This is a genomic window from Dietzia alimentaria 72, from assembly GCF_000226215.1.
Classification (GTDB): domain Bacteria; phylum Actinomycetota; class Actinomycetes; order Mycobacteriales; family Mycobacteriaceae; genus Dietzia; species Dietzia alimentaria.
The window spans coordinates 1-43,195 of the sequence record NZ_AGFF01000026.1 but is presented as its reverse complement, the minus strand read 5'-3'; the positions used below and the strand labels follow the sequence as shown (position 1 = coordinate 43,195).

The 43,195-nt window shown below is 68.5% G+C and carries 45 protein-coding genes and 1 tRNA gene; 12 read left to right on the top strand and 34 right to left on the bottom strand.

The genetic code is table 11. The features are described from left to right. Nucleotides 1–71: 71 nt before the first annotated feature. The 7 genes from ON04_RS14350 to ON04_RS14320 form a co-directional block, all read right to left on the bottom strand. Nucleotides 72–1,952, bottom strand: coding sequence for an ABC-F family ATP-binding cassette domain-containing protein (locus ON04_RS14350; RefSeq protein ID WP_010542331.1), 1,881 nt, complete (start codon nt 1,950–1,952; stop codon nt 72–74). A 2-nt stretch (nt 1,953–1,954) separates the two neighbouring features. Next, nucleotides 1,955–2,926, bottom strand: coding sequence for a 4-(cytidine 5'-diphospho)-2-C-methyl-D-erythritol kinase (locus ON04_RS14345; RefSeq protein WP_033444354.1), 972 nt, complete (start codon nt 2,924–2,926; stop codon nt 1,955–1,957). Nucleotides 2,927–2,936: 10 nt separating this feature from the next. After that, nucleotides 2,937–3,848, bottom strand: a complete 912-nt coding sequence (rsmA, locus tag ON04_RS14340; RefSeq protein WP_029458517.1) for a 16S rRNA (adenine(1518)-N(6)/adenine(1519)-N(6))-dimethyltransferase RsmA — start codon at nt 3,846–3,848, stop codon at nt 2,937–2,939. Nucleotides 3,849–3,886: 38 nt separating this feature from the next. Then, the gene (locus tag ON04_RS17235) at nt 3,887–5,086 is read right to left on the bottom strand and encodes a resuscitation-promoting factor (protein ID WP_010542328.1); all 1,200 of its coding nucleotides are present in this window, start codon (nt 5,084–5,086) and stop codon (nt 3,887–3,889) included. 211 nt (nt 5,087–5,297) lie between these two features. After that, nucleotides 5,298–6,164, bottom strand: a complete 867-nt coding sequence (locus ON04_RS14330) for a TatD family hydrolase (RefSeq protein WP_010542327.1) — start codon at nt 6,162–6,164, stop codon at nt 5,298–5,300. Between the two features lie 8 nt (nt 6,165–6,172). After that, a complete protein-coding gene (gene metG, locus ON04_RS14325) occupies nt 6,173–8,026 on the bottom strand; it encodes a methionine--tRNA ligase (RefSeq protein WP_010542326.1) in 1,854 nt (617 codons plus the stop codon). A gap of 71 nt (nt 8,027–8,097) precedes the next feature. Continuing rightward, nucleotides 8,098–9,660: a BCCT family transporter gene (locus tag ON04_RS14320; RefSeq protein WP_010542325.1), complete on the bottom strand. Its 1,563-nt coding sequence runs from the start codon at nt 9,658–9,660 to the stop codon at nt 8,098–8,100. 100 nt (nt 9,661–9,760) lie between these two features. Here ON04_RS14320 and ON04_RS14315 point away from each other — a divergent pair, with 100 nt between their 5' ends. After that, nucleotides 9,761–10,966: an aminodeoxychorismate synthase component I gene (locus ON04_RS14315; RefSeq protein ID WP_010542324.1), complete on the top strand. Its 1,206-nt coding sequence runs from the start codon at nt 9,761–9,763 to the stop codon at nt 10,964–10,966. A 32-nt stretch (nt 10,967–10,998) separates the two neighbouring features. Here the strand turns inward: ON04_RS14315 and rsmI are convergent, their stop codons facing one another. Beyond that, complete coding sequence (gene rsmI / locus ON04_RS14310; RefSeq protein ID WP_010542323.1) at nt 10,999–11,862, bottom strand: 16S rRNA (cytidine(1402)-2'-O)-methyltransferase; 864 nt, start codon at nt 11,860–11,862, stop codon at nt 10,999–11,001. 50 nt (nt 11,863–11,912) lie between these two features. Between rsmI and ON04_RS14305 the strand changes: the two genes are divergently transcribed. Next, complete coding sequence (locus ON04_RS14305) at nt 11,913–13,424, top strand: dolichyl-phosphate-mannose--protein mannosyltransferase (RefSeq protein ID WP_010542322.1); 1,512 nt, start codon at nt 11,913–11,915, stop codon at nt 13,422–13,424. A gap of 128 nt (nt 13,425–13,552) precedes the next feature. After that, nucleotides 13,553–14,590: a mechanosensitive ion channel family protein gene (locus ON04_RS14300; protein ID WP_050815376.1), complete on the top strand. Its 1,038-nt coding sequence runs from the start codon at nt 13,553–13,555 to the stop codon at nt 14,588–14,590. Nucleotides 14,591–14,602: 12 nt separating this feature from the next. Here ON04_RS14300 and ON04_RS14295 read toward each other — a convergent pair whose 3' ends face one another. From ON04_RS14295 to ON04_RS14250, 10 genes are all read right to left on the bottom strand, one after another. After that, nucleotides 14,603–15,001, bottom strand: a complete 399-nt coding sequence (locus ON04_RS14295) for a DoxX family protein (RefSeq protein ID WP_010542320.1) — start codon at nt 14,999–15,001, stop codon at nt 14,603–14,605. A gap of 5 nt (nt 15,002–15,006) precedes the next feature. Beyond that, nucleotides 15,007–15,870 (bottom strand): SDR family oxidoreductase, encoded by an 864-nt coding sequence (locus tag ON04_RS14290; RefSeq protein ID WP_010542319.1) that lies wholly within the window; start codon nt 15,868–15,870, stop codon nt 15,007–15,009. Nucleotides 15,871–15,976: 106 nt separating this feature from the next. Further along, nucleotides 15,977–17,224, bottom strand: a complete 1,248-nt coding sequence (locus ON04_RS15795) for an NADH:flavin oxidoreductase (RefSeq protein ID WP_420795353.1) — start codon at nt 17,222–17,224, stop codon at nt 15,977–15,979. A 75-nt stretch (nt 17,225–17,299) separates the two neighbouring features. Further along, a complete protein-coding gene (locus tag ON04_RS14280; protein ID WP_010542316.1) occupies nt 17,300–17,617 on the bottom strand; it encodes a DMT family transporter in 318 nt (105 codons plus the stop codon). Then, the gene (locus ON04_RS14275; protein WP_010542315.1) at nt 17,617–18,015 is read right to left on the bottom strand and encodes a DMT family transporter; all 399 of its coding nucleotides are present in this window, start codon (nt 18,013–18,015) and stop codon (nt 17,617–17,619) included. The genes ON04_RS14280 and ON04_RS14275 overlap by 1 nt, the downstream gene beginning before the upstream one ends. A gap of 97 nt (nt 18,016–18,112) precedes the next feature. Continuing rightward, nucleotides 18,113–18,185 (bottom strand) — tRNA-Ala (locus tag ON04_RS14270). 285 nt (nt 18,186–18,470) lie between these two features. Then, nucleotides 18,471–19,673, bottom strand: a complete 1,203-nt coding sequence (sepX, locus tag ON04_RS14265; RefSeq protein WP_010542314.1) for a divisome protein SepX/GlpR — start codon at nt 19,671–19,673, stop codon at nt 18,471–18,473. A 120-nt stretch (nt 19,674–19,793) separates the two neighbouring features. Beyond that, nucleotides 19,794–20,453 (bottom strand): GNAT family N-acetyltransferase, encoded by a 660-nt coding sequence (locus ON04_RS14260; protein ID WP_010542313.1) that lies wholly within the window; start codon nt 20,451–20,453, stop codon nt 19,794–19,796. Nucleotides 20,454–20,468: 15 nt separating this feature from the next. Beyond that, nucleotides 20,469–21,725: a molybdotransferase-like divisome protein Glp gene (glp, locus tag ON04_RS14255; RefSeq protein ID WP_010542312.1), complete on the bottom strand. Its 1,257-nt coding sequence runs from the start codon at nt 21,723–21,725 to the stop codon at nt 20,469–20,471. 164 nt (nt 21,726–21,889) lie between these two features. Then, nucleotides 21,890–22,789, bottom strand: coding sequence for a UTP--glucose-1-phosphate uridylyltransferase (locus tag ON04_RS14250; RefSeq protein WP_010542311.1), 900 nt, complete (start codon nt 22,787–22,789; stop codon nt 21,890–21,892). Nucleotides 22,790–22,853: 64 nt separating this feature from the next. Between ON04_RS14250 and ON04_RS14245 the strand changes: the two genes are divergently transcribed. The 4 genes from ON04_RS14245 (at nt 22,854) to mscL (ending at nt 25,101) form a co-directional block, all read left to right on the top strand. After that, nucleotides 22,854–23,432 carry a 5-formyltetrahydrofolate cyclo-ligase gene (locus ON04_RS14245; protein WP_010542310.1) on the top strand — a complete coding sequence of 193 codons (579 nt, stop codon included), beginning with the start codon at nt 22,854–22,856 and terminating at the stop codon, nt 23,430–23,432. Nucleotides 23,433–23,471: 39 nt separating this feature from the next. Then, nucleotides 23,472–23,843, top strand: a complete 372-nt coding sequence (locus ON04_RS14240; RefSeq protein ID WP_010542309.1) for an FmdB family zinc ribbon protein — start codon at nt 23,472–23,474, stop codon at nt 23,841–23,843. Nucleotides 23,844–24,060: 217 nt separating this feature from the next. After that, entirely contained in the window at nt 24,061–24,549 is a 489-nt protein-coding gene (locus tag ON04_RS14235) for a hypothetical protein (protein WP_010542308.1), read from the top strand. 123 nt (nt 24,550–24,672) lie between these two features. After that, nucleotides 24,673–25,101 carry a large conductance mechanosensitive channel protein MscL gene (mscL, locus tag ON04_RS14230; protein WP_010542307.1) on the top strand — a complete coding sequence of 143 codons (429 nt, stop codon included), beginning with the start codon at nt 24,673–24,675 and terminating at the stop codon, nt 25,099–25,101. Between the two features lie 86 nt (nt 25,102–25,187). On the opposite strand, the gene ON04_RS14225 is transcribed toward mscL, so the two are convergent. The 7 genes from ON04_RS14225 to ON04_RS14195 all read right to left on the bottom strand — a co-directional run bounded on the left by ON04_RS14225 (nt 25,188) and on the right by ON04_RS14195 (nt 30,164). Next, nucleotides 25,188–25,385, bottom strand: a complete 198-nt coding sequence (locus ON04_RS14225; protein ID WP_010542306.1) for a hypothetical protein — start codon at nt 25,383–25,385, stop codon at nt 25,188–25,190. Next, nucleotides 25,382–25,957 carry a MogA/MoaB family molybdenum cofactor biosynthesis protein gene (locus tag ON04_RS14220; protein ID WP_010542305.1) on the bottom strand — a complete coding sequence of 192 codons (576 nt, stop codon included), beginning with the start codon at nt 25,955–25,957 and terminating at the stop codon, nt 25,382–25,384. The genes ON04_RS14225 and ON04_RS14220 overlap by 4 nt, the downstream gene beginning before the upstream one ends. Next, nucleotides 25,954–27,321 carry a trypsin-like peptidase domain-containing protein gene (locus ON04_RS14215; RefSeq protein WP_141564808.1) on the bottom strand — a complete coding sequence of 456 codons (1,368 nt, stop codon included), beginning with the start codon at nt 27,319–27,321 and terminating at the stop codon, nt 25,954–25,956. Before ON04_RS14215 ends, ON04_RS14220 begins: the two co-directional genes overlap by 4 nt. Nucleotides 27,322–27,427: 106 nt before the next feature. Beyond that, nucleotides 27,428–28,804 carry a HAMP domain-containing sensor histidine kinase gene (locus ON04_RS14210; RefSeq protein ID WP_238529338.1) on the bottom strand — a complete coding sequence of 459 codons (1,377 nt, stop codon included), beginning with the start codon at nt 28,802–28,804 and terminating at the stop codon, nt 27,428–27,430. Between the two features lie 14 nt (nt 28,805–28,818). Then, nucleotides 28,819–29,502, bottom strand: coding sequence for a response regulator transcription factor (locus ON04_RS14205; RefSeq protein WP_010542302.1), 684 nt, complete (start codon nt 29,500–29,502; stop codon nt 28,819–28,821). A 172-nt stretch (nt 29,503–29,674) separates the two neighbouring features. After that, nucleotides 29,675–29,845 carry a 50S ribosomal protein L32 gene (gene rpmF, locus ON04_RS14200; RefSeq protein ID WP_010542301.1) on the bottom strand — a complete coding sequence of 57 codons (171 nt, stop codon included), beginning with the start codon at nt 29,843–29,845 and terminating at the stop codon, nt 29,675–29,677. Between the two features lie 55 nt (nt 29,846–29,900). After that, entirely contained in the window at nt 29,901–30,164 is a 264-nt protein-coding gene (locus ON04_RS14195; protein WP_010542300.1) for a type B 50S ribosomal protein L31, read from the bottom strand. 409 nt (nt 30,165–30,573) lie between these two features. Between ON04_RS14195 and rpmB the strand changes: the two genes are divergently transcribed. From rpmB to ON04_RS14170, 5 genes are all read left to right on the top strand, one after another. Beyond that, the gene (gene rpmB, locus ON04_RS14190; RefSeq protein WP_010542299.1) at nt 30,574–30,810 is read left to right on the top strand and encodes a 50S ribosomal protein L28; all 237 of its coding nucleotides are present in this window, start codon (nt 30,574–30,576) and stop codon (nt 30,808–30,810) included. Nucleotide 30,811: 1 nt separating this feature from the next. Further along, nucleotides 30,812–30,976: a 50S ribosomal protein L33 gene (gene rpmG / locus ON04_RS14185; RefSeq protein WP_010542298.1), complete on the top strand. Its 165-nt coding sequence runs from the start codon at nt 30,812–30,814 to the stop codon at nt 30,974–30,976. Between the two features lie 3 nt (nt 30,977–30,979). Next, nucleotides 30,980–31,285, top strand: a complete 306-nt coding sequence (gene rpsN, locus ON04_RS14180) for a 30S ribosomal protein S14 (protein WP_010542297.1) — start codon at nt 30,980–30,982, stop codon at nt 31,283–31,285. Between the two features lie 10 nt (nt 31,286–31,295). Continuing rightward, on the top strand, nt 31,296–31,553 hold the full coding sequence (gene rpsR / locus ON04_RS14175; protein ID WP_010542296.1) for a 30S ribosomal protein S18: 258 nt from the start codon (nt 31,296–31,298) through the stop codon (nt 31,551–31,553). Between the two features lie 189 nt (nt 31,554–31,742). Further along, nucleotides 31,743–32,681 (top strand): AEC family transporter, encoded by a 939-nt coding sequence (locus ON04_RS14170; RefSeq protein ID WP_010542295.1) that lies wholly within the window; start codon nt 31,743–31,745, stop codon nt 32,679–32,681. A 24-nt stretch (nt 32,682–32,705) separates the two neighbouring features. Here the strand turns inward: ON04_RS14170 and ON04_RS14165 are convergent, their stop codons facing one another. From ON04_RS14165 to ON04_RS14125, 9 genes are read right to left on the bottom strand one after another with little or no spacing between them, the layout of a single operon-like run. After that, the gene (locus ON04_RS14165; RefSeq protein WP_010542294.1) at nt 32,706–33,476 is read right to left on the bottom strand and encodes a CPBP family intramembrane glutamic endopeptidase; all 771 of its coding nucleotides are present in this window, start codon (nt 33,474–33,476) and stop codon (nt 32,706–32,708) included. Next, nucleotides 33,473–34,156 (bottom strand): 3-oxoacid CoA-transferase subunit B, encoded by a 684-nt coding sequence (locus ON04_RS14160; protein ID WP_010542293.1) that lies wholly within the window; start codon nt 34,154–34,156, stop codon nt 33,473–33,475. Before ON04_RS14160 ends, ON04_RS14165 begins: the two co-directional genes overlap by 4 nt. Continuing rightward, nucleotides 34,156–34,932, bottom strand: a complete 777-nt coding sequence (locus ON04_RS14155) for a CoA transferase subunit A (RefSeq protein ID WP_010542292.1) — start codon at nt 34,930–34,932, stop codon at nt 34,156–34,158. The genes ON04_RS14160 and ON04_RS14155 overlap by 1 nt, the downstream gene beginning before the upstream one ends. Nucleotides 34,933–34,972: 40 nt before the next feature. Next, nucleotides 34,973–36,622 (bottom strand): AMP-binding protein, encoded by a 1,650-nt coding sequence (locus tag ON04_RS14150; protein WP_010542291.1) that lies wholly within the window; start codon nt 36,620–36,622, stop codon nt 34,973–34,975. Between the two features lie 41 nt (nt 36,623–36,663). Then, on the bottom strand, nt 36,664–37,530 hold the full coding sequence (locus ON04_RS14145; RefSeq protein ID WP_010542290.1) for an HpcH/HpaI aldolase/citrate lyase family protein: 867 nt from the start codon (nt 37,528–37,530) through the stop codon (nt 36,664–36,666). After that, nucleotides 37,527–38,036: a MaoC family dehydratase gene (locus ON04_RS14140; RefSeq protein WP_010542289.1), complete on the bottom strand. Its 510-nt coding sequence runs from the start codon at nt 38,034–38,036 to the stop codon at nt 37,527–37,529. Before ON04_RS14140 ends, ON04_RS14145 begins: the two co-directional genes overlap by 4 nt. Further along, complete coding sequence (locus ON04_RS14135; protein ID WP_010542288.1) at nt 38,033–39,184, bottom strand: acyl-CoA dehydrogenase family protein; 1,152 nt, start codon at nt 39,182–39,184, stop codon at nt 38,033–38,035. Before ON04_RS14135 ends, ON04_RS14140 begins: the two co-directional genes overlap by 4 nt. Continuing rightward, nucleotides 39,177–41,252, bottom strand: coding sequence for an acetyl/propionyl/methylcrotonyl-CoA carboxylase subunit alpha (locus ON04_RS14130; protein ID WP_010542287.1), 2,076 nt, complete (start codon nt 41,250–41,252; stop codon nt 39,177–39,179). Before ON04_RS14130 ends, ON04_RS14135 begins: the two co-directional genes overlap by 8 nt. A gap of 8 nt (nt 41,253–41,260) precedes the next feature. Further along, complete coding sequence (locus tag ON04_RS14125) at nt 41,261–42,835, bottom strand: carboxyl transferase domain-containing protein (RefSeq protein ID WP_010542286.1); 1,575 nt, start codon at nt 42,833–42,835, stop codon at nt 41,261–41,263. Between the last annotated feature and the right edge of the window lie 360 nt (nt 42,836–43,195).

Here is a 43,195-nt window from a genome sequence, read left to right as displayed (position 1 = left end):
CCGGTAGGCGGCGGGCCGCCGCGCGGCAGGCGGACGGCGGGCCGCATCGCCGTAGACGGGTGTGGGGCTGGTCAGCCCTCGAGCTGCTCGCCGATCTCCATCCACCGCTCCTCGAGCGTGTCCTTCTCCGCGACGAGGGTTTTGAGTTCGCGGTCGAGATCGGCCAGCTTGACTGTGTCGAGGGCCTCGCCCGCGGAGGCGGCCATGGCGTCATGCAAATCTGCTTCGCGTTTGTCGAGCGTCCGCATCTGACGCTCGATTCTGTTCATCTCCTTCTGCAGATCGCGCTGCTCGCCCGAGCTGAGGCCGCCGCCCGCACCCCCGGAACTGGAGCCGCCGCCCGCACCCCCGGAGCCGCTCACGGAACCCGTGCCGCCCGCCGTGCCCGAGTCGCCCCCGGAGCCGGTCGGCGCGGACCTCGACACCTTTCCCGAGTCGCCCGCGTCGCCGGCAGCACGCCGACGCTCGAGGTACTCGTCGATGCCCCGCGGAAGGTTGGTGAGACCGCCATCGCCGAACAGTGCCCACACCGAGTCACAGATGCGCTCGATCAGATAGCGGTCGTGAGAGATCACGACCATCGTGCCGGGCCAGCCGTCGAGCAGATCCTCCAGTTGGCGAAGGGTGTCGATGTCGAGGTCGTTGGTGGGCTCGTCGAGCAGCAGCACATTCGGCTCCGCCATGAGGACACGCGTGAGCTGCAGTCGCCGCCGCTCGCCACCGGACAGGTCGCCGACGGGCGTGCGTTGGCGGGCCGGAGAGAAGCCCAGCCGCTCGGCGAGCTGCGATGCAGTGAGTTCATCGCTGCCAAAGGCGACGCGGGTGGCAACGTCCTCGATCGCCTCGAGCACGCGCTGGTTCAGTGGCAGGTCGTCGAGTTCCTGACGCAGCCATCCGATGCGGACGGTCTTGCCCTCCTTGCGCCGACCGGCCGCGAGCGGCGCCTCCCCTGCCAGAGCTCTCAGCAGGGTGGTCTTGCCGGAGCCATTGACGCCCACCAACCCGATGCGCTCGCCGGGCGCCAGTCGCCAGGTGAGGTCCTCGACCAGCGTGCGGCCATCGGGGGCGTCCAACTGCACGTCCTCCAGCTCCACCACGACCTTGCCCAGCCGACGTGCGGCGAAACTCGACAATTGTAGTGAATCGCGGGGCGGTGGCACATCCTTGATCAGCGCCTCGGCCGCCTCGATGCGGTATCGCGGCTTGGAGGTACGAGCGGGGGCGCCGCGACGCAGCCACGCCAGCTCCTTGCGCGCGAGGTTCTGCCGACGTGACTCGGTGGTCGCGGCCTGGCGATCGCGTTCCGCGCGCGCGAACACCCAGTCGTTGTAGCCGCCCTCGTACTGCTCCACGCGGCCGTCGACGACCTCCCAGGTGCGGGTGGCCACCGTGTCGAGAAACCACCGGTCGTGGGTGACGACGACGAGAGCGCTCTGACGCCGGACCAGGTGATCGGCGAGCCACTGGACCCCCTCCACGTCGAGATGGTTGGTCGGCTCGTCCAGTACGAGCAGGTCCAGGTCCTGCACCAGAGCTGCGGCCAACGAGACCCGCCGCCGCTCGCCGCCGGACAGATCCTGCACGGGCGTGTCCAGGCCGAGGTCGTGGATGCCGATTCCGTCGAGCACGTTTCGGATGCGGGCGTCTCCCGCCCACTCGTGGGTGTCCATGCCCAGGCCGCCGATCACGGCCTCGCCCACGGTATCGGCGGCGATCTCGGTCCGCTGGGTGACCACGGCCAGCCGCAGTCCGCCCACCCGGGAGACCCGCCCCGTGTCCGGCTCAGCGACGCCGGTGAGGATCTCCAGCAGGGTGGTCTTGCCGCCCCCGTTGAGACCGACCACACCGATGCGGTCCCCGGCGTTAACGCCCAGGGAGACGTTGTCGAGCACCTGTCGGATGCCGAACGACACCGACCCCTGCTCGAGGTTGATGAGATTGGTGGGGGCCATTGTTACTCCGTGGTCTGTCGCGGGGAGTCGAGGATATGTGCACCGGCGACCGGGCCGCGGGTGATGCGCACCTCGCGTGCCACGCCGGCTTCGCTGAGTTCCGCGGCCACGCTGATCGCGTGATCGCGGTCGTGGCAGAAGAACAGGCAGGTGGGGCCGGAGCCGGAGACCATGCCGTACAGGGCTCCGGCCTCCTCGCCCGCGCGCAGTGTGCGGCGCAGCCCGGGCATCAGCGACAGGGCCGCCGGCTCCATGTCATTGATCAGCAGGTCGGCCACGGCTTCGGGGTTATCCCAGGCCAGCGCCGACACGAGCGAGTCGGTGCTGCCCGCACTCGGCAGGTCCGTCCGCTCGGCGCGCAGCCGGTCGAGTTCGGCGAATACCGCCGGGGTGGACAGTCCGCCGTCGGCCAACGCCACCACGATGTGCTGCTCGGCTCTCGCGTGCAACAGGGTGGCGAGCTTCTCGCCGCGGCCGGTGCCCATGGCGGTGCCGCCGCGGAGACAGAACGGGACATCACTGCCCAGGCGCGCGGCCCTCTCCTCCAGTGCGACCCGGCCGAGTCCCAGTCCGAGGAGTCGGTCCGTGGCCAGTAGGGCGGCCGCGGCATCCGCACTGCCGCCGGCCATCCCGCCGGCCACGGGGACGCCCTTGTGTATCCGGATGGCGATCCGGGCGTCCGACCCGGCCTCGTCGCGCAGCAGATCGACCGCCCGGGCAGCGAGATTGGTCCGGTCCGTCGGCACCTGCGGGGCGCCCGGGCCGGTGACGGCGATCTCGTCGTCGTCGTCGTCGGAACCGCCGTCCACCACGGTCACGGTGACCTCTTCCCACAGGTCCACCGCCCGGTAGACGGTGAGCAGGTCGTGGAAGCCGTCGGCGCGGAGGTCGCCGATGCCCAGGTGGAGGTTGATCTTGGCGGGGGCGACGGCCGTCACGGCGCGCGCGCCGCCGGGGAGAGCGTCGCGGGGCATGCCGACCAGCCTACGGCTCGCCGCGGCGGGTCCCGATTCCGAGCCGCTGCGCAGCCCCCGCGATCCGCACATAGTCCGCGGTGGTGAGCTGCTCTCCGCGCGCCTTGGGGTCCACGTCGGCGGCGACGAGTGCTTCCTCGGCCCGGGCACCGGAGCCTGCCCAGCCGGAGAGCGCTGCGCGCATGGTCTTGCGGCGCTGGGCGAACGCTGCGTCCGCCACGGCGAACACGCGGCGGCGGTGCTCGGCGCTCAGGTCCCAAGGAGCTTCGGGGTAGGCGTCGATCCGCACGAGACCGGACTCGACGTTGGGTACTGGCCAGAAGACGTTTCGGCCCACCACGCCGGCGCGGCGGACGGTCCCGTAGAAGCCTGCCTTGACGCTCGGCACGCCGTAGACGCGGGAGCCGGGGGCGGCGGCCAGCCGGTCGGCCACCTCGAGCTGCACCATCACCAGCGCCGTGCGCAGGGTGGGCACCTCGGCCATCAGGTGCAGTAGCACCGGCACCGAGACGTTGTAGGGCAGATTGGCCACGAGCGCGGTGGGCGCGGGCGTGCCCAGGTCGGCGGCGGTCACCGTGAGCGCGTCGGCGCCCACGACGGTCAGCGCGTCGGCCAGCGACGGGGCCTGCTCGGCGATCGTTCGCGGTAGCCGGGCGGCCAGAACGGGGTCGATCTCCACCGCCACCACCCGGCCGGCAGCGTCGAGCAGCGGCAGGGTCAATGAGCCCAACCCGGGGCCCACCTCGACGACAGTGTCCTCGCGCCCGACGCCGGAGGCGGTGACGATCTTGCGGACGGTGTTGGCGTCGTGGACGAAGTTCTGCCCGAGTGACTTGGTGGGCTTGATGCCCAACTCCTCGGCCAGCGCGCGCACCTCCTGCGGGCCGAGCAGATCGGCCTGGCCCCGGAAGTGCTCCCGGATCCCGCCCCCACCAGCCTGGGAGCCGGGATCCACGATGCTCAGCGCAGCCCCAGCTTCGCGGTGCAGGCCGGCCAGGCGCCCCAGCCCTGCGAGGCCTGGATCTTCTCGGCGATCGCTATCTGCTGCTCACGGGTGGCCTGCGCCGCCGTGGGCGCGTACTGCCCACCGCCGTGGCCGATCCAGGTCTGCGGGTGGAACTGCAGGCCGCCGGAATAGCCGTTACCGGTACTGATGGACCAGTCGCCGCCGGATTCGCACTGGGCGATGGAATCCCAGATGCCACCGCGGGAGGAGGTGGGGGCCTCGGGGGCCTCGGGCTTGGCCTTGGTACCCACGCTCACCACGGCCGGGCGGGCTTCGTTGCGGACCTTCTGGGCGCCACGTTCGCGCTCGGTCTCCCGGCCGTTGACACGGGTGACCTTGTAGGTGACCTCGCGTTCGCCGGGGGTGCCGGGCTCCACGACGGTGCGCTCGCCCTGCAGGGCCTCCGGATCCTCGACGGTATTCTCGGGGACCTCGAACGGCTCCACGACGGTCTCGTCTGCGGTGCTCACGCGGGTCACGATGACCTGGGTGTCGGGGCCGATCGGGGTCTCGGGCGCGGGCTCCACCACGTCGAGTGGTCCGAGTTTGACGCCGAGCCGGTCGAGGAATGTGCCCACGGTGCCGCCGGGCGCACTGAACGGGGTGTGCGGGCCGCCGTGATCGGAGAGCAGCGCCCGGCGCGGTGTCACCACGGAGACGGTGGCGCCGTCGACCGGCACGTCTGCGTCGATGCGTGGGGTGACGTAGCTGCGCGGGGGGACGTCCTCGCGCTCGGTGATCAGGTCGGCCACGGTGGTGGCGGTGGTCCACACCTGCTCGCTGCGGCCGTCGATCTCCATGGTGACGGGCCGAGCGCGACGCAGGGTGATGGTGTCGCCGTCGTCGATCCGGTCGCCCGGCGCGATCACCACGTCACGGTCGTCCACGGAGTAGCCGGCCTCTTCGAGCGCGGTGGTGACGTCGGACGAGAAGGTGACCAGTTCGACGGCCGCGCCGTCTACCTGAAGGGTGTAGCTCGTGCGCTGTTCGAGAACGGCCACACCGCCTACGACGAGGGTGGTGAGCATGCCGGCCACGGACAGCCGCAGCATGGTGGAGCGGGACTCGTGGATCCGCTTGACCGGCGAGAGCAGGCCCTTGGGCCCGGCGGGGCGGGCGCCCTCGGGTGCGTTGGTCCGTATGTCGTCAACCACTGGTGAATTCTCTCCTCGCATCGCCCGCGGAGAGCCCGTCCGGGCATCCGCGTTTCATCACAATAGCGTAACGACTAGGTCCCGCCGGAGCAATGTGACCCCCGTGACATGCGACGACGACAACGCCTGCAGGTCACGATTCGTTACATTAGCCACTCGGCACACACTCGCACCTTTAACCACATAGGCCTCAGCCGGGACGGGCCGCCCGTCAAAGGGTAATGCCGAAGACCGCTCGGGACGTGTCCGCGAGCTCGGCCACGAGTTCCTCGGGCGTCTGCCCACGGACCTCGGCGACCCGGCGTGCCGTATAGCCCACCAGGCCCGGCTCGTTGCGGGCACCGCGGAACGGCTCGGGGGTCATGTAGGGCGCGTCTGTCTCGATCAGCAGCTGACCCGCGGGGGCCAGGCGCGCCGCCTCGCGAAGGTGGTCGTTGGCCTTGAAGGTCACGTTCCCGGCGAAGGACAGCACGTAACCGCGATCCAGGGCCTCCTCCGCCACCTCGAGCGGCGAAGAGAAGCAGTGGAGCATCACGTGCGGAATCCCCGAGTCCGGCCCGGCCACCTCGGCGAGCACGCGAAGCAGGTCTTCGTCCGCCTCACGGTTGTGGATCATCAGGCACTTGCCCACCTCGGCGGCGAGCCCGGCGTGCCAGCGAAGGGACTCCTCCTGCTCGGCGGGGTCGGCGCAGTCGTCCATACTGCCCACCCAGTAGTGGTCCAGGCCGGTCTCCCCCACAGCCACCACGCGCGGGTGGGCGGCCAGCTCGGCCAGCCGCGAGCGGACAGCGGCGCCGCCCTCGGGATCGATGGCCTCGCGTGCTCGCGTCGGGTGCACTGCCACGGCGGCGTACACCCGCTCGTCGGCCTCCGCCGCGGCCACCACGGCCTCGGATTCGGCCAGGTCGTCGCCGACGGTCACCATCGCGGCCACGCCGGCCAGGGCAGCCCGGTCAGCGGCCGCGCGCACCTCGTCCGCCGTGCGATGTCCGCAGGAGTAGAGGTGCGTGTGGGCGTCGACGAGCCCGGGCAGCGGCTCGGGCAGGACGGGGGTCGGACGGGATTTGCGCTTACCCATACGTCGCGTCAGTTCCCATCCCCGCCGGCGGGCTGTTGGATCGGCGCCCACGCCGGGCCGGTCTCGGCGAGCTCGGGGTCGACCTTGGCGAACAGCGGGGTCGGCTTGGCCAGCGGCGTGCCGGGGGTGATGTCGGTGCGCGCCCACCGGGCCTGCTCGGAGGCGTAGTCGCCCATGATCACCGGGTACTGATGTCCGGTCGGAGGGACGCCCACGCCGGCCACGTCGACGGGCATGTCGTCCACCACCTCGTGGATCTGGGGGGCCGCGGCCCAGACGCCCGCCCCGCCGAGGGCGCCGTGGATCTGCTGCGCCGCGGAGGGCATGAATGGTGTGAGCAGGGTGTTGGCGTCGGAGACCACCTGCAGTGCCGTATGCAGAACGGTTCCCAAGCGCTCGCGCTGTTCGGGCTCCTTAGCGAGTTTCCACGGCTCGGTGGCCGCGATATACCGGTTGGCGGCACCCACGATGCGCATGGCCTCGGTCACGCCCGCCTTGAAGCGGGACTGATCGAGATGTCCACCGACGGTGTCGAACGCGGCGCGGGCTTCGCGCAGCAGTTCGGCGTCGACGTCGCTCAGGGTTCCCGGCCGCGGGATTTCACCGAAGTTCTTGTGCGCCATCGACACGGTGCGGTTCACGAGATTGCCCCAGCCACCCACGAGCTCGGCGTTGGTACGGCGCACGAACTCGTCCCAGGTGAAGTCGGTGTCCTGGTTCTCCGGGCCGGCCACGGAGATGAAATAGCGCAGGGCGTCGGGGCCGAACTCGGCCAGGAAGTCGCGGACGTAGATCACCACACCGCGGGAGGAGGAGAACTTGGAGCCCGACATGGTGAGGAACTCCGAGGAGACCACCTCGGTGGGCAGGTTCAGCGCCCCGAGCGCGCCCGGCTCTCCCCCGCGTGCGCCCCGGCCGTCGTAGCCGATGAGCTCGGCCGGCCAGATCTGCGAGTGGAAGGTGATGTTGTCCTTGCCCATGAAGTAATGGGAGACGGCCTCGGGGTCAGTCCACCAGCGCCGCCACGCCTCAGGCTCACCGGTGCGCCACGCCCACTCGATGGACGCCGACAGGTAGCCCACCACGGCGTCGAACCACACGTAGAGCTTTTTGTCGCCGCGGTCGGCCCAACCGTCAATCGGGATGGGGATGCCCCAGTCGATGTCGCGGCTCATGGCCCGGGGGCGGAGGTCCTCCAACAGGTTGAGCGAGAACTTGAGCACGTTGGGACGCCAGTCCTTGCGCCCCTTGAGCCAGTCGCCCAGGGAATCGGCCAGCGCCGGCAGGTCGAGGAACCAGTGCTCGGTCTCGATGAATTTCGGCGTCTCGCCGTTGATCTTGGAGACCGGGTTCTTCAAATCAGCCGGGTCGAGCTGGTTGCCACAGTTGTCACATTGGTCGCCGCGGGCTCCGTCGTAGCCACAGATGGGGCAGGTGCCCTCGATATAGCGGTCCGGCAGGGTGCGGCCCGTGGACGGGCTGACCGCGCCGGTGGTGGTCTTGGCCACCATGTAGCCGTTGCGATGCAAGCCCTTGAACAGCTCCTGCACCACCGAGTAATGGTTCCGGGTCGTGGTGCGGGTGAACAGGTCGTAGCTCAGGCCCAGGCCGGCGAGGTCGTCCACGATCACCCGGTTATATCGGTCCGCGAGCTCCTGGACGGGCACGCCCTCCTTCTCGGCCTGGACGAGCAGAGGGGTGCCGTGCTCGTCTGTGCCGGAGACCATCAGGACGTCGTTGCCCGCCATTCGCTGATAACGAGAGAAGACGTCTGAGGGCACCCCGAATCCGGAGACGTGTCCGATGTGCCGGGGGCCATTCGCGTACGGCCATGCGACCGCGGTGAGGACTGTCTTCGCCATGGGTTACAGACTAGTGGTCGTGACCGCGGCCGCCGTGCCGGGCGTACCCGGCGCACACCCGGTCCTGGCTGCTAGGCCTGCTCGGCTGCCGGATCCTTGGAAAGTGACTTGTGAATGGATACGCACAGCGCGATCAGCACCAGGACGAACGGCGAGGCCGCGATGATCGTCATGTTCTGCAGACTGGACAGCGCGTTACCGTCGCCGTCTCCCGCGACCAACATGATGATCGCCACCGCCGCGGTGAACGTACCCATGAGCATGACCAGCCACCGCTTGGGGTGCTCGACCCCGTACTGCGCCATCCCACCCATCACGATCGACGCGGAATCCGCCGAGGTGATGAAGAAGATCGCGATGAGTGCCATCGCGATCACCATGAGCACCGGCGCCAGCGGCAACTCGCGCAGGAGGTTGAACAGCTGGGGCTCCAGGCTGCCGTCGCCGTAGACGCTGCGCCCGGCGTCCTCGAGGAACAGGGCGAAACCACCGAAGATCGAGAACCACACCACGGACAGGGTGCTGGGGACCAGGACCACGCCGACAATGAACTGGCGGACGGTCCGACCCCGGCTGATGCGGGCCAGAAACATGCCCACGAACGGCGACCAGGAGATCCACCAGGCCCAGTAGAAAACGGTCCATCCGGACAGCCACTCGGCCGCCTCACCGTTCTCGCTGACCGCGGTGCGGGAGGCCATCGCGAAGAACTCCGCGAAGTAGCTGCCGACCGTGGTGGGGATGATGTCGAGGATAAAGAACAGGGCACCGGAGAACAGGGCTACGAACAGCGCCAGGACCCCGGCGAGCACCAGGTTGATGTTCGACAGCAGCTGCACGCCCTTGCTGATGCCGGATGCGGCGGAGGCGAGGAACACCATGCCGAGGACCACGATCACGCCCACCACGAGCGCGATGCCGCCGCCGTCGACCGCACCGGTCTCGTTCAGGCCGGCACGGATCTGCAGCGCGCCGATTCCCAGCGAGGCGGCGGTGCCGAAGATGGTCGCAATCACCGTCGCGATGTCGAGGACCGTCCCGATCCACCCCTTGGCACGCTTCTCGCCGATCAGCGGGACGAACGCCTGGGAGATAAGGTGGCCGCGGTTGTAGCGATAGGCGGCCAGCGCCAGTGCGAGTCCGACGATCGCATACATCGACCACGGGTGCAGGGTCCAGTGGAACGCGGTGGTGGCCATGGCCACTTCGTACTGCTGCTCCATCCCCGGAGGCGGATCCTGGAAATGCGTCAGCGGCTCAGAGACGCCGTAGAACATCAGGCCGATACCCATGCCGGCGGCGAACATCATGGCGATCCAGGACCGGGTCGAGTATTCGGGCTTCTCGTCATCCCCACCCAGTCGGATTCCGCCGAACCTGGAGAATGCCAGATATATCGCGTACACCACGACGGTGGTGGAGACGAGGATGAACAGCCAACCGACCGTGTCCACCACTGCGGAGAACGCACGACCGGCGGCGTTCTCGAACGACAAGGTGTAGAAGGAACCCCAGATCAGCACGATCAAAGCGATCACGGTGGTAGGGATCAGAACCTTGAGGTTGACTCCTGGCTGGGGGCCTGGGTCACCCGGCGCCTGATCGTCGACCAACTTTTCTTCTGAGGTTGCCATGCGTCGAACTTTGTCAATAATGGTGCCCCAACGCAAGATAGCGCCCACCTCGCGAGCACCGGTTCCTCTCACGCGAGGCCCTGGGTGGCACCATCGGGCGGTGCCTGAATTCACCGTCCCCACCGCGGCACTGCTGCGGGCACTGCGCGCGCGGTCGCTGGACTTGGGGATCGCGCCCCCGGCGGCATTCCTCGGCGACTGGCGGGGCTCCGGGGCGGTGATCGTCCCGTCCGTGGACCTCGCGCCCACCCGTCCCGACCGGGTCTTCACGTGTGTGGACGAGGTCGTCGTCGTGGGGTTCCGGTCGTTCCCCGACGTGATCCCGGGCGCTGCCCCGCCTCTCCCCGAGGCGGTGCGCGGCGAGGCGCTCGGCTACCTGGTATCGGCTGCGGACGGGGCCTGGCAGCGGTTCGGCGACGCCCCGGACCCCCGCGCGGTGCTGCGACGATACGGTCCGGGAACCGGCAGCAGCACCCACACCGATGAGGACGACGACGACAAGGCCCCCGGCGTCACGTGGTCAGCCCCGGACAGGGCCGCCCATCAGCGTGCCGTGGCGGCCTGCCTCGAAGCGATCCGCGACGGCGAGGTCTACCAGGCCTGTCTGAGCACGCGGTTCGATGGCCGTCTCCACACCGGCGCCCTGGAGACCTTCCTCGTGCTCGCACGTCAGGCACCCACCGCACGGGCCGCCTATCTGGAGGGTGACTGGGGGGCGGTGCTGGCCTTCTCCCCGGAGGAATTCCTCATCCGCACCGGGGAGAATGTCCGCACCAGCCCGATCAAGGGCACCATCCCCGTCCATCGTGACCCCGACGACCTGCTCGCCTCCGCCAAGGACGTCGCAGAGAACATCATGATCGTCGACCTCGCCCGCAACGACCTCGGACGCGTGGCCGAAGTCGGCTCCGTGACCGTCTCCGACCTGCTCGCGGTCCGTCCCGCACCCGGCGTCCACCACCTCGTCTCCACCGTCACGGCCCGGACCGCCGTCGGCAACGACCACCTGGTGGAGGCGACCTTCCCCCCGGCCTCCGTGACCGGCACGCCGAAGCACCGGGCACGGCAACTGATCAATGGTTGGGAACCTCGGACGCGCGGCCTACATTGCGGCACCTACGGATTCGCGACACCCGACGGGCTCGATCTCGCCGTGGCCATCCGCACCCTTGAGGTGACCCCCGACGGCCGCTGCGAGCTCGGGGTGGGCGGCGGCATCACCATCGATTCCGAACCCGACGTCGAATGGGACGAATGCCTGCACAAGGCGGCCTTCACATGGGGAGGCGGGCCGCCGCCCTGGTGACCCGGGCCGGCATTCCGGCGAGCGCGTCCGCGTTACCCGGTCTCCGCGCGGGAGTCATCCGCGCGGAAGTCGAGAACGGCCTGGTACAGATCCCGTTTGGTCAGCGTCGAGCCCTCGGCCACCGCCGCACACGCGTCCTTGAGCCGCTCCCCCTGCTCGACCCGCTCCTCCACGATCTCCACCAGATCCTCGGTCGTGGCTGCAGATCCCGCACTGTCGGCGCCCTCGAGCACCACCACGATCTCGCCCAGCACGCCAGCGGCCGTTCGCTCGGCCAGCTCCGCCAGGGATCCCCGCAGGACCTCCTCGTAGGTCTTGGTCAGCTCGCGGCACACCGCGGCCCGCCGATCCGCACCCAACACCTGCGCCGCCTCGGCCAGCGTGTCCGCGAGACGATGCGGCGACTCGAAGAACACGCACGTGCGCTCTTCGGTGGCCAGTCGCGCCAGCCATGTGCGACGCCGACCCGCGCGGCGCGGCGGGAACCCGTCGAAGCAGAAACGGTCCACCGGCAGTCCGCTCAGCACGAGCGCGGTGGTCACGGCAGACGGTCCCGGGAGACAGGTCACCGGCAACCCGGCCTCGATGCACGCCACCACCAGCGAATAGCCCGGGTCCGACACCGCCGGCATCCCGGCATCGGTCACCACGGCCACCACATCCCCGGCTCGGACCCGCTCGACCAGCTGCGGGACGCGCCCGGCTTCGTTGTGTTCGTAGAAGCTCATCACGCGGCCGCGGATCGTCACGTCCAGCGCGGTGGCCAGACCGCGCAGTCGGCGGGTGTCCTCCGCGGCCACCACGTCGGCGGTCTCGAGAACATCACGCAGCCGGGCCGAGGCGTCGCCCGGATTCCCGATGGGGGTGGCCGCCAACACGACACGTCCGGACGTCATGCCGCCCACCTTAACCCCGGGGGCCGCGGGGGCCCCACTATGCTCGTCCCGTGACCTCGACCCTCGGCGTGCGTTCTCCGGGCCGCCCGCTCCCCTCCCCCGACGCCGGGCCGGTCGACACACCCCGCGACCTGATCGTCACCGGCGTCATTCTGGTACTGGCTTTTATCTCTCGGTTCTGGGGGTTGGCCTCGGCCACGGACAAGGGCACGCCGGTCTTCGACGAGAAGCACTACGCGCCGCAGTCGTTCAACATCACGCAGCTGGGCATCGAGGAAAATCCCGCCTACGGGCTCGTGGTCCACCCACCGGTGGCCAAGCAGATCGAGTCGATCGGCGGCTTCCTGTTCGGCTACACCCCGCTGGGCTGGCGCTTCACCGCCGCGATCGCCGGGGTCCTGGTGGTGCTCATGGTCATGAGGATCACCCGGCGGCTCACCCGGTCCACCCAGCTCGGGTTCGTGGCCGGACTACTGCTCTGCCTGGACGGTGTCACATTTGTCACCTCCCGCATCGGCATGCTGGACATCTACCAGGTGCTCTTCGTCCTGGCAGCCGCCGGGGCATTGTTGGTGGACCGTGACCGGATGCGTGCCCGGATGCACCGCGCGGCTGTGCAGGGCCGCGTACAGCTCTCCGATTTCGGGCCCCGTCTGGGCTTTCGCTGGTGGCGCTTCAGCGCCGGTGTCATGTTGGGCCTGGCGCTGGGCGTCAAGTGGTCGGGCCTGTACTTCATCGCGGCCTTCGGGCTCATGACCGTGGCCTGGGACTGGGCGCTGCGCAGCCGCTACGGGGTACGTCGCCCACTGGCCGGCGCCCTGCTCCGCGATGCCGTGCCCGCGTTCCTCACCCTGGTGATCTGGCCCGCCCTCCTCCACCTGTTCTCCTGGCTACCGTGGTTCGCGGACGAGAACTCCGTGTACCGCCACGCGGTCGGAGCGAAGGTCGACGACAACTGGTTGCCTGACGTCATCCAGTCGTGGCTCTATTACCAGTCCTCCGTCCTGGACTTCCACTCCTCGCTCACCACGTCGGCGGGCAACCGGCACCCGTGGGAGTCCAAGCCGTGGACGTGGCCCATGAGCCTGCGCCCTATGCTCTACTACGTCGAGCAGGGCGAGGGCGTGTCCGGCTGCGGCGAGGACTCGTGCGTACGCGCGATCATGCTCCTGGGCACCCCGGCCATCTGGTGGCTGGCGATCCCCGTCCTGGCGTGGGCGTTCTGGCGCGCTGTCGTCTGCCGTGACGGCCGATACGCGTTTCCCCTGGTGGGGTATGCGGCCGGCTACCTACCCTGGTTCTTGCAGCACGACCGTCAGATGTACTTTTTCTACGCCGCCGTCATGGTGCCGTTCTTCGTGATGATGCTCGCCCTGGTGCTCGGAGAAATCGCCGGCAAGGCCACCGACCCGCCCAGACGACAGTGGATCGGTCGCGGGATCGTCTGCCTGTATCTGGCGCTGGTCGCAGTGAACTTCATCTATATGTTGCCCATCCTGTCCGGCATGCCCATCACCCAGTCCGCATGGGGCCAGCAACTCTGGCTGCCGTCCTGGCGCTGACACGCCATCGAGACGTCCCGGGATCGTCCCTGAACGCGCACTGAACCCACGGTGGTGTCGCCGACTGGTCGGCATCAGTACGGTCGTGTGACGTGAACGAGCTATCCCTTCCCTTCCCTGACCTCGGCATGTCCCCCGCCACTCAGGCGTGGCTGGTCGAGAAACCCGTCATGATCGCCGTCTACCTGGTGCTGGCACTGGTGATCCGCTGGGCCCTGCACCGGGGAATCGACAGCCTCACCTCGTCGTCGAAGAATGGCACCGGCGCCCTCCGGTGGCCGCGCCTGCGAACGCGGGTCGACACCGACGCGACCGCCGATGCCTCGTCCACCAGGGGGCTCCGCGCCGATGACCGCGACGACGACGTCACCGCCGACGAGAGTGGCGGTCTGACCGCCGCGAGCCTGAAGAATGCCAACCGTCGACGCACCGCCGAGAGCGCCCGGAACGAGCGCAGGCGCATCGAGCGGCGGGCACAACGGATGGCCACCATCGGCTCCGTGCTCAAGTCACTGGTGTCCTTTATCGTGCTCGTCTGGGTGGCGCTGCAGACGTTGGCCATCATCGGGGTCAACGTGGCGCCTTTCATCGCCTCGGCCGGCATCGTCGGCGTGGCGCTCGGCTTCGGCGCCCAGACCCTCGTGCGCGACTTCCTGTCCGGCCTGTTCATGCTGTTCGAGGATCAGTACGGCGTGGGCGACTGGGTCGACCTTGGCGAGGCCGAGGGGACTGTCGAGCACGTCGGGCTCCGCATCACGTCCCTGCGCGATCTGCACGGCACGCTCTGGTACTGCCGCAACGGCGACATCCAACGCGTCGGAAACTACAGCCAGGACTTCGGAGTGGCCTTTCTCGAGATCCCCGTCTCCTACAGCGCGGACGTGGACCGGGCGTGCGCCGTGGCCATCGAGACGGCCAAGCAGGCGGCCGGGCAGGAGCCGATCCGGTCCCACATCATCTCCGGCCCGGAACTGCAGGGCGTCAACGAGTTGGGTGCGGACTCCTGGTCGCTGCGGATGACCGCCGTGACCCACGCCAATATGCAGTGGGCCACGGAGCGGGAGTTGCGCCGGCGCATCCGCAATGCCTTTGACGCGGCCGGGATCGCCGCCCCGTACCCCGAGGGACTGCCCGTCACGCCGATGCGGGCGATGTCGGTCGAGTGAGCGGCGGCTCCGTCAGCCGCCCAGGACCCTGTCCACGCTGAACCGCCCGGCACCGACCGCCGCGATGAGCAGGGCTCCCACTCCCAGTGCCACGACGAGTTCCCACCCGTTCTGCGTGACGAAGGGCCCGTTGGTGGCGTGAACGAAGTAGAGCGCGCCGGCCATGTCCACGCCCAGCAGGATGCCAGCCAGGGGTGTGAGGATCCCGGCGATGAGCGCGATCCCCGCGATCAGCTCCACGCCCGCCACGATTGCGGCGGTGATGTGCGGCTGGGGGACGCCGTAGGAGGCGAACTGCTCGCCCACCCGGCTCAGGCCCAGCGTGAAGAACTTCTGCCAGCCGTGGGCCGCGAACACGACTCCGATCCCGACCCTGGCAAGGAGGATCGCGGCGTCGCTGAGGGTCTCCATCCCCCTCACGGAAGGATCCCCTGACCGGCCTTGTTGATCTTCCGGCCGATGGCCTTCATCGCAAGGCCGTAGAGCGGCGGCGCAAACTTCTGCGCCGTGAACGCCAGCCGGATATCCGGTGAGGTGTAGACGATATAGCGTCCCTTTCGAACGCCCTCGAGGATCGACTCCGCCGCCTGGTCCGGCGTCACCGCGTGGCGCTGAAACTGTGCAGCGGTCCGGGCCACCTCGGGGTTCGAGCGGTCCACCCCGGCGATCTCGATGCTGCCCACCAGTGGGGTGTCGACGGCTCCGGGGCACACCAGGTGAACTCCGATGTCATATGGGGCCAGGTCGAAGCGTAGGACCTCGGCGATCCCGCGGATACCGAACTTGGCGGCGCTGTACGCAGCGTGCCAGGGCAGTCCCAGCAGACCGGCGGCCGAGGACACCATCACGAGGGCGGCGGGTTTGCGGGCGGTCATCATCGCGGGGATGAACGCCTCGATCACATGAATTGTGCCCATGAGGTTCACCTCGACCATGGACCGCCACACTCGGTGTTCCAACAGATCAGGTCGGCCCCATGCGGAATTCCCGGCCACGTGGAAGATGGCGTCCGGCGTGCCATGGTCCGCGAGAACGCGTTGTCCGAACGCGGTGACGGCGTCGTGGTCGGTGAGGTCGAGCGTCTCGGTCGTCAGTATCGCGGCGCCCTTGGCCCGACATTCCTGAGCAGAGGAGTCGAGACCGTCCGCGTTGAGGTCGGTCAGCACCAGCCGTGCGCCCTCATCAGCGAGCCGCACCGCCGTGGACCGTCCGATACCGCTGGCGGCACCTGTCACCACACAGGTCCTGCCCCGATAGTCCTTGATCCGTCGCCTCGACATCTGCTCCCCTACTCCGGGCCCGGGTCGTTCGCGGCGGGCCACCTGATGTCATCACCGTAGCGGCCCGCAGGGGCCCCTGAGGCGCCGCGGGTGGGGCGCGTCCGCTCTATACGGGCGACGTGAGACTGGTCGGCTGGAGCGTGTCGTGGCCGCCACGCGCAGGGATCGGTGGGACGTACTCACGGAGCACGCATCGGCTGCCGCTGAAGATGGTGGCCATGCACCGGTTGCAGTGCACGCACAGCGAACGCCGGCGGTCGTCCTCCTTGAGCTTGTTGGGCAGGTCCGGCTCGCGCAGGAGCCCGCGACCCATGGCCACGAACTCGAACCCCGAGTTCATCGCCTTGTCGATGGACGGCCGGTCGACGATGCCTCCGAGCAGCATCATCGGGAGACTGACTGCCTCGCGGATCTGCCGGGCGTCGTCGAGCATGTAGGCATCGGTGTACGGGTATTCCTTGAACATCCTGGGCCCGACTATCTTCATGCCCATCTTGATGACCGGCGGCTGGGTGGCGGCGAACTCCTCCAGCGGCGCGTCACCCTTGAACAGGTAAATCGGGTTCAGCAGAGAGCTGCCCACGGTCATGACCAGTGCGTCCGCGGAACCGTCCTCCTCGATCCACTTGGCCACCTGCACGGCCTCGTCGATCCAGAAACCGCCGGGGACGCCGTCATCCATGTTGAGCTTGATGGTCACGGCGATCTTGTCGCCCATCTCGTCGCGGATGGCGCGGCCGATGCGGCGGGCAAAGCGGGCGCGGTTCTCGAGCGAGCCGCCGTAGGAGTCCTTGCGCTTGTTGAGCTTGGGGCTCAAAAATTCGCTGACCAGGTAGTTGTGCCCGAAGTGGACCTCGATAGCGTCGAATCCGGCTGCGTGGGCGCCCTTCGCCGCGCGGACGTGGTCGGCGACGATCCGGTCGATGTCGGCCTCTGTGCACGCCTTGGTCAGCGACATCCCCGTGGGAGCGGGGATCCGGGACGGGCCCATCGCGGGCATTCCGTTGGACGAGGAGTTGGCCACGGCGCCGGCATGGCCGACCTGCGCCGAGACCGCCGCGCCCTCGGCGTGGACGGCGTCGGTGAGCTTGCGCAGCATTCCGCCGTCGTCCATGCCCCAGTGGTACTGATGCTTGTCGGTGCGGCCCTCGGGAGAAGTAGCGAGGTAGGCGACGGTCGTCATACCCACGCCGCCTTGACGATGCGGTTCCGCAGCGTGACGTTGCCGATCTTTCCGGGGCTGAATACGTCGGGGACCGGCGTACCGGGAGCAAGACTCATGTGCGGAACTATAACCTGTTCCACCCAGCCTGTCCGGTGCCTGGCCAGCAGTTTTACCACGCCGGTAGCGCACGCCAGGTGACGCCGGCGGCCTCGATGCCCGCTACCTGCAAACCATAGGTACACCTAACCCGGACGCGTCACCCGCTCAGTGCGCCGCGCCGATTTCGACGAGCAGCACGCCACCGGCGATCAGCGCTATGCCCGCGGCCATCATCGGCGTCAGGGGTTCACGAAAGATTAGTCGACTGAACACGGCGGCCAGGGCGACACCGGCGGCCGTCCAGATGCCGTAGGCCACCCCGAGTGGAGTCCCGGCGGCCAGGGTGAGGGACAGGAAAACGAACGCCAGGAGGTAGCCGGGGGCCACGACGGCGTACCACCGCCGATCGTCCACCGCGGTGCGTAGGGAGAGGGTCGCCGCGAGCTCGCACAGAATCGCGACGGCGAGGTACGCCCACGCCATCATTCGACCTCCACCGCCTGTGCGCGTGCGCGCTGGGATCCCATCTCGACGCACAGAACGCCGGCGATGATCACCGCGATCCCGACGGCCATCAGTGGGGTCAGCGACTCGTCAAAGATCAACGCCGACAGAACAGCGGTGAGAGCAACACCCGTGGCTCCCCAGATGCCGTAGGCGACCCCGAGCGGCAGTCCGGCCCCCAGCGTCAGTGCAAGGAACGCGAACGCGCCCAGATATCCCAGCGCCACCACTGCGTAGAGGGCGGGCACATCCAGGGCTCCTTTCAGCGACAGTGATCCGGCCACCTCCAGGACGATCGCCGCCACGAGGAAAAGCCAGGCCGAACGGCCGGCTCCCCCGCTCGAGCTGTGGCCGTCATCGGTCGAGACGTCCTCCATCGAACGAACCCCCTACGACGACCTCGTCGCCCACGACCTGCCAAACGAGAAGTGTCCCGGACCATCGCTGAACGATTGTCCGGGACACCTGATCCTGTGGAGCTAAGGGGAATCGAACCCCTGACCTTCTCGATGCGAACGAGACGCGCTACCAACTGCGCTATAGCCCCTCCGCAACCCTACGCGGGATGCGGATGCCACCCTCTCGAGCAGCGTGGAACACCTTACCAGCACGCCCGGTGCACCAACCAAACCGGCAGGACGCACGCCCCGCGCCGCGCCTCGGCCTGGCCACAACGCACTCCGCCGCGAAGAGGAATTCGTGCAATCCCACTCGGGAGATGCAGTCAGTTTCCTCTTCGCGGCGTTGGTGCGTGCGGCGTTGGTGCGTGCGGCGTTGCTGCTCGCGGCGTTCGGGCGTGGCGGTGTCCACCCAGTGTCAGCAAACGAGGGTGTCAGCCGACCGCGCGACGCAGCGGCTCGCGGTGATGCCGGTAGTCGTGATGTCCGGGGTCGGTATCGAGGTCACGATCGTAGGAGTCGAGCACGTCGAAGGCTGGGTCCTCGTCGTCGACCTCCAAGACCACGGCGCCCGGGCGACGCAGACGTGGCGGCACGACCGAGAGTTCATCGTCCTCACGAGACTCCACACCCAGACGGGCACGGCGCATACGCTCGACGCGGCGACGACGCAGGCTCTCCTCGAGCCGCACCTGGCGGCGCAGGTAAGTCAGATATGCGGTCAGCAACAGCACAGCGCCGCCGGCGAACCACCACACCGCCGAGGTGGTGAGGAGCGCCGCGATCACGGCCACCACTGACAGGCCAACCAGCATCAGGGCCGTGCGCTGACGTGCGTGCGCGCGGTGCTCCGCGGCTTCACGATCGGCCATCGGATCGTAGGCGCCGCGGCCACGACGACGCTCGGCAAAGACCAGGTCCGCGTCGGTGAGTTCTACCTCGGGCTCGGCGTGACGCCGACGACCGCGGTGGACCAACACGGCCTCCTCATCGATACCCGCGGCGTCCTCTGCGTGCACGGAGCCCGCATCGCCCCGCGCGCCGGCGGGTCGCTCGACCAGCTCACCGTCGACCACAACTGGGCGGCGGGAGTCGTCGACTCGGCCGGCGGTTCCCGATCCCTCGCCTCCGGCGACCGTGGTCTCGGCGGCGACGGCGGAGGCGGTGCGCGCGTCGTCGGACGAGACGGCGTGCACCGACCCGGCGTCGTCGGCCACCACGACCGCCGGAATCTCGGTGGTGATCTCCTCGGCTGACTGCTCGCCGACGGACGAAGCGGCCTGGCGCTCCTCCATCGCGCGACGGACGGCCTCGCCACGTCGGCCAGCCACCTCGCGGCGCAACGTCTGCTCCAGCAGGTGCTCCCACGTCTCCGTGTCGAGCAGCTCGGCATCCGTGGCACCAACGCCGGTGGGCAGCCCGAAGATCGAGTCCTCCGCGTCCAGCTGGGCCGGATCGGAGCCAGCGGCGCGGCCACGACTGGGCACCAGACGGCCGGACCCGCCGGAGTACAGCGTGCGGGTCTGCGCCAGTGCGTCACCGGTTCGTCGGATGGGGTTGCGCGACCGGATGAGCATCGGCGCGAGGACGAACAGCCAGACGACCACCAGCAGGATGATCAGCAGCGAGCTCGACATCGATCAGGCCTCCTCGAGCGTCCACCCCGACACGGGACGTCGTGGTGAGGTCCCAACCGTAACGGCGGTCAGGCCAGTCATACCGGCGGCGCGCCGCTGGTCACGATGCTCAGGACATCCTCAGACGCGGGTGGCCAGTCCCGACTCCACGAGGGCGGCCACGGCGCCACGGCCGTGCTCCTCCCGAGTGCGCGCGACGAGCAGATGATCCCGCCAGGCCCCGTCCACGTGGAGGTAGCGGCGCAGCAGTCCCTCCTCCCGAAAACCACAGCGGTCGAGGACCACCCGACTCGCCAGGTTCTCCGGGCGGACCGTGGCATCGACCCGGTGCAGAGCGCCGGGCCCCAGGACGTGATCCACCCCGAGCGCCAGCGCCGCGGTGGCCACCCCGCCGCCGCCGAACCTGCGGCCCACCCAATAGCCGATCCAGCCTGAGTGCAGTGCGCCGCGGACGATCCCTCCCACAGTGAGCTGCCCGCAATAGCGGCCGTCCAGTTCGATAGCCGCAGGCAGCGAGGCACCCACCCGGGCGTAACGCCGTAGTTGCGAGTGGATGCCAGACCAGGCTCGCGGCGTGTTGTTGTCCCGCCACTCCCCGTCGACGGTCGGCTCCCACGGCTCGAGGTGGTCGCGCTCGCCGAGCCGAAGCGCCGACCAGTCGCGCGCATCGCGTCGACTGACCGGCCGCAGGGTGACGACGCCCGCGCGGACCCGGATCGGACCGGCTTTGATCGGCCAGCCCGGCGTGGCGGCGGAGTCCGCGATGAAGGCATTCCACATCCCGGTCGCCGCCGCTCAGCCGCGTTGGGCGAGGAACATCACGTCGACCTCGTCGCCTGCGCGGACGGAAGCGATCTCGGGATCAATCACCACGAGACAATTGGCCTCCGCCAACGAGGCCAACAGGTGGGTCGAGGAGCCCTGGGCGCCGCCCAGTGCGCGCACCAGGTACTCGCCGGTGTCGGTGTCCCGCATGAGTTGGCCGCGCAGGTACCCGCGGCGTCCTTCGACCGAGGAGATCGGGGCGACGGTACGCGCGCGGACCGTCCGACGCATGGGCTGGCGCTTGCCCAGCGCGATCCGGATAAGGGGTCGCACCATGATCTCGAACACCACGAGCGCGCTGACCGGGTTGGAAGGCAACAGGAAGGTGGGGACCTCGTCCCGGCCCAACCGGCCGAAGCCCTGTACGGACCCGGGGTGCATGGCCACCCGGTTGACCTCGATCTCGCCGAGCGCCTCCATCACCTGGCGGATGCGGGTGGTGGCCTCTCCGCCGGCGGCGCCGGAGACCACCACCAGCTCGGAGCGCACGAGCTGGCCCTCGAGAACTTCCCTCAGGCGTGAGGGCTCGGTGCTCGCGATGCCCACACGGTGGACATCCGCGCCCGCGTCGCGGCCGGCTGCGGTGAGGGCGTAGGAGTTGATGTCGTACACCTGTCCGGTGCCGGGGCTCCCGTCCACATCAAGCAGTTCGTCGCCCACGGAGATGACGGCCATCCGCGGCTTGGGGTGGACGAGCACCTTGGCCCGGCCCACCGACGCGAGGAGGCCCACTTGGGCGGGCCCGATGATGCTGCCCGCGCGTACCGCCACGTCGCCGGGCTGGACGTCGTCGCCCACTCGCCGGACGTAGTCACCGCTGCGGACGCCGCGCGTCGGGGTGATCCGGCGCCCGTCGACCGTGGCCCAGCCAACCGGGAGCACGGCGTCGGAGAGTGTCGGTAGCGGCGCGCCCGTGTCCACGCGGACGGTTTGCCCGGGCTGCAGGCGGGTGGGTTGCCGCGAGCCCGCGGTTATCTGGCCGACCACGGGCAGGGTGGTGGGCCCGGCGGGCTCGTCGCCGTCACCAGCTGCCGCACCGACGCGCACATCGACGCTGCGCACGGCGTAGCCATCGATCGCGGCCTGGTCGAACGACGGCAGTGGATGCTCCGCCACGACCTCCTCCGCGCACAGCAGACCCTGCGCCTCGGAGATGGCGACGCGCACCGGGCGCGGGGCGACCGCGGCCGCCGTCACCAGAGCCAGTTGTTCCTCGACGGAGCGCACCAGGTGCCCCCTTCCCGTACCTGTCACTGCCCGTGTCGCCGACTCCGCCGCGCCTGGCGGGCCGGGGGTGCCGGGCCTCTGAGTCAGAGGGTAGCGGCCGGGCGGGCTATCCCAGTGGCGACGCCACCGAGCCAGCGCGTGTTAACTTCCACCGAGCCGGCGGTTCAGGACTGCAGACGGCTCCCCAGCCACTCGCGGAGGTCGTCGCCGTAGGCCGGGTTGTCCAGGGCGAAGTCCACGCAGGCCTTGATGTAGCCGCCGGGGTTGCCCAGGTCGTGCCGGGTGCCGTCGTGCACCACCACGTGTACCGGATGCCCCTCGGAGATGAGCAGATCGATCGCGTCGGTCAGCTGCAGCTCCCCGCCCGCACCGGGCTCGATACGGCGCAGGGCGTCAAAGATCAGGCGGTCAAGCACGTACCGCCCGGCCGCGGCGAGGTTGGACGGCGCGTCCTCGGCGGCAGGCTTCTCCACCATGCCGAGCACTCGCTTCACCGACGGATCGTCGGTGTCTTCCACCTGGAAGACACCGTACGAGGACACGTTGGCCGGATCTACTTCGAACGCGCACAGCACACTGCCACCGCGCGCGGCGCGCACGTCCGACATCCGGCCGAGGATTCCGAAGGGCAATACCAGGTCGTCCGGGAGCAGCACGGCCACGGCCTGCTCGTCCGCGCCGAGCACCGACTCGACCTGCGCCACCGCGTGCCCCAGCCCGAGCGGCTCGTCCTGCCGCACGTCCACGACCTCGATTAGTCCGGGAGCCCGCTGCACCTTGTGCAGCAACACGTCCTTGCCACGGTCTTCCAGCGTCCCCTCCAGCACCAGGTCTTCGGCGAAATGCGCCATCACGCCGACCTTGCGCTCGGAGGTGACGATCGCCAACCGACCGGCACCGGCCTCAGTGGCCTCCTCGGCGATGAGCTCGATGCCGGGGGTGTCTACGACGGGAAGGAGTTCCTTGGGCACCGTCTTTGTGGCGGGCAGGAACCGGGTGCCGAGACCGGCGGCGGGAACGACGGCGGTCCGGAACTGCGCATCGGACGGGGTGGTGGACGTCATGCCGAACACCTTAGACGGCGTACCTGCCCCTTCGCGGCTACGCCTCGCCCGGCAGACTGGCGCCATGGACAAGAACGCGGTGCGCCGAACGGTGTTGGCGCGGCGTGCGGCGGTGCCGTCGTCTGTGCGCGCGACCAGGGACCGCGAGATCGCACGCCACGTCCGCGCCCTTGTCACGCCCGGGCTCGTGGTCTGTGCCTACGTTCCAGACGACGACGAGGCCGGCGGACCCGGACTTCCCGAGACGCTCCTACGGTCGGGTGCGCAGGTGCTCCTTCCGGTCTCCCCCGCGATCGGTCCGCTGGAGTGGGCCGCATACTCCGGGCCGGCGGACATGGTGCGGGGCAGGTTCGGCATCCCCGTCCCGTCCGCCACGCCTGACCCCCCCGAGCGCGTGGCCGAGGCGGATCTCGTCCTGGTTCCCGCGGTGGCCGTGGATCGCGCGGGCAACCGGCTGGGTCGTGGGGGCGGCTACTACGACAGGTCGCTGGCGCTGACGGGTCCCCGCACCAGGGTGCTCTCGCTCCTGGACGCCGAGAACGTGCTCGATCACGTGCCCGCCGAGCCTCACGACAGGCCCGTCCACGGTGTGATCACCCCTGATGGGCTTCTCGACTTCGGAACTTGGCACTCGCGAGAGTAGAGTGCCAGGCGTATTCACGACTGATGCTCCGGAGGACAGATGCCCACCTACTCGTACCGGTGCCGCGACTGCGACGTCGCGTTCGACATCCAGCAGTCCTTCGACGAGGACACGCTGACCGCCTGCCCGCAGTGTGAGGGCTCCCTGCGCAAACTGTTCAACACCGTGGGCGTGGTGTTCAAGGGATCCGGTTTCTACCGCACAGACAGCCGGAGCACCTCGGGGGCCGGTTCGGCTTCCTCTTCCGGGTCCTCTAGCTCGGCATCCGGCGGATCAGGTTCGGGGGGTTCCGGCTCCGGCTCGTCCGGCTCAGGGTCCTCCGAGGCGTCCGGCTCCGGTTCCAGCTCGGGCTCCGGCGCCTCGTCGGGGTCGGGCTCCTCCTCCGGCTCATCGAGCTCGTCGTCGTCCTGATCGGGTCCCGCTCCGCCGCGTGACGGTTCCCCGAGCTGCGGTTGCGGTTTCAGGGAGTGGCCCCCTCCACAAGCGACTTTCCACAGGCTCGTACGCCTCCACAGGCGACCGCCATGCCCTCTCGTTGACCCCGATCACCGATTAGTGAGCCGATACGCTCCGACCGGCACGGCACAGGCCGTGCCATCGACATCGCGTTCAACGACCGGGGGATCCCATGCGCCGTCCTATCGCCACGGCCGCCGCACCACGACGGTGGCGCCGTCGACGAACGGCCCGCATCGTCCTTGCCGTCGCGCTCGTCGTGCTGGCTCCTGTCGCAGGCCGCTCCCACCCTGACGCCACCAACACCACCACGGCGGCAGCCTCCGCCACCGGCGGCGAAAGCGTCGACGCGGCGGCAGAGCACCCCGGTGATCGCCACGGGCCACCCGCTGGCGACGTCCGAGTGGTGCCCATACCGCTCGCCGATCCCGCCGTGGCCGAATTACTCCGGCCCGGTGATCTGGTGGACCTGGTCAGCGCCGCCGACATCTCGCCGCATCCCGCGACCGATACGCTCGTCGCCCGCGCCGCTCGCGTCAGAGAGATCCCCGCGCGGCACCCGGGTTCGAGGTCGATCCTGGTCGAGGTGCCGCAACCCGAGGCGGCCCGCATCGCGGCCATCGCAGCGGGAACGCCGCTCGCCGTGCTCATCCACGGCTGAGTCTCCCGGTGACGCAGGGGCTACGGAAACACCCTGCTGGCTGGTAATCTCCATCCGGTTCACACCCAGACGCACGGGCCGGACATATCACGGACCGCGCCACAAGATAGAGAGGAGCGCGCGATGCTCAAGGGCTTCAAGGACTTCATCATGCAGGGCAACGTGATCGATCTCGCCGTTGCAGTCGTGATCGGCACGGCATTCGCGTCCATCGTCGACGCTTTCACGTCCGCAATCATCAACCCGCTGATCGCGCTGCTCGGCGGCAACAGCGAGATCGGCTTCGCCGTCCAGATCCTTGACTCCAACCCGGAGACCAAGATGGACTTCGGCCTGCTGCTGACCGCGATCATCAACTTCCTGCTGGTCGCCGCCGTCATCTATTTTGTGCTGGTCGGCCCGATGAACAAGATGAAGGAAGCCGTCGCCAAGCGCAAGGGCATCGAGGCCCCCGCATCGGACAACGACCTGTTGGTGGAGATCCGCGACCTGCTGGCCGGCCGCCCGCTGACCCACCCCGCCGACCCGCAGAGCCCGTCGAACAACTCCTGACGGAACCGCCGCTCTCTGGATCACCACGTGGGCCCCGCCTCCCTGTCCCGGGATGCGGGGCCCACGTCTTTGTCGATTCAGCCGGGTTAGCCGTGGTGCGGCGGGAGCTGGTCACGCCACCAGTCGTCGTCGACCCGGCCGTCCCGACCCCGCGCCTCGTCCGACGTGGTCTCGGGCAAGGTCTCGCCGAACACCTCGTCGATCTTGGCGCGGTCCGCGGCGCGACGGGCGCGGTCACCGCCCGGGGCTGACCCCGGGGCACGGCCCGCGGGTCGGTTCGTCACAGCGCGTCGAGCGCCGACAGTTGCGCGACCACATACGAAACCAGTGGACACAACGTCGCCATACCGTCACGGATCGCTGCGCGGCTGGGCGCGAGATTAGCCACCACGGTGCTGCCGGAGACGCCTACGTGGCCGCGCGAGACGATCGAATCCACCGCGCCCGCAGTGAGACCGGATGAGCGAAGCGCCTCGGCAATGCCCGGCAGTCGCTGGTCGAGGATCTCCTCGGTCACCTCCGGCGTGATATCCCGGGGACCGACGCCAGTCCCACCGATCGTGACCACGAAGTCGAATCCACCCACGACCGCCGTCTCCAGAGCCTTGCGGACCTCGGTCACGTCGGACGGCACACTCACCACGCCGCCCACCAGGAACCCCTCCTCCTCGAGGAGTTCTGTGACCAGTGGTCCGATCGAATCCTCCCGACCGTCCACCCGGTCGGTCACCACCACGACCATGGCACGGCCTGCGATGCGGGGCTCCACCGGCTCATCAGCTGCGGGGTCGAATTCGACTTCGCCGGGCAGTCGGCGTCCACCGGGCAGGGTTCTCGGATCGAATCTCGTGCTCATCTCGCCTCTCCCAGTACCACGTCAACAGTTATCGGCTCTTCGCCCACACCTGCAGCATAGGTGACGGAGATCGTGTCCCCGGGCGCCCGGGAACGGATTGCCGCCACCAGGGAGTCGCCTCCCTCGATCAGGCGGTCACCGACCTGGGTGATCACCGCGCCCTCCTTGATGCCCGCCCGGTCGGCGGGTCCGCCGGCCTCGACCGATCGCACCAGCGAGCCGTCGCCCTCTGGGGAATCGCTCACAGCGACTCCCAACACCGCTCGGGTTGCATAACCCTGCTTGATCAGCTGATCAGCAATGCGGCGGGCTTGGTCGACGGGGATCGCGAAACCGAGGCCGATCGAGCCCGACGAACCCGAACCCATGGACGCGATGGCCGAGTTGATCCCGACCAGTTCACCGTTCATGTTGACCAGAGCGCCCCCGGAGTTACCGGGGTTGACCGCGGCGTCCGTCTGGATGGCGTCGATCACCGTGCTCTGGTCGGACTGTTCACCTCCGGCCCGTACCGGCCGGTTGAGAGCGGAGACGATGCCGGTGGTGACCGTTCCGGACAAGCCCAGCGGGGAGCCCACGGCCGCGACCGCCTGCCCCTCGGTGAGGCTCGCGGAACTCCCCAGAGCGATGGGATTCAAAGGCGTGGATTTCTCTACCTTGATCACCGCGACATCGGTTGCCGGATCAGTGCCCACCACGCTCGCCGGAACCTTGGTTCCGTCGTCGAAGCGCACTTGGATGCGGCCACCCGCCGCCGCCATGCCGATCACGTGATTGTTGGTGATGATCAGTCCATCCGTCGTGAGAACGACTCCGGAACCCTCTCCCCTGCCGGCCTCGCCCCGGACATCGATCGAGACCACGCTGGGTAGCACCTTGTCCGCTACCGCCTCGACGGTTCCGTCCGGGGCCTCCCCTACGGGTTGGGAGGCACTGATCGGCGAAGCCAGGCCCGTCGTGCCGCTACCTGCGACAGAGGCTCCGATCCATCCGCCGAGGCCCCCCGAGACGAGCATCGCGGCCACCACCCCGGCGGCGAGCAGGCCTCTACCGGATTTTCCGCTGCCCACCTGAGGAGCCCCGCCCGGCTGGCCCGGCGGGAACGCCTGCCCCGGAGGGAACGTCTGTCCCTGTGGGTAGGCCTGTCCGGGCGGGAACGTCTGGCCGGGCTGCTGTGATTGGCTCGCGGTTCCCGGGTACGGTGCGGTCGGGAAGGCGGTGGTGCGTTGACCCTCGCCCCACCCCCGGTTCGGCGGGCCAGAGGAGCCGTAAGGGCTACGGCCCGCAGCACCGGCTCCCGTCCCCCGGGCCCATTCCTCCCCGGGTCCACGGCCTTCCGGTCCTCCACCGTTTTCGTTTTCCATGGTCCTCATGCTCCCTCACGGCGCTGTGCGCCCGCTGAGATGAATCGAAATCTGCCGGAACTTTTCGGGGCGGTCGCTGTGCTACTGGCTCCGGCCCGGGAATGCCTCAGTCTGGAGGCTGCGCGGTCCCGGGGATCGTCATCCGCACCTCGGTCCCGCCACCGTCTGCGTCACCGATCTCGACGGTCCCACCGTGCCTCGTGACGGCCTGCCGGACGATCGCGAGTCCCAGCCCGGACCCGGGCATCGCCCGCGCTTCGCGGGAACGGTGGAAACGCTCGAAGACCAGCTGACGGTCCTCTTCGGGGATACCCGGTCCCTGATCGGCGACGGTCAACTCCATGACCGACTCGGAGAGCGGCTGCATGCGCACTGTCACCTTCCCGCCGGTGGGGCTCCACTTTGCCGCGTTGTCGCAGATGTTCAACACGGCACGTTCGAGGCCCGCCGAATCGCCGAAGGAATACCAGGGGGTCAACAGGACGTCGAACTCCACATCGTGCCTGCGGCGCCGCACCCTCTCGAGCGCACGCTCCACGGCCTCCGAGATCGCGACGGGTTCTAATTCGACCTCACCCGAGTCCTCCCGGGCTAGCTCGACAAGGTCTCCCACGAGCTGGCTGAGCTCCGAGATCTGGCCGATCACGTCCCTCTCCAGACCGCCGCGGTCCTCGTCGGGGATGCTGCGGGCCCCCGGGCGGCTAGCCGCGATGAGTAACTCGACATTGGTCCGCAGACTCGTCAGTGGGGTCTTGAGCTCGTGACCGGCGTCGGCGACGAGCCGTGCCTGCCGCTCCCTGCTCTCTCCCAGCGCCACGAGCATCTGATTGAAGCTGGACGTGAGCCGGGCGATCTCGTCATCGCCGGCCACCGGGATAGGACGCAGGTCATCGGTTCGCGCAATCCGCTCCACCGCCCTCGTCAGCCGGGCGACCGGCGCCAACCCGGTACGCCCCACCGCGGTCCCGGCCACGGCAGCCAGCGCGATCCCCGCCGCGCCGACCAACGTCAGGACTATCGCGAGCCGATTCAGCGCCGCCCGCGTGGGGCTGAGGTCCTGGGCCAGGATCAGAGTGGAGCCGTCGCGGACCCCGACCGCGTAGATCTGCTTCCCTCCGGAGGTCCGCAGACTCGACAACTCGTCTCCGCGGACGACGGCGATCTCCGGTGCACCGATCTGGAAAGGCTCGCCCGTCGCTGTCCTGATCCCCGATGGCGCCACGATCTGGGCGTCCAGGTTGGGGTTGAACGCCCGCAGGGCGATGAGAGTACTGCGGGACTGCAACGCGAATTCTGACGCCAACTGGCTGTTCACCAGTTGATCGGCCTGCTGCTGCAGGCGGTTGTTCACGTCGCTGTACATCGATCCCGACACGACGAAGTACGCCGCGACGGCCATCAGGGCCACTGCGACGCCCACCGAACTCGCCGCGAGCAGGGTGACCCGCTGATGCAGCGATATCGGTCCGGAGCCCGACTTCATCGTGCGTCCCGGCACTAGGGTGTCTCGCGCAGCACGTACCCGACACCGCGAACAGTGTGAATCAGCCGGGTCTCGCCCTCCCCTTCCGTCTTACGACGCAGGTATCCGATGTACACCTCCAGAGCGTTGCCCGAAGTCGGGAAGTCGTACCCCCACACCTCCTCGAGGATGTGGCTGCGTGTCAGAACCCTGCGTGGGTGATGCATGAGGAGTTCGAGGAGTGAGAACTCGGTCCGCGTCAGCTGGATCCGGCGCTCCCCTCGGGTGACCTCACGGGTCGCCAGGTCCATGTGGAGGTCCTCGAACTCCAGGACCTCGTCCACGTCCTCGCCGTCGGAGCCACGACGACGTAGAAGAGCCCGAAGCCGCGCGAGGAGTTCTTCAAGGGCGAACGGCTTGGGCAGGTAGTCGTCGGCGCCGGCGTCGAGGCCTGCCACCCGCTCCGAGACGGCGTCTCGCGCGGTCAGCATCAACACCGGAAGATCGTCCCCCCGGCTGCGCAGGATGCGGCAGACCTCCAGGCCGTCCCGTCGCGGCATCATCACATCGAGGATCACCGCATCCGGACGGTTAGCATCGACGCGTTCGATCGCCTCGACTCCGTCGCCCGCCAGCTCGACGTCGTAACCGTTGAACGTCAGGGAACGCCGCAGCGATTCGCGCACGGCCTGGTCGTCGTCCACCACGAGGATCTTCATGACGGCAAGTCTCGCGCACGCGCCTGAACCGGTGCTGAGGAATCGGTGAGCTCGACCCGATGCACGCGCTCGGCCCGCCAAAGCGACACAATGCCGACGAGCCCGGCGGGTCCCAAAGGACCCGCCGGGCTCGTGACCGGGCGTGTGCGGGCGGCTCTACAAGCCGCCGGGCTCAGCGGTCGAGGTCGATCAGGCCGAGCTGCGCGGCCTTCACCAGGCGGCGCGGCAGGACCACGGGGCGACCGTCGATCTTGGTTTCCTGGATGGCGACGTTGTCGGCCTTCCACTGCGAGCGGCGGGAGTGGGTGTTGGCGCGCGAGAGGCGGCGCTTGGGAACTGCCATGATTATCGTCCTCGGGTCTCGGTGTGGGTTCGGGGCCCTATCGGGGCCCCGCGTCTCACTTGGCGGCGCGGCGGGTGCGGTTGCCGTAGCGGCGCTGGAACTTCTCGACGCGGCCTGCGGTGTCCATGACACGCTGCGCGCCGGTCCAGAACGGGTGCGACTCGCTGGTCACGTCCACCACGATGAGCGGGTAGGTGTTGCCGTCCTCCCACTCGACCGTGCGGCTGCTCGACGCGGTGGAACGGGTCAGGAACGTGGTGCCCGTGCCCGAGTCCTTAAAGACCACCGGGTGGTAGTCGGGGTGGATGTCGTTCTTCATACTGGATCCCTCTAGCTCGGTCGAAGTCTGTGGGTCTGGCGCCCGCCCTTGCGGGAGCAGGCCGTGGCCAGTGGCCGAACCGGGGATTCCGGTGTCAGCACACGCATCGGTAGATCGTACCCGTACGATGGCCGGGCACCCAATTCGTGCGCCTCGAACCTGGCCTCATCTCTCCCGCAGAGTCCACGGAATCGCCACTGGATCGCCACTGGATCGCGCCCGAACCGTCACTGACGTGCCGATTACCGTTTCCGGCGGCCGGCCCGTAAACTAGACCATCGCTGTTGTCTGCACGTTTGCTATCGCCTTCCACGGTGTTCGCGACGTGGTGATTCGACCCGTCGGCCCAGGCCGGCAGGACCGGCCCATCACGCGCCACCGCACGAGGAGGCGGAAGGAGAACCACGCCATGTCGGCGCATTGCCAGGTAACGGGACGGAAGCCGGGTTTCGGCAAGTCCGTCTCGCACTCACACCGCAGGACCAACCGTCGCTGGAACCCGAACATCCAGCGCCGTAGCTACTTTGTGCCCTCCGAGGGTCGTCGCGTCACGCTGACGGTCTCCACCAAGGGCATCAAGACCATTGACCGTGACGGAATCGAAGCCGTCGTGGCTCGCATCCGCGCCCGTGGAGAGAAGATCTGAGATGGCCCGTAACGATATTCGTCCCATCATCAAGCTCAAGTCCACGGCCGGGACCGGGTTCACCTACGTGACCCGCAAGAACCGCCGCAACAATCCGGACCGCATCGTCCTCAAGAAGTTCGACCCGGTCGTCCGTAAGCACGTCGAATTCCGAGAGGAGCGCTGACCCGTGGCCAAGAAGTCCAAGATCGCGCGTAACGAGCAGCGCAAGGCGAAGGTCGCCCGGTTCGCCGAGCGTCGCGCCGAGCTCAAGACCATCATCAAGAACCCCGAGAGCTCGGACGAGGCCCGTATGGATGCCCAGACCGCGCTCAACAAGATGCCGCGTGACGCCTCGCCCGTGCGAGTGCGTAACCGCGACGTCGCGGACGGCCGCCCGCGCGGCTACCTCCGTAAGTTCGGCCTCTCGCGTGTCCGCATGCGCGAGATGGCCCACCGTGGCGAGCTGCCCGGTGTCACGAAGTCGAGCTGGTGAGTAGGTAACCATGGCTAAAGCACGTAGCACCCCTTCCAAGAAGGTCCGCGCCCAGGAGGGTCGTCGCCCGAAGAAGAACCCGTTGAAGGTCGCGGGTATCGAGACGGTCGACTACAAGGACATCAACACCCTCCGCACGTTCATCTCCGATCGCGGCAAGATCCGTTCGCGTCGCGTCACCGGTCTGACCCCGCAGCAGCAGCGTCAGGTCGCGGTGGCCGTCAAGAACGCCCGTGAGATGGCTCTTCTGCCGTTCACCAGCCGCTGAGTCACCCTCGGAGCGGTAGCCCGCTGCCGTTCTGAGCGTCCTGTGTGTGCCCACCGGGCCGCCGACCGGACAACAGCCACCCGATCGGGGTCGTGCCTCCTGTAACCAGGAGCGCACGGCCCCGATCGGCTTTCCGGCTTCTATCCCTCTTCTTCACCCGCTCCCTCGTCCGACCTGAGGAGGCCGCCAGTGGCCGGCGTCCTTAACGGCTTCGCCGTGATCGTCGCTCTCGTTGCCCTGGGCTGGTTGCTCGCGCGTTCCGGGGTGCTGGGGCGCGACTCCCACCTGGTGCTCAATCGCCTGGTGTTCTACGTCGCCACACCGGCTCTTCTTCTCGACGCTCTCGCGCGGACGACCCTCGATCAGGTGTTTACCGGTGTCTTTGTGGTCTCCGCGGTCTCGGCGATCATCATTGCCGTGGCCTACGTAGCGATAGCCCGACTGTGGCTTCGGCGCCCTGCCGCCGATCTGGTCGTTGGTGCCCTCTCCGCCGGTTACGTCAACTCGGCGAACCTCGGTATCCCCATTGCGCTCTACGTCCTGGGCGACCTGGGTTTCGTGATGCCACTCCTGTTGTTCCAGGTTGTCGTGCTCCAGCCGATCGCGATCGCCGTGCTCGAACGGGCCGCTCGATCCGAGGGCGCGGACGGAGGCGGGGGTGCCCCCGCGGCGCTGCTGCAATCGGTCCGCCAACCGATCGTTCTGGCCGCACTCGCCGGTGTGGTCGTGGCCGCGCTGCCCTGGAACCCTCCTGACAGCGTGCTCGAACCCGTGCACCTGGTGGGTCAGATCTCCGTCCCCGGCGCGCTGCTGGTGTTCGGGATGTCGCTCTACGGCGTCAAGGTTCTCGAAGCAGGCGCGTCCCCCAGGCGGGAGATCGCGCTCGCCAGCGCGCTCAAGCTGATCGCGCACCCGCTCCTCGCCTATGCGATCGGCGCGTACCTGCTGGGGATGCGCGAGCACGAACTACTCACGGTGGTGGTGGCCGCCGCCCTGCCCACCGCCCAGAACGTGTTGGTGGTGGCCACCCGCTACGGGCACGGAACACTGCTGGCGCGGGACTCGGCGGTACTCACGACCCTCGGAGCCTTACCAGTCCTGCTGCTCGTATCGGCGCTGCTGGCCTGACACCGCGCGGAACAGCCGGCCGGCTCAACCCATCCCCGCGGCCACCACCCCGCCGAAGACCATCGCGTTATTGATCCCGTGCAGGACGATGCCGGGAATGATCGACCTGTACCACTCCGCCATGGCGCAGAGCGCGATTCCCACCACGAGCAGGTACGGCAGCGCAGGTGGCAGCATGTGCACCGCGGCGAACACCGCGCCGGCGAGCGTGATCCCCGCTACCGCTCGGAATCGGGCCCTCAGCGCTGACAACACGATTCCGCGGAACACCACCTCCTCCGCCACCGGGACGAGCACCGCCACGGTGAGCATTCCCGCCACCACGAAGACTGGTCCGCCGGCGACGAGATCGGAGAGCACATCGTCGTCCGCGGTGCCGGACGCCCCCAGCGGAATCAGCACCAGCATGGACGCGGCGACCGCCGTGAGCATCACGGCGGGGACCTGCCAGATCAGGTGGAGTGGAGAGCGGTCCGGTCGCCGGAGTCCGAGGTCAGCCCAGCGCAGTCCCCGCCGCCGGAGCAGGTGTATCCACACCGCGACCAGCATGATCACCGCCGTGCCACCCAGGACGATGAGGGCGACAAGTGCGATGTCGGGGCGTCCGGTGCCCGCCGCGCGTGCCGCGAACAGGGACACGATCACGACGACGACGAGACCTGCCCCATAGAGGAGAACCCACGCCAATGCCGCCAGCGCCACCCGGCCCCGGATCGGTGTGGTCCAGAGTCCGGGGGCGCTGCCTCCCGGCCCGCGGGGGGCGGCCGGGTCCGGGATGCGCGGCTGCGTCGTCACCTCAGACCGTCGACCACCCGGTAGGGCGCGTCGGTGGCGGCCTCGATCTGCTCGAGCGTCACTCCGTCCACAACCTCGATGAGGGTGAGACCCTCGTCGTCACGGTCGAAGACTCCGAGTTCGGTAATGATGCGGTTGACGCAACCCAGACCCGTCAGTGGCAGGGTGATCTCGGAGACGATCTTGGACGAGCCGTCCTTGGCGACCTGGTCCATCACCACCACGATTCGACGAGCGCCCACAACCAGATCCATTGCCCCGCCCATGCCCTTGACCATGGCGCCGGGGACCATCCAGTTGGCGATGTCGCCGGCCGGGTTGACCTGCATGGCACCGAGAATCGCCACGTCGATCTTGCCGGAGCGGATCATTCCGAAGCTCATGGCCGAATCGAAGATCGAGGAGCCCGGCAGCGTGGTGACGGTCTCCTTGCCTGCGTTGATCAGGTCGGGGTCCACGTGATCGGGATGCGGGTACGGTCCGATGCCCAGGAGGCCGTTCTCGGACTGCAGGGTCACCTCCACTCCCTCGGGGACGTAGTTGGGCACCAGGGTCGGAAGGCCGATTCCCAGGTTGACGTACTGTCCGTCCGAGAGTTCCATCGCGGCGCGGGCGGCCATGGCCTTGCGGTCGCGGCCGAGCCGGACGGGAGTGGCATCAGGAGAGGAAGAGATGCTCATCAGCGCTGTCCTTCCGACGGCGGGTTGGTGGTGGTCTTCTCGATCCACTTGGTCTGCTCGACCTGCTCAGGCGTCAGCTCGACCAGTCGGTGGACGAAGATGCCGGGCAGGTGGATATCGTCGGGTGCCAGCTCCCCGGCCTCCACGACCTTCTCCGCCTCCACGATGCACACACGGCCGGCCATCGCGGCCAGCGGCGAGAAATTCCGGCCTGTCAGGTTGAAGCGGAGGTTGCCCTTCGTGTCGGCCACAGCGGCACGCACCAGTGAGTAATCCGCCTCGATCGCCTGCTCGAGCACGTATGTCTCTCCCCTGATCTCGCGGGTCTCCTTGGGCGGCGACGCCACCGCGACCCCGCCTTCCGAGTCGTACCTCCACGGCATCCCGCCGTCAGCCACGTATGTGCCCACCCCGGTCCGGGTGAAGAACGCGCCGATGCCGGAGCCTCCGGCCCGCATGCGCTCGGCGAGCGTGCCCTGCGGCGTCAGCTCCACCTCGAGCTCCCCGGACAGATACTGGCGCGCGAATTCTTTGTTCTCGCCGACATACGAGGCGACGATGCGACGCAGCTTGCCGGTCTCGAGGAGCATTCCGAGTCCCTTGCCGTCGACACCGGCGTTGTTGGAAAACACCTCGAAGCCACCGACGTCACGCGCGGCGAGTTCGGAGATGACGACCTGCGGGATCCCGCACAGGCCGAAGCCGCCGGCGGCGATGGACGCCCCGTCGGGGATATCCGCGACGGCCTCAGCCGCGGTCATGATCTTGCTGGACATGGACGCACTCCTTGGTTGGGGGTGACGATGGTCAGGGTCCTCAGGCGATGCCGAGGATCTCGATGGAGGCCTCACGCATGTCGACCTTTCGCACCTTGCCGGTGACCGTCATCGGGAACTCGTCGACAACGTGGACGTACCTTGGGATCTTGTGGCGCGCCAGTTTGCCGGTGGCGAACTCATGCAGCTGCTCGGCGGTCAGGTCGTCGCGGCCCGGCTTGAGCCGCACCCACGCCATGAGTTCCTCGCCGTACTTCGTGTCGGGGACACCGATCACCTGGGCGTCGAGAATATCCGGGTGCGTGTACAAGAACTCCTCCACCTCGCGTGGATAGATGTTCTCGCCACCGCGGATGACCATGTCCTTGATCCGGCCGGTGATGGTGACGTAGCCGTCGTCGTCCATCACCCCGATGTCACCGGTACGCATCCACCCGGCCTCGTCAACCGCGTCGGCGGTCTTGGCCGGCTCGTTCCAGTAACCCAGCATGACGCTGTAACCCCTGGTGCAGAATTCACCCGCCTCACCGCGTGGCAGGGTCTCGCCGGTCGAGGGGTCGACGATCTTGATCTCGAGATTCGGGCCGACCCGGCCGACGGTGGCGACCCGCCGGTCCATGGAGTCGTCCGAACGCGTCTGCGTGGAGACCGGGGAGGTCTCGGTCATTCCGTAACAAATGGACACCTCGTCCATGTTCATCTTGTCGATCACCTGCCGCATGGTGGATTCGGGGCACGGCGAGCCCGCCATGATGCCGGTGCGCAGCGTGGACAGGTCGTAGGAGTCGAAGTCCTCCAACGCCAGCTCCGCGATGAACATCGTGGGCACGCCGTACAGACTCGTGCACGTCTCTTGTTCCACCGCCCGCAGCGAGGCTTCGGGGTCGAACGCCGGCGCGGGGATCACCATCGCCGACCCGTGGGACGTACACGCGAGGTTGCCCATGACCATGCCGAAGCAGTGGTAGAACGGCACCGGGATGCACACCCTGTCGTTCTCGGTGTAGTGGATGGTCTCGCCCACGAAGAACCCGTTATTGAGGATGTTCGTGTGCGAGAGCGTGGCCCCCTTGGGAAATCCTGTCGTACCGGAGGTGTACTGGATGTTGATCGGGTCGTCCGGCTGCAGCCCCGCTCGGATTGTCGCCAGCACCTCTACATCCGTGGGCCCCGACACCATCGCTTCCCACTCCTCGTCGCCGAAGAGCACGACCAGCTCGAGGTTCGGACAGTTCGGCTGGACCTGCGCGAGCATCCCCGTGTAGTCCGAGTCCTTGAACTGCGGCGCCGCCAGCACGGCCTTGATCTCCGCCTGCGTGAGAACGAACTCGAGTTCGTGGACCCGGTAGGCCGGGTTGATATTGACCAGGATCGCGCCGATCTCCGCGGTGGCGTACTGGACCAGCACCCATTCCCAGCGGTTCGGCGACCAGATCCCCACCCGGTCGCCGGAACGGATTCCCAGGCGGTGCAGCCCGGATGCCAGGCGACGCACATCGGCCAGGAACTCGTCGTAGGTCCACCGCCTGCCGGCCTGGACGTCGACCAGGGCGTCGCGATCTCCGAACTTCTCGACCGTGGCCGCGAGGTTCTCAGGGATCGTCTGGGTGAGCAGAGGGACGTCGGTCTCGCCGCGCGTGTGCGAGAGCGCGGGGTCGAGGTGGGTGGAATCGAGATCGGTGATGGTCATCTCGGTACTCCTTGAGGGGAGGGGTGTCGGGCTGGGGGGTGTCAGATTGCGGCGGCCGCCGCGCGACGCAGTGTCGCCTCGGCCTGGCGGAACACGGGACCGTCGACCATTCGACCGTCCAGTTGGAACACGCCCTGATTGGCGTCGGCGGCGGCGAGAACCTTCCGGGCCCACGCCACCTCGTCGTCCGACGGGGCGTAGGCCTGCCGAACCACGGCGATCTGGGACGGGTGGATACAGGCGGTGGACACGAACCCGAGGGCCACGGCGTCGAGGGCCTCAGCGCGCTGGCCCGCCGCGTCGGCGATGTCCAGGTGCACCGAGTCCACGGCCCAGCGACCAAAGGCGGCCGCAGCGAGAGCGACCCGCGCCCGGGCATGACGGGGTATGTCCCGGTACTCCCCCTCCACCCGCGGCCCACCGGCCTCGACTGCAGCAAAGCGACTGGTCGACCCGCCCATCGCGGCGAGCAGATCCTCCGCTCCCCACATCAGTCCGGTACACCCGGGGGCGGCGGCGATCTCCTCCGCGCGGACCACGCCGAGAGGAGTCTCCACCAGTGCCAGCACGGCGGCGCCGGTACTCGAATACAGATCGGTGACCTGGGCGGCCGATTCAGTCTTGGCCAACATCACGCAGCGGTAGTCCGTGTCCGCCAATGCCTCGAGGTCGGCGTCGTAGTCATCGGTGCCGATCGGATTGACCCGCACGATGGTGCGGTCGGGGTCCAGCTCCGACGCCCGCAACGCCTCGCGTGCTGCGGGCCGACCCTCCGGCGCCACCGCGTCCTCGAGATCCAGGATCACCACGTCAGCGCGGTCTGCGGCCTTGCCGTACCGCTCGGGCCGGTCGGCCGGGCAGAACAGTATGGCGGGGCCGGGCGGGATCCACGCAGGTGTGCCGGTCATGCGGACCCCTCCCCCGCCGTTTCAGCCGGGCGCATGCGGACCAGAGTCTTGCGGACCGCCTTGGCCACGATGTCGCCGTGCTGATTGCGGCCGATGTGTTCGAGCGTCACGACGCCCTCGCCCGGTCGCGACTTCGACTCACGCTTGTCGGTGCAGATGGTCTCCGCGTACAGCGTGTCCCCGTGCAGCACCGGCTTCGGGAAACTGACCTCGGAGAAGCCCAGGTTGGCGACGATAGTGCCCTGGGTGAGTTGCGCGACCGACAATCCGACCAGCGTCGACAAGGTGTGCATCGAGTTCATGAGCCGCTCGCCCCCGAAACCCGGCTGCCCGGCCGACCATGCCGCGTCCAGGTGCAGTGCCTGTGTATTCATGGTGAGAGTGGTGAACAGGACGTTGTCCGTCTCCGTCATGGTGCGGCCCGGGCGATGCAGATAGGCGGTGCCCACCTCGTACTCCTCGAACCACAGTCCACGCTGGACCACTTCCTTGCGCTGCCCGGTCATGCCTCCAGCCCCAGTCCGCGGGCGATCAGCATGAGCTGGACCTCGGTGGTGCCCTCACCGATCTCGAGGATCTTGGAGTCGCGGTAATGGCGGGCGACGGGGTACTCGTTCATGAAGCCGTAGCCACCGTGAACCTGCGTGGCATCGCGGGCGTTGTCCATCGCGGCCTCGGAGGCGACCATCTTGGCGATGGCGGCCTCCTTCTTGAACGGTTTGCCGGCCAGCATGAGACGCGCGGCCTCGTAGTAGGCGCAGCGTGCGGTGTGGGCGCGGGCCTCCATGCGGGCGATCTTGAACGCGATCGCCTGGAACGAGCCGATCTTCCGGCCCATCGACTCACGCTCACGCGCGTACTTGACCGACTCGTCCACGCACCCCTGGGCGGCACCGGTGGCGACGGCGGCGATCGCGATGCGTCCCTCGTCCAGGATCGACAGGAAGTTCGCGTACCCGCGGCCCTCCTCGCCGAGCAGGTTCTCGGCCGGGACGCGGGCGTCGGCGAACGTCAGCGGGTGGGTGTCGGACGAGTTCCAACCGACCTTGTCGTATGCCGGTTCGGCTGTGAAGCCGGGGGTCCCGGCCGGGACGATGATCGTCGATATGGCCTTCTTGCCGTTCTCCCGGGTCCCGGTCACGGCGGTGACGGTGACCAACGAGGTGATGTCAGTGCCCGAGTTGGTGATGAACTGCTTGTTGCCGTTGACCACCCACTCGTCGCCGTCACGCTTGGCGGTGGTCTTGGTGGCGCCGGCGTCCGAACCCGCACCGGGCTCGGTGAGCCCGAAGCCGGCCAGTTTCTTGCCGGTGGCGAGGTCCGGGAGCCACTTCTCCTTCTGGGCGTCGTTCCCGAAGTGGTAGATCGGCATGGCCCCCAGGCCGACCGCGGCCTCCAGGGTCATGGCGGTGGACTGGTCGACTCGACCCAGTTCCTCCAGTGCGAGGGAGAGGGCGAAGTAGTCGCCGCCCATGCCGCCGAACTCCTCCGGAAAGGGCAGTCCGAACAGTCCCATCTCGCCCATCTGGGCGACCACCTCGTACGGGAACGTGTGGTTTCGGTCGTGTTCGGCGGAGGCCGGGACCACCACCCGGTCGGCGAAGTCTGCGACCGTCGACTTGAGGTCTGCGTAGTGCTCTTCCAGCTCAGGCATTGCCTTCTCCTTCGGGTTCCTCGGTGGAGGGGTGGGGCTCGACGGTCGCGAGCAGATGATCGGCGGGCACCTGCTCGCCTTGGCTGACGTGGACACGGACCACACCGTCGATCGGGGCGGTGAGCGCGTGCTCCATCTTCATGGCCTCGACGGCCAGAACGTTCTGTCCGGCAGTGACCTCGGCCCCGTCCTCGACGAAGCAAGCGATCACCGAACCCGGCATGGGGCTGAGGATCTCCCCGCCCGCGACCCCTGCGTCGTGGATCCGGGAGTCGATGAGCGGCAGCAGGCGCAGGTCCCAGGTCCCGCCGTCGCCGGCCACCCAGAAGGTGTCCGAAGCCCGGGGGTCCGTGGACCGCACGATCGTCCAGCGCTGCTGGGTGCCGTCGACGGTCAGTCGGAGCGAGGCGCCGTCCCGGGCGACCCGCGCCCGATGCGTGGAGGAGACCTCGGGCTCCCGAACGGAGCCGATCGTCGCGTCGGTGATGGACACCTCGGCGTCGTCGGGGGTTCCCTTGAGTCCCACGGTCACCGCGACCGAGCCGGGGCCACTGTCCAGTCGTGTCCACACCTCGGCGCGACCACCTATCCGCCAGCCGTTGGGCACGTCCCATGGGCCGCGGCGCGTCGCGGGCACCCGGGCCCAGCGTTCCTCGGTGCGGTGCATGGCCACGGCCACCAGCGCTCCCTCGGGGGCCGGGGTCGCCGTGTAGTCGTCGACACTGCGGTCGAGCAACCCGGTGTCGAGCTGACCGGACTCGACCTCCGGCCGCGACAGCAGAAAGCGGCAGAAGTCGATATTGGTGCGCAGGCCCAGCACGTGGGTGCCGGCCAGGGCCGCGTCGAGTCGGGCAAGCGCCTCGGCGCGGTCGGCACCGTGGGCGATGACCTTGCCGAGCATGGGGTCGTAGTCACTTCCGACGACGGTGCCGACCCGTAATCCGGAGTCGACGCGGATCCCGCTGCCCGAGGGCTCCTCGAGTCCGAGTACAGTCCCGCCGGTGGGCAGGAAGCCCTTGGCCGGGTCCTCGGCGTAGACGCGGGCCTCGATCGCGTGACCGGTGAGGGTGATGTCCTCCTGGCGCAGCGTGAGCTCCTCGCCCGCCGCGATCCGCACCTGCCAGTCCACCAGATCCACGCCGGTGACCATCTCGGTGACCGGGTGCTCCACCTGGAGTCTAGTGTTCATCTCCATGAAGAAGAACTCGTCTGGAGCGTGGGCGGAGACGATGAACTCCACCGTCCCGGCACCCACGTAGCCGACCGAGCGGGCCGCGTCGCACGCCGCCTGTCCGATGCGCTGTCGTGTCGGCTCATCGAGTAGCGCGCTGGGCGCCTCTTCGATGACCTTCTGGTGGCGGCGCTGCAGCGAACACTCCCGCTCCCCCAGGTGGATGACGTTGCCGTGGGTGTCCGCCAGGACCTGCACCTCGATGTGTCGCGGGGTGTCCACGAACCGCTCGAGGAACAGGGTGTCGTCGCCGAAGGCGCCCGCGGACTCACGGCGTGACGATTCCAGAGCGGCGCGCAGGTCAGCGGGGTCGGTGACGCGGCGCATGCCCTTACCGCCGCCGCCTGCGGACGGCTTGACGAGGACCGGGTAGCCGACCTCGTCGGCGCCCGCGACCAGGTCGTCGTCGGTCAATCCCGGACGGGAGATGCCCGGCACGGTGGGCACGTCCCGCTCCGACACCGCCGCCTTGGCGGTGATCTTGTCACCCATGGTCTCGATGGCCGAGGCCGGCGGTCCGACGAAGATCAGGCCCGCCTCGTCCAGAGCCCGGGCGAACTTCGCGTTCTCGGACAGGAAGCCGTAGCCGGGGTGTACGGCCTGCGCACCGGTCTCGCGGCACGCGGCGATCACCTTGTCGATGTCAAGGTAGGACTGCGAGGCCTGAGCGGGCCCCAGGCGGACGGCGGCGTCGGCCATGCGCACGTGTAGCGCATCGGCATCGGCGTCGGAATAGACCGCAACCGAACGGATACCGGCGGCGCGCAGTGATCGGATCACGCGGCACGCGATCTCACCGCGGTTGGCCACCAGGACGGTGTGGAGTTTCTGTGACATTTGTCGGCTCACATCCTGAAGACGCCGTTGTTGACCGGCTCGAGGGGGGCGTTGGCCGCGGCCGCCAGGGCCAGGCCGAGGACGGTGCGGGTGTCGGCGGGGTCGATGATCCCGTCGTCCCAGAGACGTGCCGTGGAGTAGTAGGCGGTGGACTGCTCGTCGAACTGCTCACGGATCGGGGCGGTGAACTCGGCCTGGTGCTCGTCGGTCCACTCCCCTCCGGCCTTGGTGACCTGCGCGGCGCGCACCGAGGCCAGCGTGTCCGCGGCCTGCGGCCCGCCCATCACCGCGACACGCGCGTTGGGCCACATCCACAGGAAGCGCGGTGAGTACGCGCGTCCGCACATGGAGTAGTTGCCGGCACCGAAGGACCCGCCCACGACGATAGTGAACTTGGGGACCCGGGCGCAGGCCACGGCAGTGACCATCTTGGCGCCGTTCTTGGCGATGCCGCCCGCCTCGTACTGGCGCCCCACCATGAAGCCGGTGATGTTCTGCAGAAAGACGAGGGGGATCTTGCGGCGGTCGCACAGCTCGATGAAGTGCGCACCCTTGAGGGCAGACTCGGAGAAGATGACGCCGTTGTTGCCGATGATCCCCACAGGATGTCCGTGAATGTGCGCGAACGCCGTGACCATCGACGTGCCGTAGTTCTCCTTGAACTCGGTGTAGTGCCCGCCGTCAACGATCGTGCCGATGATGTCCCGCACGTCGTACGGCGTCCGTGAGTCCACGGGCACCAGGTCGTAGAGGTCGGACTGCGGGCGGACGGGGTCGCGGGACTCGAGAACTTCCCAATCCGGCTCCGGGGCCGGTGGGCAGGTCGCCACGATCTGACGGACCTTCATAAGCGCGTCGTAGTCGTCGTCCGCCAGGTGATCCACCACGCCGGAGATCTTGGCGTGCAGGTCGCCGCCTCCGAGCTCCTCGGCGGTGACTTCCTCGCCGGTCGCGGCCTTCACCAACGGCGGACCCGCGAGGAAGATCGTGCCCTGGTTCCGGACGATCACGGCCTCGTCGCTCATCGCGGGCACATACGCACCGCCGGCGGTACACGAGCCCATGACCGCGGCGATCTGCGGGATTCCCTGGGCGGACATGTTCGCCTGGTTGTAGAAGATCCGGCCGAAGTGGTCTCGGTCCGGGAAGACCTCGTCCTGCTGCAGCAGCATCGCGCCGCCCGAATCCACCAGGTAGATGCACGGCAGGTTGTTCGCCATCGCGACCTCCTGGCCGCGGAGATGCTTCTTCACCGTCATCGGGTAATAAGTGCCGCCCGAGACCGTCGCATCGTTGGCGATGATCAGGCATTCGCGACCCGACACCCGTCCGATCCCGGCGACGACGCCGGCGGCCGGGGCCTTGCCTCCGTACATCTCTTCCGCCGCGAGCGGGGAGAGCTCGAGGAACGGACTGCCCGGATCGAGCAGCACGTCCACGCGTTGGCGGGCGAGGAGTTTGCCCCGGTCCAGGTGGCGGGCACGGGCCTTCTCCCCTCCGCCCTGCGCGGCGCGATCGAGACGCTCACGCAGGTCGACGAGCAATTCCTCGTGCGCCTGACGATTAATGGTCGCGGAAGTCATCAGCGCCGCTCCCTTTCAGTTAAGTCCGACTAACTGAAGTCGACGATAGTGCGGCGCATCACAAATGTCCAGAGCGGGCCCGCAACCCCTCACCGACAATGCGGCCCCATCGACGCCGGCGGACGAGCACCCGGCGCCCCCGGCTCAGCGGCTGCGGGGGCCGCGGACACGCCGGCCGAGATTACGCGGCCCGGCGGTAGCCCCTCATGCCCAAGCGGGCACTTCGGCAGCAGAACTGCGTCCGGTTGCGATGCCCTCCCGGCCCGCGCTGCCAATATGCACACGCCACAAGGGGTTGCGATGCGGGAATGGACCCCAGACCGCACACAAGTCGCGGGGGCAGCGCAAGTCCGCCCGGTT

Excerpts from the sequence above, each read along its gene's own strand:
- rsmI (WP_010542323.1), bottom strand. The coding sequence starts at position 11,862 with ATGACGTCCGGACGTGTCGTGTTGGCGGCCACCCCCATCGGGAATCCG.
- ON04_RS14275 (WP_010542315.1), bottom strand. The coding sequence starts at position 18,015 with ATGGAGGACGTCTCGACCGATGACGGCCACAGCTCGAGCGGGGGAGCC.
- ON04_RS14295 (WP_010542320.1), bottom strand. The coding sequence starts at position 15,001 with ATGGAGACCCTCAGCGACGCCGCGATCCTCCTTGCCAGGGTCGGGATC.
- ON04_RS14140 (WP_010542289.1), bottom strand. The coding sequence starts at position 38,036 with ATGACCGGGCAGCGCAAGGAAGTGGTCCAGCGTGGACTGTGGTTCGAG.
- rpmG (WP_010542298.1), top strand. The coding sequence starts at position 30,812 with ATGGCCCGTAACGATATTCGTCCCATCATCAAGCTCAAGTCCACGGCC.
- ON04_RS14150 (WP_010542291.1), bottom strand. The coding sequence starts at position 36,622 with ATGACCATCACCGATCTCGATTCCACCCACCTCGACCCCGCGCTCTCG.
- ON04_RS14250 (WP_010542311.1), bottom strand. The coding sequence starts at position 22,789 with ATGACGTCCACCACCCCGTCCGATGCGCAGTTCCGGACCGCCGTCGTT.
- mscL (WP_010542307.1), top strand. The coding sequence starts at position 24,673 with ATGCTCAAGGGCTTCAAGGACTTCATCATGCAGGGCAACGTGATCGAT.
- ON04_RS14195 (WP_010542300.1), bottom strand. The coding sequence starts at position 30,164 with ATGAAGAACGACATCCACCCCGACTACCACCCGGTGGTCTTTAAGGAC.
- ON04_RS14245 (WP_010542310.1), top strand. The coding sequence starts at position 22,854 with ATGGACAAGAACGCGGTGCGCCGAACGGTGTTGGCGCGGCGTGCGGCG.
- ON04_RS14260 (WP_010542313.1), bottom strand. The coding sequence starts at position 20,453 with ATGTGGAATGCCTTCATCGCGGACTCCGCCGCCACGCCGGGCTGGCCG.
- ON04_RS14235 (WP_010542308.1), top strand. The coding sequence starts at position 24,061 with ATGCGCCGTCCTATCGCCACGGCCGCCGCACCACGACGGTGGCGCCGT.
- rpmB (WP_010542299.1), top strand. The coding sequence starts at position 30,574 with ATGTCGGCGCATTGCCAGGTAACGGGACGGAAGCCGGGTTTCGGCAAG.
- ON04_RS14130 (WP_010542287.1), bottom strand. The coding sequence starts at position 41,252 with ATGTCACAGAAACTCCACACCGTCCTGGTGGCCAACCGCGGTGAGATC.
- ON04_RS14280 (WP_010542316.1), bottom strand. The coding sequence starts at position 17,617 with ATGGCGTGGGCGTACCTCGCCGTCGCGATTCTGTGCGAGCTCGCGGCG.
- ON04_RS14240 (WP_010542309.1), top strand. The coding sequence starts at position 23,472 with ATGCCCACCTACTCGTACCGGTGCCGCGACTGCGACGTCGCGTTCGAC.
- ON04_RS14220 (WP_010542305.1), bottom strand. The coding sequence starts at position 25,957 with ATGAGCACGAGATTCGATCCGAGAACCCTGCCCGGTGGACGCCGACTG.
- ON04_RS14350 (WP_010542331.1), bottom strand. The coding sequence starts at position 1,952 with ATGGCCCCCACCAATCTCATCAACCTCGAGCAGGGGTCGGTGTCGTTC.
- rpsR (WP_010542296.1), top strand. The coding sequence starts at position 31,296 with ATGGCTAAAGCACGTAGCACCCCTTCCAAGAAGGTCCGCGCCCAGGAG.
- ON04_RS14135 (WP_010542288.1), bottom strand. The coding sequence starts at position 39,184 with ATGCCTGAGCTGGAAGAGCACTACGCAGACCTCAAGTCGACGGTCGCA.
- ON04_RS14320 (WP_010542325.1), bottom strand. The coding sequence starts at position 9,660 with ATGGCAACCTCAGAAGAAAAGTTGGTCGACGATCAGGCGCCGGGTGAC.
- rpmF (WP_010542301.1), bottom strand. The coding sequence starts at position 29,845 with ATGGCAGTTCCCAAGCGCCGCCTCTCGCGCGCCAACACCCACTCCCGC.
- ON04_RS14205 (WP_010542302.1), bottom strand. The coding sequence starts at position 29,502 with ATGAAGATCCTCGTGGTGGACGACGACCAGGCCGTGCGCGAATCGCTG.
- ON04_RS14145 (WP_010542290.1), bottom strand. The coding sequence starts at position 37,530 with ATGACCGGCACACCTGCGTGGATCCCGCCCGGCCCCGCCATACTGTTC.
- ON04_RS14345 (WP_033444354.1), bottom strand. The coding sequence starts at position 2,926 with ATGCCCCGCGACGCTCTCCCCGGCGGCGCGCGCGCCGTGACGGCCGTC.
- ON04_RS14290 (WP_010542319.1), bottom strand. The coding sequence starts at position 15,870 with ATGTCGAGGCGACGGATCAAGGACTATCGGGGCAGGACCTGTGTGGTG.
- ON04_RS14125 (WP_010542286.1), bottom strand. The coding sequence starts at position 42,835 with ATGACTTCCGCGACCATTAATCGTCAGGCGCACGAGGAATTGCTCGTC.
- ON04_RS14215 (WP_141564808.1), bottom strand. The coding sequence starts at position 27,321 with ATGGAAAACGAAAACGGTGGAGGACCGGAAGGCCGTGGACCCGGGGAG.
- ON04_RS14155 (WP_010542292.1), bottom strand. The coding sequence starts at position 34,932 with ATGTCCAGCAAGATCATGACCGCGGCTGAGGCCGTCGCGGATATCCCC.
- ON04_RS14210 (WP_238529338.1), bottom strand. The coding sequence starts at position 28,804 with ATGAAGTCGGGCTCCGGACCGATATCGCTGCATCAGCGGGTCACCCTG.
- sepX (WP_010542314.1), bottom strand. The coding sequence starts at position 19,673 with ATGTCGAGCTCGCTGCTGATCATCCTGCTGGTGGTCGTCTGGCTGTTC.
- ON04_RS14300 (WP_050815376.1), top strand. The coding sequence starts at position 13,553 with ATGTCCCCCGCCACTCAGGCGTGGCTGGTCGAGAAACCCGTCATGATC.
- ON04_RS14330 (WP_010542327.1), bottom strand. The coding sequence starts at position 6,164 with ATGGGTAAGCGCAAATCCCGTCCGACCCCCGTCCTGCCCGAGCCGCTG.
- metG (WP_010542326.1), bottom strand. The coding sequence starts at position 8,026 with ATGGCGAAGACAGTCCTCACCGCGGTCGCATGGCCGTACGCGAATGGC.
- ON04_RS14160 (WP_010542293.1), bottom strand. The coding sequence starts at position 34,156 with ATGAGCATCTCTTCCTCTCCTGATGCCACTCCCGTCCGGCTCGGCCGC.